We start from the raw sequence: 57671 nt of genomic DNA on the forward strand, positions 1-57671 counted from the left end.
CCCCCCCCCACCACCGGTCGCCGCCCGCGGACACCGCCGTCCGGTACGTGACGGTCGACATATCCGGTCGGGGTCGGCGGTGCTGGCTCCGACCGGTAAGGATGAGGTAGATAATTGCGGCTTACGGCGGGGGAGAGCGTGGCGAGCAAGACAAGTCGGGACGTTCTCGGTCGAGGGCTGGGGGTCCTGCGACAGGCGATCCGTGAACAGCCGCGGATCTTCGCGGTGGCGGTCGTCGGCAGCGTGCTCTTCGGCGCGATGATCATCGTCAGCGCCCGGGTCGTCGGGTCGGTCGTCGGTGAGGTGGCGCTTCCGGCCATCGAACGCGGCGAGGTGGGCGCCGGCACCCTGGCGCTGGCCGCGGCGGCGTTGTTCGGGATCAGCGTGCTGCGGGTGGCGGGCATCTTCGGCCGTCGGCTCGGCGCCGGCTACATGCAGTACCGCCTCCAGGCGTCCTACCGTCGCCGGGTCACCCGTCGGTACCTGGAACTGCCGCTGTCCTGGCACCACCGCAACTCCACCGGCACCCTGCTGTCCAATGCCAACTCCGACGTGGAGGCGGCCTGGTACCCGATCGCGCCGCTGCCGTTCGCCGTCGGCACGTTGGCGATGCTTGTCGGCGCGATCGTGTCGCTCTTCGCCACCGACTGGGCGCTCGCCCTGGTCGGCCTCGCCGTCTTCCCCGCGCTGTTCGCGCTCAACGTCGTCTACTCCCGCCGCATGGCCCCCCGGCAGGCCCGGGCGCAGCGCCTGCGCGCCGAGGTCAGCGGGATCGCCCACGAGAGCTTCGACGGCGCGCTGGTGGTCAAGACGATGGGCCGCGAGGCCCAGGAGACCGCCCGGTTCGCGGACCGCGCCGGTGAGCTGCGCGACTCGCTGATCGCTGTCGGACGGCTGCGCGGCATCTTCGACCCACTGCTGGAGACGCTGCCCAGCCTCGGCACCCTCGCCGTCCTGGTGGTCGGGGCGTTCCGGCTGCGCCAGGGCGCGATCAGCGTGACCGAGCTGGTCAGCGTGGCCTTCCTCTTCACCGTGCTGGCGTTTCCGGTGCGGGCCATCGGTTGGGTGCTGGCCGAGCTGCCGCGCAGCGTCGCCGGCTGGGACCGGGTCCGCCGCGTGCTCGACGCCACCGGCGAGATGCCGTACGGGCAGCGGGTGCTCGACCCGGCCGAGACCGCACCGGCCACCCTCACCTTCCACGACGTGCACTACTCCTACCCGCCCGCCGAAGCGCACCCGCCGGGCGCGCAGGTCCTCGGCGAGGTCGGCTTCACGGTGCCGTCCGGTCGGACGGTGGCCCTGGTCGGGCCCACCGGCGCCGGCAAGTCCACCATCGCCTCGCTGGCGGTGCGGCTCGTCGACCCGGACTCCGGCACGGTGAGCCTGGACGGCGTGGACGTGCGCGAGCTGACCTCCGCCTCGCTGGCCGGCACGGTGGCCCTGGTCGCCCAGGTGCCGTTCATCTTCGACGACACGGTCCGCGCCAACATCGCCCTCGACCGGCCCGGCGTCGACGACGAGGTGGTCTGGGCGGCGCTGCGGCTGGCCGAGGCGGACGGGTTCGTCGCCGCGCTGCCCGACGGTCTGGACACCATGGTCGGCGAGCGGGGCACCTCGCTCTCCGGCGGTCAACGCCAACGGCTCACCCTGGCCCGCGCGCTGGCCGGCCGACCGCGCCTGCTGGTGCTCGACGACGCGACGAGCGCTGTCGATCCTCGAGTGGAGGCGGCCATCCTGGCGGGGCTGCGGTCGTCGACCGCGGCGGCGGGCGTTCCGGCCGCGTCGATCCTGGTGGTGGCGTACCGCCGGGCCACCATCGCGCTCGCCGACGAGGTCATCTACGTGGAGCAGGGACGGGTGATTGCCCGGGGCACCCACAGCGAGTTGTTGGCCACCGTGCCCGGGTACGTCGACCTGGTCACCGCCTACGAGCAGGCCGAGGTCGAGCGCGCGCAGGAGAGTTCGTACGACGACGAGGTGGCGCCGCTGCCGTCGGGCCTGGAAATCGAGGTGGACCGGTGAACAGTGACTCGCGGGAAGCGCGGGAGGAGACGACCTGGCAGACCCTGCGTCGGGGCCTGGCGCTCTCGCCGGAGCTACGGATCGGTCTGGCCGGCACGTTGGGCCTGGCGTTGGTCTACATGGTCGGTCGGGTCGCCGTGCCGGTGGCGGTGCAGCAGGGTATCGACCGGGGCCTGGTCGGTGGTCTGAACCTGACCGTGGTCTGGACGGTGGTGGCGATCACCGCGGCGATCCTGACGATCACCACGATCTGCGGCTACCTGATGATGCGCCGGCTGTTCACGGTCAGCGAGACGGCGCTGGCCAATGTCCGGACGCGGGCGTTCCGGCACGTGCACGACCTGTCGATGTTGCACCAGCAGTCGGAGCGGCGGGGTTCGTTGGTCTCTCGGGTGACCAGCGACGTCGACCAGATCACCCAGTTCCTCCAGTGGGGCGGGGTGATCCTGCTGGTCAACCTGGGTCAGCTGGTGGTCACCACCGCCGTCATGCTGGCGTACTCCTGGCAGTTGACACTGGTGGTGCTGGCCGCGTTCCTGCCGGCGGTGTTCGTCATCCGGCAGTTGCAACGCCGCCTCGGCTCGGCGTACGCGACGGTGCGCCAGCGCACCGGGACGCTGCTCGGCGCGATCGGTGAGAGCGTGGTGGGCGCGCCGGTGATCCGGGCGTACGGGATCGCCGGGCGTACGGAGCGGCGGCTGGACGAGGCGATCGACAGGCAGCGTCTGGCGCAGCAGCGGGCGATCCGGATCAGCATCGTGGGCAGTTCGGTCGGGGAGTTGGCGGCGGGGCTGGCGCTGGCCGGCGTGGTGGTGCTGGGTGTGCTGTTGGGGGTGGACGGCACGCTGTCGATCGGCCAGCTGACCGCGTTCCTCTTCCTGGTGACGCTCTTCATCCAGCCGGTGCAGATCGCCACCGAGGTGCTCAACGAGGCGCAGAACGCGATTGCCGGCTGGCGTCGGGTGTTGGACGTGCTGGACGTCGCCCCGGATGTGGCCGACCCGGGGGAGCAGGGGCGGGAGTTGCCGGGCGGGCCACTGGACATCCGGTTCGCCGGGGTGCGGTTCGCCTATCCGGGTGGGCCGCCGGTGCTACACGACATCGAGTTGGAGATCGCGGCGAAGAGTCGGGTGGCGGTGGTCGGTGAGACCGGCAGCGGCAAGACCACGTTCGCCAAGTTGCTGACCCGGCTGATGGACCCGTCGGCCGGGGCGGTGCTGCTGTCCGGGGTGCCGTTGACGGATGTCCGGTTCGATTCGCTGCGCTCGCGCGTGGTGATGGTGCCGCAGGACGGGTTCCTGTTCGACGCGACAGTGGGGGACAATGTCCGTTTTGCTCGTCCGGAGTTGACCGACGAGCAGTTGAGCACCGCTTTCACCGAGCTGGGTCTGTCGGACTGGCTGGAGGGTCTGCCGGCGGGCCTGGACACTCCCGTCGGGGAGCGCGGCGAGGCGCTCAGCGTCGGCGAGCGTCAGCTTGTCGCGTTGGCCCGCGCGTACGTGGCCGACCCGGATCTGCTCGTGCTCGACGAGGCGACCAGCGCGGTGGACCCGGCGACGGAGGTGCGGTTGCAGCGCACGCTGGACGCGGTCACCCGGGGCCGGACCACCCTCGCGATCGCGCACCGGCTCTCCACGGCGCAGGCCGCCGACGAGGTGATCGTGGTGGACCGGGGTCGGGTGGTGCAGCGCGGCCCGCACGACGAGCTGGTTCGCGACGCCGACTCGGTGTACGGGCTGCTCTACGCCTCCTGGCTGGAGCAGACCCGGTGAGGTGCGGCGGTGTGGTGGACGCCGACGGTCGGGTGCTCTAGGCTCCGGGTTAGGTAAGCCTAACCTTCTAAGGAGGTCGCGCCCATGCGGCCCAACTCCGCCGAGATCGTCCGTACCCTCGTCGCCGGCCGCCTGCCCGGTCTGGTGCACCTGGCCCACCGGCCGGGCCCGCACCACGCCCGGCACGTCACCGACGCCGACGGGCGGGTGCTGTTGCTGGTGCCGGTGGCCAGCCACCTGGCCGCCGCCCTGCAACCGGCGCCCGGCAGCGGTGACGTCGCGGTGGTGCTCGACGTGCTCGACCTGCCGCCCGCCGCCGGTGCGCCCGGCCTGGGTCGGGCCTGGGTGTCCGGCTGGGCGGCCGAGCTGCGCGGCGACGAAGCCCGCCAGGGCGCTGTCGACTTCGCCGCGGTCGAGCCGACCGGGGACCTGCTCGACCTGGGCACCCGGTTCCGGTTGTTCCGCTTCGAGGTGGTCGAGGTCCGCTGGGAGCGGGCCGGCGTCGTGCACCGGATCGACCCGGTGGCGTACGCCGAGGCCGAGCCGGACCCGGTGCACCCGGTCGAGGCCCGCCTGCTCGCCGACCTCGCCGAGTGCCACGGCGCCCAGGTGACCGAGTACCTGTGCCAGCAGCTCGGGTTGACCGGGCAGACCCCGGACGGGCCTCCCCGGGTGGTGCGCATCGACCGCTACGGGCTGCTGGTCGCCCTCGGTCGACCCGGTGCCCGACGTCGGGTCCGGTTGGCCTTCCCGGGCCCGCTGGCCGACCCGGCCGAGCTGCCCCGTCTGCTGCCGCCGCTGCGACTCACGGCCGACGCCCGCCCACCGCGCTGAGCTGACCGGGCCGCCACGCCTTTTTCGTCGATTTTGCACTTCCGGCCGTCGATACGCGTCATTCGTCCCTTTGGTCGGGACAGAAAGTGCAAGATCGACGCAGGGGTGGGATGGGGTCAGGTCGGCAGCGGGCCGGTTAGGTAGCGCTGGATCGTGGGACCGACCATGACCGCCAGGGTTTCCGGGTCGGCCGAGGCGACCGGCTCGAGGCGTACCACGTGCCGCATCATGGCCAGGCCGATCATCTGGCTGGCCACCAGGGAGCCCCGCAGCGGCAGCTCGGCCGGATCGACGTCGAGGTTTTCGAGCACCCGGCGCAGCACCTGGGTGGTGACGAACTCCCGCAGCAGTCGAGCCGTCCACTCGTTGCTCACCGCGGAGCGCAGCAGTGCCTGCGCGGCGCTGCCGGCCGGGGAGTCCCAGACGCCGAGGAAGGTGCGCACCATCCGCTCGCCGACGGCGTCCCGGTCACCGGCGAGCACCTTCGGCACCAGCTGACCGGGGTCGACCGGAAAGTTCATCGCGGCCAGGAAGAGCTGGTCCTTGCTGCCGAAGTAGTGGTGCACCAGCGCAGGATCGACCTCCGCCGTGCCGGCGATGGCCCGGATCGAGGCGGCGTCGAAGCCCCGTTCGGCGAACGCCGCCCGCGCCGCGTCGAGGATCGCCTCCCGGGTGCCCGGTTTGCCGGGTCGCCGGCCGGTTCGCCGCGTCATCGCCGCCCTTCGTTCGTCCGCCTGGGCCCGTGGTGGGCCGGCCCGCTCAACGCCGGGTCAGCCGCCGTGCCGGCCGCCGCCCCCGGCGTCGGCGGTCAGCCGCTGCGTCGGCGCAGGGTCGCCGCCGCGAGCACCAGCGCCAGCACCACCGCGCCGAGCACCACCGCGACATCCCGCCACATCCGGCCGGTCGGTTCGGCGTGGGCACCGACCTCCTGCAAAGCCTCGATGGCGTACGACAGGGGGAAGGCGTCACTGAGCGCCTGGAGCCAGCCGGCCATCTGGTCGCGGGCCACGAACAGCCCGCAGAGCAGCAGTTGGGGGATCACCACGACCGGCAGGAACTGTACTGCCTGGAACTCGGTGCGCGCGAAGGCACTGCACAGCAACCCGAGGGCGACGCCGAGCACCGCGTCGAGCACGGCGATCCCGATCACCAGCCCGATGCTGCCGGCGGTCTCCAGACCGAAGATCCAGTACGCCACGGCGGCGGCGACGGCGGCCTGCACGGCGGCGGCCAGCCCGAACGCGATGCCGTACCCGAAGAGGAGGTCGAGCTTGCCCAGCGGGGTGGTGAGCAGCCGCTCCAACGTGCCCGAGGTGCGTTCGCGCAGCATGGCGATGCTGGTCACCAGAAACATGATCACGAAGGGGAAGATGCCGAGCATCACCAGCGCGATCCGGTCGAAGGTGCTCGGCTGGCCGGGCGGGGTCGGCTGGTCGGCGTACATGAAGTAGACCAGGGTGAGCAGGACGGCCGGCACCACCACGAGCAGCGCGATGGTCCGCCGGTCGTGCCGGAGCTGACGCAGGATGCGGCCGGTGGTGGCGGCGAGGATTCGCGAGCTCATGCTGTCTCCCGTGTGGCGGTCGCGTCGGCGCTGGTGGAGGCGGCCTCGCCGGCCCGGATGAGCCGCAGGAACGCCTCGTCGAGGTCGTCCACACCGGCGGCGGCGCGGATCGCGGCCGGGCTGTCGTCGGCGATCAACCGCCCCTGACGGATCAGCAGCAGGCGGTCGCACCGGGCCGCCTCGTCCATCACGTGGCTGGACACCAGCAGGGTCGTGCCGGCGGCGGCCATCGCGTGGAACCGGGCCCACAGGTCGGCGCGCAGCACCGGGTCCTGACCGACGGTCGGCTCGTCGAGGATGACCAGCTCCGGCTCCCCGACCAGGGCGCACGCCAACGAGGCTCGGCTGCGTTGACCGCCGGAGAGGGTGCCGACCAGCTGACCGGCCGCCTCGGCCAGCCCGACATCGCTGATCGCCCGATCGGCCTCGGCGCGCCCACGCCCGTACAGGGTCGCGAAGTAGCGGGCGTTCTCCCGGACGGTCAGGTCGGCGTAGACGCTCGGCGCCTGGGTCAGGTAGCCCACCCGGTGCCGCAGCGCGGGGGTGCCTGCCGGTTGGCCGAGCACGGTGACCGTCCCGCCGGCGACCACCTGCACCCCGACCACCGCGCGCATGAAGGTGGTCTTGCCGCTGCCACTGGGGCCGAGCAGCCCGGTGACCGCGCCGCGCGGCACCCGGCAGCTGATGCCGTCCAGCACCCGCCGCCCACCCCGGTCGACGACCAGGTCCCGGACGGCTATCGCATCGTCCATCGCACACCTCCGCAGAAACTCATCACCTGTTGAAATCAACGCTAGATGAAATACCGTCCCGCACGCAACGGCCCGCCATCGGCGACTGGACGCCCGCCGTTGCGCCCAGTGCGAGAACGGGCAGTAAGCTCCGGACCGGACACGAAGTCCGCCAACGGGCATTGCGTACCGATCGGACGTGCGGCACGATGGCGCCGTGGGTCACGCTCCGTTACCGGATAGCGGTTTTCTTGAGGACTGGGCCGCGCGGTTGCGGCAGGCCGCCGAGCGGCCGGTCGTCGGCATCCTGTTGCGCGGCAGCCACGCCCGCCGCGCCGCCACCGCGCACAGCGACGTCGACCTCGACGTGTTGGTCGGCGGCGCCCCGTACGCGGCCAGCCGGGCCTACCTGGCCGAGTCCGCAGGCCAGCTCACCCACGTCTCGGTGGCCGCCCGTGACGTCCGGTCCTGGGTGGACCACCTCGGCGAACCGGCCGACTGGGCGTTCGGGCTACCGGTCACCGCGCCGGCGCGGCTGCTCTGGGCCGACCCGCACTGGCGACCCCGGATCGACCTGCCGGTGCTGTGCCAGCCCGCCGAGCCGCCCCGGCTGGAAGAGATGATCGCCACGCTGGGTAAGGCCGCCGCCGCCCGCGCGGCCAACGACCGCCTCGGGGTCCGGCTCGCCGTCGCCGACCTGGCGCGGCTCTGCCCCTCGGTGCTCCGCCCGGCCAACCCGTCCGTGCGGGTCCACTCCCGCCGGGCGGCCTTCGCGGCGGCCCTGGAACTGCCGGTGACCCCACCGGGCTACCGGTCGGACATGCTGCTCTGCCTCGGGCTGCGCCCGGGCGCCACCGGGCAGCTCTGGGCCGCCGCCGTCCGGCTGGTCGCCGGCACCCTGCCGCTGATCCGGCCGTACGCCGAGGAGATCGCCGACACGGCCGGCGCGGACCTGGCCGCCGCCCTGGTCGACGGCCGGTTGGACCGCTACGTCGCCCAGTTGGCGCGGCCGGCGGGGCCCGCGCCGCAGCCCCCGTCGCCGCCGCAGACCCGGCCCCCGGGGCCCTCGCCGCAGCCCTGGCGGGAGCGGTCGGCGGTGCCCGCGCCGCGTGCGGGAGAATTGCTCACTGTGCCCGTACCTGACCCGCCGGTGACCGGCGTACCCAGCGAACCGAACGAGCTGGCCGCGCCCGCGCCGGCGCGCCCCTCCCGGCTCGATCCGGCCATCGCGGCCCAGCTGCGCCGCACCGCCGACGGTCTGGTCGCCGCCGTGGTGCGCGCGCACGACTCCGGTGAGGTGCTGATGGTCGCCTGGATGGACGACGAGGCGTTGCACCGCACCCTCACCACCGGCCGGGCCACCTACTGGTCGCGCAGCCGACGCGAATACTGGGTCAAGGGCGCCACCTCCGGGCACCACCAGTACGTGCGGTCGGTCGCCCTGGACTGCGACGGGGACGCGCTGCTGGTGAGCGTGGACCAGGTCGGCGCAGCCTGCCACACCGGCCACCGGACCTGCTTCTTCACCGAGCTGCCCGTCACCGGGACGGAGGCGCACTCATGACCGACGGCTCGCTCAGCCCCGACCTGGCCACCTTCACCGCGATGGCCGCCGAGTGGCGGGTGGTGCCGGTGACCCGGCGGCTGCTGGCCGACGCGGAGACCCCGGTCGGCGTCTACCGGAAGCTGGCCGGTGGGCCGGGCACGTTCCTGTTGGAATCGGCTGAGCAGGGCGTCGGCTCGGCCGGGATGGCCTGGTCGCGGTACTCGTTCATCGGGGTGCGCAGCAGCGCCACCCTGATCGAACGCGACGGCGTGGCGACCTGGCTCGGCCAGCCGCCGACCGGGCTGCCCACCGAGGGTGACCCGGTGCGGATGTTGCGGGAGACGGTCGCGGCGCTGGCCGGGCCGGTCGGGGACCCGTCCGACGGTCTGCCGCCGTTGACCGGGGGCATGGTCGGCTACCTCGGCTACGACCTGATCCGGCGGTTCGAGCGGTTGCCCGAGCTGACCGAGGACGACCTGGGCGTCCCGATGTTGGGCATGATGCTCGCCACCGACCTGGTGGTGCTCGACCACTACGACGGCTCGGCGATCCTGGTCGCCAACGCGGTGCTGCCGCCGTTGGACGCGCCGGACCGCGCCCCGCAGGTCGCCGCCGCCTACCACCACGCGGTGGGCCGGCTGGACGCGATGACCACGGCGTTGTCCCGGCCCATCCCGCCGATGATCTCCACCGTCGAGCGTCCGCCGGCCGGAGAGGTGCTCTGCCGTACGCCCGAGGGCGGTTATCCGAAGGCGGTGGAGGCGGCCAAGGAGGCGATCCGGGCCGGTGAGTGCTTCCAGATCGTGCTTTCCCAGCGTTTCGAGCGGACGACCCACGCCGACCCGCTGGACGTCTACCGGGTGCTGCGCACCAGCAACCCCAGCCCGTACATGTACCTGCTGCGCTTCGACGGGTTCGACATCGTCGGCTCGTCACCGGAGGCGCACCTGAAGGTCACCGGCGGCGCGGACGGGCGGCGCCGGGCGTTGCTGCACCCGATCGCCGGCACCCGGCCGCGGGGTGGCACCCCCGCCGCCGACGCGGCGCTCGCCGCCGAGCTGCTCGCGGACCCGAAGGAACGGGCCGAGCACGTGATGCTGGTCGACCTCGGCCGCAACGATCTGGGGCGGGTCTGCCAGCCCGGCAGCGTGGAGGTGCCCGAGTTCGCGACCATCGAGCGGTACAGCCACGTGATGCACATCGTCTCCACCGTCACCGGCACGTTGCGTGACGACCAGAGCGCCTTCGACGCGTTGGCGGCGACCTTTCCGGCCGGCACGCTCTCCGGGGCGCCGAAGGTGCGCGCCATGGAGATCATCGAGGAGTTGGAGCCGGTCCGTCGTGGTACCTACGGCGGCACCGTGGGCTATTTCGGCTTCGGCGGCGACCTGGACATGGCGATCGCCATCCGGACCGCGCTGATCCGCGACGGCCGCGCCTACGTGCAGGCCGGGGCGGGTGTGGTCGCCGACTCGGACCCGGCCGCCGAGGATCAGGAGACGCGGAACAAGGCAGCGGCCGTACTGGCCGCGATCGCGGCCGCCGAGACCCTCCGGCCCGCTCGGTGAGCGCGAGGAGTGTAGCGCAGCGGAGCCCCGCAGTCGCGAACGAAAGGGGGGCTCGGTGAGCGCGAGGAGTGCAGCGCAGCGGAGCCCCGCAGTCGCGAACGAAAGGCAGACTCAGTGAGTGGGGAGCGGGCCGTCGTGGGCCGGCGGGCGTTGACGTACGCGGTGCTGCTCTGCCTGGCCGGCGCGGGCCTGGCGCTGTGGGCGGCGACGCGGAGTTGGTCGGTCGAGTTGTCGGTACGTCCGGCGCCGCTGCCGCCGGTGCGCGACACGCGCAGCGGTGCGGGTCTGCTGCCCTGGCTGCCGGCGTTGGCGCTGGTGACCCTGGCCGGGGGTGGTGCGGTGCTGGCCACCCGGGGCCGCCTGCGGCGGGCGCTGGGTGTACTGCTCGGCGTGCTCGGTCTGGCCGTGGCGGCCGGCGGCGGGTACGGGTTGGTGGCCGACGTGGGCGGCGCGGTGAGCCGGCAGTGGCCGGCGCTCTGCCTGCTCGGCGGTCTGCTGGCCGCGGTGGGCGGCTGGTGGACGGCGTTGCGGGGCGGTGACTGGCCGGCGATGGGCGCCCGGTACGAACGCCCGGCGCGGACCACTGCGCAGACCGTGTCGGCGCCGGGTGACCCGGCCGGGTCGTCGACGCCGTTGGCGGGGCGGCGGACCACCGAGGCGTGGGACGCGCTGGACCGGGGCGAGGATCCGACGGCCGACTGACGCGGTGGGCGCGGCAGTCGGCGGCCGTCAGCCGACCGGCTGGCGCTCCCACTCGGCGCGGCGACTGGTGGCGCGGGCGGCGGTCAGTTCGGCGACCAGGCGGTTGAGTTCCGCGCGTTGGTCGGCGCGGGCCCGGTCGGCGCAGACCGCCTCCCAGGCGTTGCCCCGTGCCGTCCGCATCCGTGCCTCGCCCACCACTGCCCGTTCCACGGTGTGCACGACCCCGACGGCGAGTGACGCGACCGTCCGCGAGATGGTGGTCAGTCCGATGGTCGGGTGCGGTTCGGAAATGTTCATGGTCACCTCGCACGAGGAGTTGTGGCGTCGGGCAGGCGCGCCATCGAGTCTGCCCGAGGACGATGCTGGCCCGTCGACGTTTCGCCGGGGTGACGGCCCGGTCAACTGTCCCGCCTCGGTCGTGACCTGGGACCGGCCGTTCGGCCTTGAGCTTGCTCACAGCATCGATCGACATCGTTGCCGTCGGGCGAGGGACGGCAACTGGTGGCATGATCGATGGATCGGCCCGGTCCGACTGCGGCCGTCCGGCTCCATACCGCGTGACGGTGGTCGATACCGGAGGTGGCGCTGCGTGACAACCCATTCACGGCAGGTCGGCCATTATGCCGCAGCCCTTTTCGTGAGCAGCGCCATACCCCCGGCGTCCGGCGTCGGTCGGCTGCCCCTAGCATCGGCCCATGACGCCCGGAGAGGGGAGTCCGTTCGTGACTGCTGAGCATGCGCACGCGGAGGGGGACGAGGCCGGCCAGGCAGCGTCCGTAAGCGTGCTCGACGAGATTCTGGCCGGCGTGCGTGAAGACGTCGCCCGACGCCAGGAGCAGGTTCCGCTGGAGCGGATCCGTGAACTGGCAGCGGCGGCGCCGCCGCCCATGGACGCGTACGCGGCGCTGCGTAAGCCCGGCGTGGCCGTGATCGCCGAGGTGAAGCGTTCGTCGCCGTCCAAGGGCCGGCTGGCCGAGATCGCCGATCCGGCCGATCTCGCCGTCGACTACGCGGCCGGTGGGGCACGGGCGATCAGCGTGCTGACCGAGGGGCGCTGGTTCGGCGGTTCGTTGGACGACCTGGCGGCGGTCCGTGCCGCGGTCACCGTGCCGGTGCTGCGCAAGGACTTCGTGGTCTCCAGCTATCAGATCCACGAGGCCCGCGCGCACGGCGCCGACCTGGTCCTGCTGATCGTGGCCGCACTCGAACAGAACGTCCTGATGGGTCTGCTGGAGCGGATCGAGTCGCTGGGCATGACCGCTCTGGTCGAGGTGCACGACGAGGAGGAGGCCGACCGCGCGCTGGAGGCCGGCGCGCAGGTGATCGGGGTCAACGCCCGTGACCTGCGTACCCTGGAGGTCGACCGGTCGGTGTTCGAGCGGATCGCGCCCGGTCTGCCCAGCAGCGTCGTCAAGATCGCCGAATCCGGCGTTCGTGGCCCGCACGACCTGATCCGGTACGCCTCCGCGGGCGCCGACGCGGTCCTCGTGGGCGAGGGCCTGGTCACTCAGAAGAGCCCCCGCGAGGCGGTCGCCGAGTTGGTCAACGCCGGCAACCACCCGGCAACGCCCCGGCCGGTGCGCTGACCCCGCGCCGGCCTGACGTACCACCGAGAGGAATCCCGATGAGCGCCGACGCGCTGGCCCCGGTGGCCGGCCCGCAGCCCGACTCCGCCGGTCACTTCGGCCGCTTCGGCGGTCGGTTCGTTCCCGAGGCCCTGGTGGCCGCGTTGGACGAGCTCGACGGGGCGTGGCGTACGGCGATGGGGGACGAGTCCTTCCGGGCCGAGTTCGGCGCGCTGCTGCGCGACTACGCCGGCACACCGTCGCTGCTCTACGAGGCCCGGCGGTTCTCGGCGAAGGTCGGCGCGCGGGTGCTGCTCAAGCGCGAGGACCTCAACCACACGGGCGCGCACAAGGTACGCAACGTGCTCGGCCAGGCGCTGCTCACCAAGCGGATGGGCAAGACCCGGGTGATCGCGGAGACCGGTGCCGGTCAGCACGGTGTCGCCACCGCGACCGCCGCCGCCCTGTTCGACCTCGAGTGCGTGGTCTACATGGGCGAGGTCGACACCGAGCGGCAGGCGCTCAACGTGGCCCGGATGCGGATGCTCGGCGCGACAGTCGTTCCGGTCACCAACGGTTCGCGCACCCTCAAGGACGCGATGAACGAGGCGATGCGCGACTGGGTGGCCAACGTCGACGAGACGCACTACCTGATCGGCACCGCCGCGGGCCCGCACCCGTTCCCGGCGATGGTGCGCGACTTCGTCCGGGGTATCGGTGACGAGGCCCGCCAGCAGTGCCTGGACCTCACCGGTGGGCTGCCGGACGCCGTCACCGCCTGCGTCGGCGGCGGCTCCAACGCGCTCGGCATCTTCCACGCGTTCGTGGGCGATCAGGCCGTGCGGCTGTACGGCTTCGAAGCCGGCGGCGACGGGGTGGCCACCGGCCGGCACGCGGCGAGCATCACCGGCGGGTCCGCCGGGGTGCTGCACGGCACCCGCACCTTCGTGCTGCAGGACGCCGACGGGCAGACCCTGGAGTCGCACTCGATCTCCGCCGGCCTGGACTACCCCGGTGTCGGGCCGGAGCACGCGTGGCTGCACGACACCGGCCGGGCGAGCTACCTGCCGGTCACCGACGACGAGGCGATGGCCGCCTTCGAGCTGCTCTGCCGGACCGAGGGCATCATCCCGGCGATCGAGAGCGCCCACGCGCTCGCCGGCACCGTCGCGCTGGCCCCGAAGCTCGCCGCCGAGCTGGGCCGGGAGCCCACCATCGTGGTCAACCTGTCCGGGCGGGGCGACAAGGACGTGCACACCGCCGGCGACTACTTCGGCATCCTCGACAAGGAGCGGTGAGATGAGCCGGATCGGGGTGGCCTTCGACAAGGCCCGCGCCGACGGACGGGCACTGCTGGTCGGCTGCATGCCGGCCGGGTTCCCGACCGTCGAGGGCAGCATCGCCGCGATGACCGCCATGGTCGAGGCCGGCGTCGACGTCATCGAGGTGGAGATCCCCTACTCCGACCCGGTGATGGACGGTCCGGTGATCCAGCGGGCCAGTGACATCGCGCTGGCCGGGGGCGTCCGCACCGCGGACACGATGCGCATCATCGAGGCGGTGGCGGCGACCGGTGCCCCGGTGGTCACCATGACCTACTGGAACCCGGTCGAGCGGTACGGCGTGGACGTCTTCGCCCGTGACCTGGCCTCGGCCGGCGGCACCGGCCTGATCACCCCGGACCTCATCCCCGACGAGGCCGACGAGTGGCTGGCCGCCTCGGACGCGCACGGGTTGGACCGCACGTTCCTGATCTCGCCGTCGTCCACTGACGCCCGGCTGGCGATGACGGTGCGGCACTGCCGCGGCTTCGTCTACGCGACCGCCGTGATGGGGGTGACCGGTGCGCGGGCGCGTACCTCCGACGCCGCCCCGACGCTGGTGTCGCGGGCCCGCGCGGTGACCGACCTGCCGATCGGTGTCGGCCTTGGTGTGGGCACCGGCGCGCAGGCCGGGACCGTCGCCGGTTACGCCGACGGGGTGATCGTGGGCAGCGCGTTGATCCGGTGCCTGCTCGACGCGCCCACCGAGGCGGACGGGCTGGCCGCCCTGCGTACGCTCAGCGCCGAGTTGGCCGAGGGCGTCCGCAACCCCATCCGCTGACCCCGCCCTCGACGACCCCTCGCCGCTCGCGGCGGCCGTCCGCGCCGCGTAGGGGCATGTTTGCCTGTTGAGCGACATACCTGTGCGTCATATTCATGACGCACAGGTATGTCGCTCATTCGCATGAGGCGGCGGCGAAGGTGTCTGCGGGCACGCGACGAAGCTCGGAACGGTTGCTGCTTGTCAGCGGTGCAGGGTCGGGTTCGCGGCCTCGCCGCGTTGCTCCGGCGGCTGCCCCGCCCCCGGATGCCCGTCCTGGCTGGTGCCGGGCCGATGCCCGTCCTGGCCGGTGCCGGGCGGCTGCGTGTCCTGGCTGGTCCGCGGCGGCTGCGTGTCCTGGTCGGCTGCCGGCTGGCCTTCCCCGGCGGGACGAGCCGCCGGCAGTGACGCGGTGTCGGCGGTGTCGGGTGACCAGGGGACGTCGCGGAGCACCCCGGAGCGGCCGGCGTTCGCGTCGGTGACGGCGGCCCGGGTGAGCGGGGTGACCACCTCCGGCAGCGCGTCGGGGGAGTGCCAGGACAACCGGCAACCCGGCGGCGGGTCGGTCGCGGGTCGGACCCCGGCCGCGCGGGCGCGGAACACGTGCGCGAGGACGTCCGGCAGCGGCCCGGCGCGTCCGGCCGCGGCCTCCCCGGCCGGGCCGGCCAGGTGGTAGACGCCGACCAGGTCGACCAGCTCGATGTCCCAGCCGGTCTCCGCGCGGATGTCCCGGAGGGCGGCCCGCACCGGGCCCTCGGCCGGGCGCAGCCGCCCGCCCGGCAACGCGTAGCGGCGGGTGCCCCGGCCCTGCTGGCAGAGCAGCACCCGACCGATGTCGTCGGTGACGACCGCGGCGACCGTCCAGGTGAGCGCGCTCATGGACAAAGAGCCTACGACGGTGCAAACCAGAAGTCATCGCGACGCGCGCTCCCGCTGCCCGGGGTGCCACTGCCGGGGTGTGCAGCGGTAGCGTGTGCACCCGTGACCCTCGCCTCGCTCTCGCCCCAGGCGGCCCTGCCCAGTCCCAGCACCGCGGTCTGGCAGCTCGGGCCGGTGCCGATCCGGGCCTACGCGCTCTGCATCATCGCCGGCATCGTGCTGGCCTGCTGGGTGACGGAGCGCCGGCTGCGGCAACGCGGCGTCGCGCCCGGCGCGGTGCTCGACATCGCCGTCTGGGCGGTGCCCGCGGGCATCATCGGCGCCCGGATCTACCACGTGATCACCTCACCCGAGAAATACTTCGGCGCCGGTGGGGACCCGATGAAGGCGTTCGCCATCTGGGAGGGCGGTCTCGGCATCTGGGGCGCTGTCGCCGGTGGGGCGGTCGGGGCGTGGATCGCGGCCCGGCAACTCGGCATTCCGTTCAGCGTGGTGGCCGACGCGCTGGCCCCGGGGCTGCCGCTGGCCCAGGCGGTCGGCCGGGTCGGCAACTGGTTCAACAACGAGCTCTTCGGTGCCCGGACCACACTGCCGTGGGGTCTGGAGATCCATCGGATGGACCCGGACAACCCCGGCCACGCGCTGCGTGACGACGCCGGGCAGCCCATCCTCGAACCGGGCCTCTACCAGCCCACCTTCCTCTACGAGGCGCTGTGGAACCTCGGCGTGGTGGCCCTGGTGCTCATCCTCGACCGCCGGCTCAAGCTGGGCCGGGGCCGGGCGTTCGCGCTCTACGTGATGGGTTACACCGTCGGCCGGTTCTGGATCGAGCTGATGCGCACCGACGAGGCCAACCAGATCCTCGGCGTACGCCTCAACGTCTGGACCGCCGCCCTGGTCTTCCTCGGCGCCCTGATCTACTTCGTCCGGGTGCGCGGCCCTCGGGACTACCTGATCCCGCTCGGCGCGGCGACGACGACCCCGCCGCCCACGTCCGACCTGTCCCAGGTCGACCTCTCCGAGCGGGAGACCCCCGCGCGGGCCGCCGCGCCGGAGGGTTACCGGGTGGTGAGCGAGGAGCAGTACGCCGCCTGGCGGGACACCGGCGTCGTACCGCCGACGAGCGCCGACGACGCCCGGCCGGACGACGGCGAGCCGTCCGGCGACACGGTGCCCGCCGACGTCGCGTCGAGCGACGACGAGCCGACGGACGAGCCGTCCGCAGAGCGCACCGAGCGGGCCGACGCCACTGGCGCGCGTCCCGCCGACCGGGACAGCTGAGCGGAGGCGGCACCGATGCGAAGCGCGGTGGTGGTCGGCGCAGGGGTCGGTGGCCTCGCGGTGGCCGGCGCGCTGGCCCGTTCCGGCTGGCAGGTCACGGTGTTGGAACGCGCCGAACGAGTTCGCCCCGAGCCGACCGCCGTGGTGCTCTGGCCCAACGGTGTCCGCGCGCTGCAGGCCCTGGGCCTCGGCGCCGGTCTGGCCGCCATCGCCACCCCGTTGCCCGACGGTGGCGTCCGTCGCCCGGACGGGCACTGGCTGGTGCAGCCTCGGCCCATCCCGGCCGACCGGATGCCGGTGGTGGTGCACCGGGAGGACCTGCACGACGCGTTGATCGCCGGCCTCGGTGACCGCGTCGAGCTGCGGACCGGGGTGACGGTGCGCCACGTCCGTGTCGAGCCGGGCGAGCGACCGGGCGTCAGCGACGGGCGGCACACCATCGAGGCCGACCTGGTGGTCGCCGCCGACGGCACGGACAGCGGCATCCGCCGCCAACTCGCACCCGAGTCCCGGGTGGTCAGCTCCGGGTGCGCCGCCTGGCGGGCCGTCATTCCCTGGTACCAGGCCCCTCGACTCCCCGACGACCAGCCGTTGGCCGGTGAGATTCTCGGCGCGGGGTACCGGTTCGTGGCCGCGTCGCTGGGTGACCGGGGCTCCTCGGGCGGGTCCAGCCGTGGCGGCATCTACTGGGTGGCCACCGCCGCCGGCGCGCCACGCCCGGAACCGCCGGAGACCCAGCTCGCCCTGCTGCGCCGCTGGTACGCGGACTGGCCCGCGCCGGTCGGCGCGCTGCTCGAGGCCACCAACCCGGCCGACCTGGTCCAGCAGGAGGTTCGCGAGCTGCGCCCGCTGCCCCGGGCGTACGGCTTCCCGGTCGGGCCCGGCGGGGTGGTGCTGCTCGGCGACGCGGCGCACGCCATGCCGCCGCACCTCGGGCAGGGCGCCTGCCTCGCGTTCGAGGACGCCGCCACCCTCTCCTCGCTGCTGCGGGAGGCGCGGCTGCCCGACGCCGTCGTGGCGTACGACCGGGTGCGCCGTCCCCGGGCGGCGACGGTGGTCCGGCAGACCCGGCGGATGTCGGCGGTGCTGCAGACCCGGGGCCGGCTGGCGCTGCGGGCCCGGGACGCCGCCCTCGGCACGATCAACTCGCGGTTGCTCTCCAGCGCCGCCGCCTCCGCCGCGCAGTGGCGGCCACCGACCTGACCTCGGTCGCCGGGCAGGGCAGGCGTGCGCGGCGGGTCAGGAGATGAGGGCGGCGGGTTCGGCGATGCAGGCGGTGCCGATGCGGCGGAAGCCGACCCGCAGGTAGACCCGCGCGATCTCCTCGCTGCCGGCGGAGAGGAAGACCAGGTCGGTGCCGGCGGCCAGCAGTTCCCGGGCCAGGGTGGCGGTGAGCGCGGCGCCCAGCCCGCGGCGCCGGGCGGACGGCAGGGTGGCCACCCCGGCGATCTCCGCGACGTCGTCCACGCGCATCGCCATGCCGCTGGCCAGCGCACCCTCGGTCGGTGTGCCGGCCAGCGCGGAGATCCGCCGACCGTCGGCGATCCGAGCGCGCTCCTCGTCGAGCGCGGCCAGTTCGAGTTCGGTGACGGCGGCGTCGCGCTCGGCCGGGCCGGCGTCGCCGCGCGCGGTGCCGGCGGCGGCGAACGACACCGCTGCCACCGCACGTCGGGCGGCGACATCGGCGGCGAAGCCGGGGGAGTCCGCTGCCAGCACCCGCACCGCCGCGTCGGACAGCGTCGCCGGGTCGGGCAGCGCGCTGGGGTCGAGCACCATCAGCGGCGCCTCCAGCACGTTCAGCCCCGCCGAGCGGGCCACCGCGAGCAGTTCGGGGGTCGTCTCGTGCACCCACTCGAAGGCTTCCGGCAGGCCCAGCTTCCGCTGGCGCTCGCGGACCGACGTCACGTCGGCGAGCGACGGCGGCTCGGTGGCGTCGATGCGTGGGCGGGCGTAGAACGGCCACCCGGCGCCATCGCGGACGAACAGCACCAGCCCACCATGCTCCTCCGCACCGGCGGCGTCGCGGGGCACCGCGTCGTAGAAGCGTTCCAACCGGTCGAAGACGTGCTTGTGTAGCGGATCCACCGCGCGAGACTACACGTCCCAGCCAGTGGACGGTGTGATCAATCTCGGGTGGCCGTGCGACCCCGGCCCTAACGTAGACTCAATAGACCCACGGGCCGACGTCGTCCCCATCATGATCCAACCTGAGTGACGACAGGAGGCCCGGTGGCTCAGCCGTACGCGGACACAGCACAGCCGCACCCGCACAGCCCGCAGGCGTCCCCGACGCCCCACCCCCGTCCGGCCGCCCAGGGCCTCTACGACCCAGCGCAGGAGCACGACGCCTGCGGCGTGGCCTTCGTGGCGGACCTGCACGGCCGGCGTTCCCACTCGGTCGTCGCCAACGGGCTCGGCGCGCTCTGTCGGCTGGACCACCGGGGCGCCCGCGGCGCGGAACCGAACACCGGCGACGGCGCCGGCATCATGATCCAGGTGCCCGACGCGTTCCTGCGCGCGGTGGCCGACGTCGCGCTTCCCCCGGCGGGCGAGTACGCCACGGGGCTGGTGTTCCTTCCCGACGACGACGCCGCCGAGGCGCGTGCCCGGCGGGTGGTCGAGAAGTACGCGCTGGTCGAGGGCGCCGACCTGCTCGGCTGGCGGGACGTGCCGACCGACCCGGGTGACCTGGGCGAGACCGCCCTGGCGGCGATGCCCCGGGTCCGCCAGATCTTCCTGGCCGCGCACCGGCTGACCGACGCGCCCGGCGGGCCGGCCGGCTCCCCGCTGCGCGGCGTCGAGCTGGACCGGGTGGCGTTCTGTCTGCGCAAGCAGGCCGAACGGGAGACCGCCGAGCGGGGCGTCCCGGCGTACTTCCCGTCGTTGTCCAGCCGCACCATGGTCTACAAGGGCATGCTCACGCCCGACCAGTTGCCGGCGTTCTATCCCGACCTGCGCGACGAGCGGGTGGAGAGCGCCATCGCGCTGGTGCACTCCCGCTTCTCCACCAACACCTTCCCGTCCTGGCCGCTGGCGCACCCGTACCGGTTCATCGCCCACAACGGCGAGATCAACACGATCCGGGGCAACCGCAACTGGATGCAGGCCCGTGAGGCGCTGCTGCGCTCGCCGAACGTGCCGGGCAACATCCGGCGGATCTTCCCGGTCTGCACGCCCGCCGCCTCCGACTCGGCGAACTTCGACGAGGTCCTGGAGCTGCTGCACCTGGCCGGGCGGAGCCTGCCGCACGCGGTGCTCATGATGATCCCGGAGGCCTGGGAGAACGACAGCGGGATGGACCCGGCCAAGCGTGCCTTCTACCGCTTCCACGCCAGCCTGATGGAGCCGTGGGACGGCCCGGCCTCGGTGGCCTTCACCGACGGCGAGGTCGTCGGCGCGGTGCTGGACCGCAACGGGCTGCGCCCGGGGCGTTGGTGGCAGACCGACGACGGGCTCGTGGTGCTCGGCTCCGAGGCGGGCGTCCTCGACCTCGACCCGGCCCACGTGGTCGCGAAGGGGCGGCTCCAGCCGGGCCGGATGTTCCTGGTCGACACCGTGGCCGGGCGGATCGTGCACGACGAGGAGATCAAATCCGAGTTGGCCGCCGCCGAGCCGTACGGCGAGTGGCTGCACGCCGGGCTGATCGAGCTGAACGATCTGCCGGCCCGCGAGCACACCGTCTACACGCACGACTCGGTGCGCCGCCGGCAGCAGACCTTCGGCTACACCGAGGAGGAGCTGAAGATCCTGCTCGCGCCGATGGCCCGCACCGGCGCCGAGCCGCTCGGCTCGATGGGTACGGACACCCCTATCGCGCCGCTGTCCACCCGGCCGCGGCTGCTCTACGACTACTTCCACCAGCTCTTCGCCCAGGTCACCAACCCGCCGCTGGACGCCATCCGCGAGGAGCTGGTGACCAGCCTGGCGTCGACCATCGGGCCGGAGGGCAACCTGCTCGACCCGGGCGCGGCGAGCTGTCGGCAGATCGTGCTCCCGCATCCGATCATCGACAACGACGAGCTGGCGAAGATCCTCTCCATCGACGAGGACGGCGACCTGCCCGGCTTCAAGGCGGTGCGGGTCTCCGGGCTGTACCGGATCCGGGAGGGCGCCGCCGGGATCAAGGCGCGGCTGACCGAGATCTGCCGGCACGTCTCCGAGGCGATCGAGGACGGCGTCCGCATCCTGGTGCTCTCCGACCGGGACTCCAACGCCGACCTGGCACCGATCCCGTCGCTGCTGCTCACCGCCGCCGTGCACCAGCACCTGGTGCGGGAGCAGACGCGTACGCAGGCGGCGCTGATCGTCGAGTCCGGCGACTGCCGGGAGGTGCACCACGCGGCGGTGCTGATCGGCTACGGCGCGGCGGCGGTCAACCCGTACCTGGCGTTCGAGTCGGTGGAGGATCTGATCTCCACCGGCGCGCTGGCCGGCATCGAGCCCGTCGCGGCGGTGCGTAACTACGCCAAGGCGCTCGGCAAGGGCGTCCTGAAGATCATGTCCAAGATGGGCATCTCGACGGTCTCCTCGTACTGCGGGGCGCAGGTCTTCGAGGCGGTCGGCCTGGACACCCGGCTGGTCGAGCGTTACTTCCGGGGCACCCCCAGCCGCATCGGCGGGGTGGGTCTCGCGGGCGTGCACACCGAGGTGGCCGCCCGGCACGCGCTGGCCTGGCCGCCGGCCGGCACCGCCGTCTCCGGCCGGCTGGAGGTCGGCGGCGAGTACCAGTGGCGCCGTGAGGGTGAGCTGCACCTGTTCAACCCGGAGACGGTCTTCCTGCTGCAACACGCCACCCGCAGCCGGCAGTACGACGTGTTCCGCCAGTACACGTCCAAGGTGGATGCGCTCGCCGCGCAGGCCGGTTCGCTGCGGGGCCTGTTCACCCTGCGTACCGGAGTCCGCCCGGCAGTGCCGATCGAGGAGGTCGAGCCGGCCTCCGAGATCGTCAAGCGGTTCGCCACCGGCGCCATGTCGTACGGGTCGATCTCGGCGGAGGCGCACGAGACGCTGGCCATCGCCATGAACCGGCTCGGCGGCAAGTCCAACACCGGTGAGGGCGGCGAGGACGTCGAGCGGCTGCACGACCCGGTCCGCCGTTCGGCGGTCAAGCAGATCGCCAGCGGCCGGTTCGGGGTGACCAGCGAATACCTGGTCAACGCCGACGACCTCCAGATCAAGATGGCCCAGGGCGCCAAGCCGGGCGAGGGTGGTCAGCTGCCCGGCAACAAGGTCTGGCCGTGGATCGCCCGGACCCGGCACGCCACCCCCGGCGTGGGTCTGATCTCCCCGCCGCCGCACCACGACATCTACTCCATCGAGGACCTCGCCCAGTTGGTGCACGACCTGAAGTGCGTCAACCCGGCGGCCCGGGTGCACGTCAAGCTGGTCAGCGAGGTGGGTGTCGGCACCGTCGCCGCCGGCGTGGCGAAGCTCAAGGCGGACGTCATCCTGATCTCCGGGCACGACGGCGGCACGGGCGCCTCCCCGATGAACTCGCTCAAGCACGCCGGCACCCCGTGGGAGCTGGGGCTGGCCGAGGCACAGCAGACGCTGCTGCTCAACAAGCTGCGCGACCGGGTCACCGTGCAGGTCGACGGCCAGCTCAAGACCGGCCGGGACGTGCTGATCGCGGCGCTGCTCGGCGCGGAGGAGTTCGGCTTCGCGACCGCGCCCCTGATCGTCGAGGGCTGCGTGATGATGCGGGTCTGCCACCTGGACACCTGCCCGGTCGGCATCGCCACCCAGAACCCGGTGCTGCGGGAGCGGTTCACCGGTAAGCCGGAGTTCGTGGAGAACTTCTTCCTCTTCCTCGCCGAGGAGGTCCGGGGCTACCTGGCCGAGTTGGGCTTCCGGTCGATCGAGGAGGCGATCGGGCAGTCCGAGCTGCTCGACGTGGCCCCGGCGGTCGCGCACTGGAAGGCGCACGGGTTGGACCTGGCGCCCGTCCTGCACCTGCCGGAGCTGCCCGCCGGTGCGGCCCGCCGTGGGGTCCGCGCCCAGGACCACGGCCTGGAGCACGCCCTCGACAACGAGCTGATCGCGCTGGCCCGCCCGGCGCTGGCCGACGGGGTGCCGGTGCGGGTCGAGGTGGCGGTGCGCAACGAGCACCGCAGCGTCGGCGCGATGCTCGGCGGTGAGGTGACCCGTCGCTTCGGCGGCGCTGGTCTGCCCGAGGACACCATCGAGTTCGTGCTGCACGGCACGGCTGGGCAGTCGTTCGGCGCGTTCCTGCCGCGCGGGGTGACCCTGCGCCTGCACGGCGACGCCAACGACTACGTGGGCAAGGGCCTCTCCGGGGGGCGGCTCATCGTCCGTCCGGACGCCGCCGCGCCGTTCCTCGACCCGGACGCCGAGCCGGGGCGGCGGGCCGAGGACCAGATCATCGCCGGCAACACCATCCTGTACGGGGCCACGGCGGGCGAGGTCTTCCTCCGTGGCCGGGTCGGGGAGCGGTTCGCGGTGCGCAACTCCGGCGCTGTCGCGGTGGTCGAGGGCGTCGGTGACCACGGGTGCGAGTACATGACCGGTGGCACGGTGGTGGTGCTGGGCGCGACCGGCCGGAACTTCGCGGCCGGCATGTCCGGTGGCACGGCGTTCGTGCACCACCTGGACCGGGCCCGGGTCAACGTGGAACTCGTCGACCTGATGCCGCTGGGCGAGCCGGAGCAGTCGCTGCTGCACGAGCTGGTCCAACGGCACGTGGCCGAGACCGGGTCGGCGGTCGCCGAGGAACTGCTCAAGCGGTGGCCGGAGGCGGTCGCCGAGTTCACCGCCGTGGTGCCCCGCGACTACCGCCGGGTGCTGGAGATCATGCGGGCCGCCGAAGCCGCCGGCCGCGACGTCGACGACGCGGTCATGGGCGCGCTGAGCGCGCCGGTCGCGCCGGTGCCGCCCGCCCCGCGGGTGGCTGCCCAGGAGGTGGCACGTGCCTGACCCGAACGGTTTCCTGCGCTACGACCGGCGACTGCCGGCCCGCCGCCCGGTGCCGGTGCGGATCAGCGACTGGCGGGAGGTCTACCCGCCGGCCGGCGAGGACCTCATCCGCGAGCAGGCCACTCGTTGCATGGACTGCGGTATCCCGTTCTGTCACGACGGCTGCCCGCTGGGCAACCGCATCCCGGACTGGAACGACCTGGTGCGCACCGGCAACTGGGACGCCGCCGTGGAGTCGCTGCACGCCACCAACAACTTCCCGGAGTTCACCGGCCGGCTCTGCCCGGCGCCCTGCGAGGCGGCCTGCGTGCTCGGCATCTCCGGCGGTCAACCGGTGACCATCAAGCAGGTCGAGGTGGAGATCGCCGACGCCGCCGCCGCGCGTGGGTTCACCCCCCGCGCCGTGCCGGCGCCGTCGGGCCGGTCGGTCGCCGTCGTCGGCTCCGGGCCCGCCGGCCTCGCCGCCGCCCAGCAGTTGGCCCGCGCCGGTCATGCGGTGACGGTGTACGAACGCGACGACGCGATCGGTGGTCTGCTCCGGTACGGCATCCCCGACTTCAAGTTGGAGAAGCGGCACATCGACGCCCGGTTGGCGCAGCTCACCGCCGAGGGGGTGCGGTTCCGTACGGGCGTGAACGTCGGGGTGGACGTCACCGCCGAGCAGTTGCGTGCCGAGCACGACGCGGTGCTGCTGGCGTGTGGGGCGTTGCAGGGCCGGGACACCCCGGAGACTCCCGGGCGGGCGCTTCGGGGCGTACACCAGGCGATGGCGCACCTGGTCGCGGCGAATCGCGCGGTCGCCACCGCGACCACCGACCAGCCGGGCGTCGCCGTGACCGGTGAGGGGCGGCCGGGGAGGGCGGTGTTGCCGGACGGCACCCCGATCGACGCGGCCGGCAAGCACGTGGTGATCATCGGTGGTGGTGACACGGCGGCGGACTGTCTCGGGGTGGCGCACCGTCAGGGCGCCGCGGGCGTGCACCAGTTGGACCTGTACCCGCAGCCGCCGCAGGAGCGCGACGAGGCACGGGACCCGTGGCCGACCTGGCCGTGGGTGCTGCGCAGCTACCCGGCGCACGAGGAGGGCGGCGAGCGGGTCTTCGCCGTGGCGGTGCAGGAGTTCGTGGACGACGGCACCGGCCAGGTGCGGGCGGTGCGGATCGCCGAGGTGACGGTGGAGAAGCGCGACGGCCGGCGGATCGTCACAGTGGTGCCGGGCTCCGAGCGGGAGTTGCCGGCCGATCTGGTGCTGTTGGCGATCGGCTTCGAGGGCACCGAGCAGCAGCCGCTGCTGGCCCAGTTCGGCGTGGACCGCAACCCGCGGGGCGCCGTCGACGCCCGCGACGACTGGCAGACCGCTGCCGACGGGGTGTTCGTGGCCGGTGACATGCACCGGGGCGCTTCGCTGATCGTCTGGGCGATCGCCGAGGGGCGGGCGGCGGCCGCCGCCATCCACGGCTATCTGGGTGGCGTCGGTGCGTTGCCGGCCCCGGTGGCCCCGGACGCGCAGGCTCTCGCCGCTCGCTGAGGTGCGGGCGTCCGGCTGGTGCGGCAGGTCCGCTGCCGCACCAGCCGGGTATTCCCGCTGGTGAAGCCGCTCACAAAAGTGGGCAAAAGGGTTTAAGCCGGCAAGACTTGTCGGCTGCCGAACCGCGCCGCGATCGGTGTGAATGCTCGTGCTGCCGATCGCTGGAGGGTCGCTGTGGCCAGAGGTGCCACCTTCGCCGCGTTGCGCCACCGCAACTACCGGATCTGGGCGCTCGCCGGCTTCGTGTCGGTCATCGGCACCTGGATGCAGGTCCTCGGGGTCAACTGGTACGTGCTGAAGGAGACCGGCTCGGCGACGTCAATGGGCTTCGCCGTGCTGCTCCAGGCGGCGCCCACGTTGCTGCTCAGCGTCTGGGGTGGCGTACTGGCCGACCGGCTGCCCGCCCGCCCGTTGCTGATCGCCGCCCAGGGCGCCCACGCGGCGCTCGCCGCCGGACTGGCGGCGGTCGCCCTGACCGGGGTCGGCGGCCTGCCGCTGATCTTCGCGATCTCCCTGGCCACCGGTGCCGTCTCGGCCGTCGAAGGCCCGGTGATGGGGCGCTGGGCGGCAAGCCTCGTCGACCGGGAGACGCTGGGCAACGCCCTGGCGCTCGGTTCGCTCACCAACTCCGCCGGCCGCATCCTCGGCATGAGCCTCGGTGCCGTGGTGGTGGCCGCCGTCGGCCCCGCCCTGCTGTTCGGCATCAACGCGGCCAGCTTCGTCGCCGTGGTGGTGGCGCTGTTCGCCGTACGCCCGGGAGCCGTGCCCGGAATCGCGGTGCCCGACGCCGGGCCGAACCGGGGCGGTGTCCGCGCCGGGTTCACCTACCTGCGGGGGCAGCCGGTGCTGCTCCTCGCGCTCGCCCTGTCGTTCGTGCTCGGCAGCCTGGGCCGCAACTACCAGGTGACGATGGCCGCGATGAGCGACGGCCCGCTGCACGCCGGCGCCTCCGGGTACGGCCTGCTGTCGACGGTGTTCGCTGTCGGCACCGTGGTGGGCGCGCTCGTCGCGGCCCGACGGCGATCCCTGGGCTACCGGACGCTCGTCGTCGCCGGCCTGCTCGCCAGCGGGTTGCAGATCGTCGCCGGCCTCGCACCGGGCACCTGGAGCTTCGCCGCGGTGATCCTGCCGATCGCCGCCGCCGCGGTGGTCATCGACACCACCGTCGGCACCCGCGCCCAACTCGACACCGACGCCGCGATGCGGGGTCGGGTGCTCGCCGCCCTGGCGGTCACCGGCTCGGTCTCCGCCGCGGTCGGCGCCCCGCTGCTGGGCTGGCTCGCCGAACACGCCGGGCCCCGTCAGACGCTTGTCCTCGCCGGATCGGCCGCCGCGATCGCCACGGTGGCGGCGAGCGTCGCGCTGGACCGGCAGCGCGCCCGCACGGCTACCCTCGCGCTGGTCGTGCCGCGGCCCCGCCATCCGGTACGCCGAGCGGCGTTCCGGGCCGCCCGCATCGTGCGGCCCACCGGGGCGGTCTGCGTCATCGCGCCCGCCGAGGCCGGCGCGGCGTCGTCGGGCAGGGTTCGGCTCAGGGAGCTGACCACGGCCGGTCCGGCATCCCGCCGCTGAGCAGCGGGTAACGCCCGCCCTCGCCCCGGCCGGCCCGCCCCGTCGATCATGGAGTTGTGGTGGGCAACATGCTCACTTGTCGCCCGATATATGAGGCACCACAACTCCATGATCGACGCGGGTCGGGGGGTCAGTGCGACAGCAGGTGGTGGGACTCGCGGATCTTCGCCCAGGACTTCGGCTCGGTCGGCGCGGCGGCCTTGCGGGCGACGCTGGCCACGTCGGGGCGGCCGGCGGTGAACAGCCAGGTGGTGAACAGGTCGTCCAGGTCCAGCCCGGAGATATGTTCGGCCAGTGCCTGGAACTGCTCGATGGTGGCGTTGCCGTACCGGTGCTCGGCGGTCCAGGCCGGCAGGATCTCGAAGAACGCGTCGTCGCCGACGGCCAACCGCAACTGGTGCAGGGTCATCGCGCCCCGGTCGTAGACGGCGTTGTCGAAGACCCGGGCGGCGCCCGGGTCGCCGGGCAGCACCTGCCAGAACTCGTCGTCGGCCGGGTAGCTGGCGTAGGTGAAGTCGAAGACCTCCTGGGCGGTGCCCTCGCCCTGCTCCTCCGACCACAGCCACTCGGCGTATGAGGCGAAGCCCTCGTTGAGCCAGATGTTGCGCCACTCGGCCACCGAGACCGAGTCACCGAACCACTGGTGGGCGTTCTCGTGCGCCACCACGTACGTGTTCGCGCCGCGTCGCCAGAAGCCCGGCCCGTACACCGGTCGGGTCTGCGTCTCCAATGCGAAGCTGATCCCGTCCACCGGCCCGGCGACGCCGCCCTGCGCCTCGAACGGGTACGGCCCGAAGATCCCGCTCTCCCAGTCGACGATCTCGGCGGTCCGCTCGATGCTGGCCCGCGCGGCCGGCCCGAGCGCCCCCAACGAGGTGCTGTACGCGTTGATCACCGGCTGGCCGCCCGGTGTGGTGTCGGTGACGATGTCGTACTGGCCGATGGCCATGAAGGCCAGGTAGGTGGCGGTGGGGGTGGTGGTCCGCCAGATCCACCGGGTGCGGTTGCCGGCCTCGGCCGCCGGGGGCCTCGGCTGCACGCCGTTGCTGATCACCTCGACGCCGGTGGGCACCGACACGGAGATGTCGAAGGTGGCCTTGTCCAGTGGGTGGTCGTTGCTGGGGAACCACCACCACGCCGACTCGGGCTCGTTGACGGCGAGGGCGCCGTCGTCGGTGCGCGTCCAGCCGGTGTAGCCGCCGACCAGCGTCTCCGACGGGACGCCGGAGTAGCGCACCACGATGGTGAGCTGCTGACCCCGGGTCACCGTGCGGGCCGGGGTGACCACCAGCTCGTGCGCCCCCGCGGTGCTGGTGCTCGCCGCCCAGCCGTTGACCCGGACCGACTCGACGTCGAGCAGGAAGTCCAGATTGAACGTCGAGAGGTCCTCAGTGGCGGTGGCGAGGATGGTGGTGGTGCCGGTGAGCAGGTCGGTGGCCGGGTCGTAGCGCAGCCGGACGTCGTAGTGCTCGACGTCGTAGCCGCCGTTGCCGTAGTCGGGGAAGTAGGTGTCGCCCAGGCCGGGCGCGCCGGGTTGCGGCGCGGCGGTGACGACCGGCCGGCCCCAGCCCGTCGGGGCCGCCTGGCCGGGGGTGCCGGCGAGCATGGTGCCGGCGGTGGTGAGGGTCAGGGCGGCGGTGGCCGCCGTGAGTGCTCGTCGCACGAGGTGGACTCCCTCCATCGGGGTGTTCGCCTCGTCAACCTAATCGACAACCGTGAACGTCGCCGACCCGCCGCATCCATTGTCGGTGGTCGGCCTCTGGCATGCCTTGCCCGGCAAGGTCACACTGTGTGGACCGGAGGTGACGCGTGCGGCGCTCGGAGTTGCCCAAGCGGGAGTTGATCAGCCAACGGCAGTCGACAGCGGCCCGGGAGCGACTGCCACCCGGCGGGTTGGAGCTCTTCGCGCTGCTCGCCCGGCTGCTGCGGCGGCCCCGTCGCGGTGACCGCCGGCTGCCGTTGCTGTGGCTGGTCCGCTCCGACACCGCGGATCTGATGGTGCCGCTGCGCCGGTTTTTCGGTCAGGGCCCCCGACGGCGGGTCCCGCACGCCGTGCTGGACGCCGACGCGCCGCCCGGTGCCGCTGACGTGCCGGCGCTGCTGCGCGAGCTGCACCGGCAGCTCTCCCTGGAGGCCTTCGGCGCCGCCCGACTGCGCTTCCGGCACTATCCGCTCGCCGACTGGCTCATGCAGCAGAGCTTCACCCTCGGCGTCGACGCCGACGACAGCCGCGCGGCTCTGGTCCGCCGGCTGCGCGACCGCAGAGGCCCGCGTACGCCGGAGGCGTTGCCCTCCGGCGGCGACGCGGTCAGCATCGTCTCGCAGGTGCTGCTCTGGCTGGTCCGTCGCGCCGTGCCGGGGGTGGTCTTCCGGGCCGCCGTCTCCGGTCGGGTGCCGGTGCTCGGCCGGCACTACAACTGGTTCATGCGCCAGCAGTACCTGGCGCCCCGACAGTCGGTCACCTTCCTCGGCTTCGCCGAGCGCCTCACCGCCGGCTGGCGCGACGGGGAGCAACCCGACCAAGTCAACAAGCTGCTGCTGCACGCCTTCCTGGAGGACCTGCGGCAGGCGTACCGGCGTCGGCCGTGGCGCCCGTCGGACTGGCGGCGCACCGCGTACCCGGCGCTGCTGATCGATCACGTCGCCCCCGGCAACGTCGGCGGGGAACTGGTCCGCCTGATCGGCGACGTCCGCACCGAGACCGGGCGCAACGACCCGCTGCTGATCGTCGCGTCCGGTGGGCAACCCCCACCGGACCTGCCCGAACCGCACCCGCTGACCGAGGCCGAGGAGGCGTACGACGAGTGGGTCGAGGCGCTGCCGGAGATGCGACGGCTGCGCCGCCCGGCCACGTGGCTGGTGGCGCTGCGCCCCGACGAGACCGACACCGGCCCACCGTCGCGGGGCGGAGTGCGGCCGTTCTCCGCGCCCGACCCGCCGTGGTGGTCGCGGCGCTTCCTGCCGGCGGCGCTCTGTCTGGTGCTGGTGGCGGCGCTCGGCCTGTGGGTGGCCAGCCGGTGGGGGCCGGGCTGTCACCCCTCGCTCACCGGTCAGGTCTCCGTCGAGGTGGCCCCCAGCGGTGAGTGTGTCGGCTACAGCGACACCGCCGCGCAGGTCTTCAACAACGACCCCGGCCAGGACCGGCTGCGCACCGTCCAACGGCGCATCTTCGCGCAGAACCGGGCCGCCGAGGAGGTCTGGCAGCGCAGCGACCGACGTCGGCCCTTCCTCACCCTGGTCTACCTCGGCACCCTGACCGGAAACCTGACCCGCGCGGACGAGGAGTCGTACGTCTCCGAGCGCGAGGAACTCGAAGGGATGGCCACCGCCCAGTACGCGTTGCTGAAGGAGTCGGCCGGCGCCAACGGCGCGGCGCTGCTGCGGATCGTGGTGGCCAACGCCGGCCGGCAGATGATCTACGCCGACCGGGCCGTGGCGATGCTGGCCGGGCTGGCCCGCGACGACCCCACGGTGCTCGGGGTGGTCGGGCTGGTGGAGAGCCGTACCAGCACTGCCCGCGCGCTGCGTGAGCTGAACCAGGCCGGGCTGCCGGCGCTGGCGCCCACCCTCTCCGCCGACAGGATGGACGCCAACTCCCGCCTCTACCTGCAGATCTCCGCGCCGAACACCGATCAGGTGAAGCTGGTCGACGCGTACGCCACCCAGGTGCTCAAGGTCGACGACGCGCACGTCTTCTACACCACCCTGGAGGGCAGTTCGCTCACCGAGGACCTCTACGTGGGCACCCTCGTCGACGCGCTCCGACAACGGTTCGGCCCCCGGATCACCCGCCTCGACGAGTGGCGCACCGGGCAGCGGCTGACCGACGAGTGCGGCTACACCGGGCTGCTCTTCTACGCCGGCCGGTGGTCGGAGTTCGACGGTTTCCTGCGGGCGCTGCGCGAGTGCGGCGGCAACCCGCCCCGACATCTCGTCGCCGACGACTCGGCCAACCGGTACATGGCCAACCCGGGGCTGCGCGCCGCCGCACCCGGCAACCTGCCCGTCACGTACGTCTCGAAGGCGGCCCTGGCCACCTGCGCCGCGCTGCGGGCCGCCCAGGACCGGCGCGACGACGCGCGGGCCAGTTTCCTGTCCTGGATCCAGGCCGGCGACCTGCTCGACCCGCCGCGCTGCCGGCCGGGCTCCGAGGTGCAGGTCGGCGAGCGGGTCAGCCTCGCCTACGACGCGGCGATGATGCTGATCCGGGCGGTGGAGAGCCTCGCCGCCCGGCTGCACCACGCCGACCCCCGGCAACGCTGGGAGCCGAGCGCCGTCAACCCGGTGGCGGTGCACGCCGAGGTGCTGCGGCAGAACGCCGGTCAGGGCTACCCGGGGGTCGCCGGGCTGATCCGGTTCACGCCCGACTCGGGGGAGCCGGTCGACAAGCGACTGGCCCTGATGCGGGTGGAGCAGGTGCCCGCCGTGGCGAGGGCGCCGGTGGAGGTGTTCCGCTGCGGGGTGGCCGACGTGCCCGGCCCGGCGGTGTGCGGCCCGGCCTGACCGGTCCGGCGTGACACGTCCTCGCAGGACTGTCCGGTCGCCACCGGTGTCCGTTAGGGTTCCTGGGACCAGGCGGCCGTGGCGTTGGGGGCAGAGGGTGGGCAGGCTCGCGTCGGCGTACGGGCAGGCGGTCAACTCCCACCGGGCGGCCCGGGCGCACCTGGACACCGTCCGCGGTGTCCTCGGGGCGGCACCGACGGTCGCACCGGTCGGCGACGACGTGGTGGCCCGCCTCGCCCGCCTCGGCGGTGCGCTGGCCAATCCCGCCCCGGGTGTCACCCCGCTGACGGACCAGCCGGCCGCGGTGCGGATCGGTGCCGCATCCACAGCGGACGGCGACTTCCCGGTGCTGGTCCCGCTCGGCGGCGGCCAGCACCTGGCGCTGGACGCCGACGCCCGGGAGCCGCAGGTCGCCGGGCTGCTGCGGGCGCTGGTGCTGCGGCTGGTCGCCACCGCGCCACCCGGTCAGGTCCGCGTCGTCGGCATAGACACCGCCACGCTCGGCGCCACCTTCGGCCCGCTACGACCGCTGCTCGACGCCGGGGTGCTCGACCCGCCGGCCACCAGCGAGGCCGAGGTGGCCGCGCTGCTGGACGCCGCCGAGAAACACGCCCGCGCCGCGCAGCACGGTGCGGCGACCGCCCGCCGCCTGCTGCTGGTCGTCGCCACCGCCGCGCCGCCGCCGCGCGAGCTGGCCCGGCTCGCCGCGCTCACCCACGCCGGCCCGGCCGCCGCCGTGTGCGTGCTGCTCGCCGGCCACCCGTCCCGGCAGCCCGGCGAGACCCCGCCGCCGCTGGGCGGCACCACGGCGGTGCGGCTCAACCAGGGGTACGCGCACGTCGGCGACCCGCCCGGCGCGCCGTTCAGCGCCGACGGCAGCGGCCTCGCCGCCCGCGTCCTGCTCGACGGCGACCCGCCGCCCGCCTCGGTCCACGCGCTCGCCGCGCACCTCGGCACCGCCACCCGTCGCGCCGACGCGTTGCCCTTCACCGACCTGCTGCCCGAACGGCGCTGGGCCGAGTCCGCCAGCACCGGCCTGCGCACGGTGATCGGCCGGGCCGGCGGCGGGTCGACGGCGGCCTTCGCCACCGCGCTGACGCTCGCCTTCGACGACGCCACCCCGCACTGGCTGGTCGGCGGGCGCACCGGTGCCGGCAAGACCGTCTTCCTCCTCGACGTCCTCTACGGGCTGGCCGCCCGCTACTCGCCCGCCGAGTTGCAGCTCTACCTGCTCGACTTCAAGGAGGGCGTGAGCTTCACCGAGTTCGTGCCCACCGGTCGGGACCCGTCCTGGCTGCCGCACGCCCGTGCCGTCGGCATCGAGTCCGACCGCGAGTACGGTCTCGCGGTGCTGCGCGAGCTGCGCCGGGAAGCCCAGCGCCGGGCCACCGCGCTCAAACGGCACGGCGTCACCAAGCTCGCCGACCTGCCCCGGGACAATCCGCTGCCGCGCATCGTGACCGTCATCGACGAGTTCCACGTGCTGCTCGCCGGCAACGACGCGCTGGCCCGCGAGGCCGTCGACCTGCTGGAGGAGCTGGCCCGCAAGGGCCGCTCGTACGGCATCCACCTGGTGCTCGCCAGCCAGAGCATGACCGGGATCGAGGCGCTCTACGGCCGGGCCGAGGCGATCTTCGGGCAGTTCGCGTTGCGGGTGGCGCTGCCCGGCGGCGGCGGGGTGCTCGACCAGCTCAACGACGCCGCCGCGGCCCTGCCGGTCGGCTCCGCCGTGGTCAACACCGCCGCCGGCGCGGTCGGCGCCGACACCGTGCTGCGCTTCCCCGACGCGCACGCCGCCGCGGCCGACCTCGCCGCGCTGCGCCACGAGCTGTGGCAGGCCCGCCCGCCGGGCTCGCGGGCACCGGCGGTCTTCAAGGGGTACGAAGCCGCGCGGATCGAGGACGACAGCACCTTCGCCGGGTTGCGCCCCGGTGGTCGACGCCCGATGGCCCTGGTCGGCCGAACCGTCGACGTGCACGGCACCACCGCGCTGTTCCTCATGGACACCACCCCCGGCCGGCACCTCGCCGTGGTGGGCACCGCACCGACCGGCGCGGACGTGCTGCGCGCCGCGACGCTCAGCCTGGCCCGTCAGCACACCCCCGGTGACGCCCGGTTCCAGCTGGCCTGCCTGGTCACCGCCGCCGACCCGGTCGCCGACGACACCGAGGCCGCGCTGCGGGCCGCCGGCCACCCGGTGCAGCGTTTGGACGCGACCGGGCTGCGCGACCGGATCGCCGCGCTGGCCGCCGAGCCCACCGGCCGCGAATACCTGGTGGTGTTCGGCATGGACGCCGCCGCGCCCGTCCTCGGCGCCACCGACCCCGACACGTTCCGCTCCGGACTGGACGACCTGCGCACCGTGCTGCGTCAGGGCCCCGGCCAGGGGGTGCACCTGCTCGGCTGGTGGCGGGGCCTGCGCCGGCTCGCCGACGACCTCGGCGGCACCCAGAACCGCGACGACGTCGCCTGCCTGGTCGCGCTCAACGTGCCCGGCGCCGAGCTGGCACTGCACCTCGGCGCACACGACCTGACCTACACGCCCCGCGCCGACCGGGCGCTGCTGATCGACCGGCACGACCAGCGCATCCGGCTGATAGTCCCGTTCGTCGGCGACGGGCACGAGCCGGACGGGGAGCGGTGACAGTGTCCTTCGAGGAGTACGCGGCGCTGGCCCGGCAGCTCTCCGAGCAGCGCCGCGCCGGGGAACAACACGCCGCCACCGAATCCGCGCGCCGCCGCGACCTGCACGCCGCCGTCGACTCCCTCCAGCAGCGGCTGACCGCCCAGGGGCAGCGCCTCGACCAGATCGGTCGGGCGATCGGCATTGACCAGCCACCCTCTGCTGCTAACCCGGGGGCCGGGCCGGGACAGGGGACGGGGACGCCAGGCGAGGCCGCCACCTGGCCCGGCCCGCCACCCGGCCCCGGTTCGGCATCCACCACCGGCGCGGGATCGGCTGCCGGCCCTGGATCGGCGTCCGCCACGGGGTTCGGCCCCGCCACCGCACCCGGAGCCGGGGACGGGGAATCCGCCGGCGCAGCCGGCGCCCCGGGGCGGTCGGGGGTCGGGGCGTACCCCGAGCTGCCGGCGGGGGAAGCGCGGCTGGCGCTGCCGACGGCGGTGACCCCGGCGGGCGGTGGGGTGCCGGCGCAACGCGCGGCGGCTGCCGACCCGGCGGTGGAGTTGGAGCTGGCCCGGCGGATGGCCGACGAGGCCGACCGGCACGGGCACCAGGCGGAGCTGCTGGCCCAACGGCCGCTGCTGCTGCCGACGTGGTCGCCGCTGGCCCGGGCGGTCGCCGTCTACGCCGGGTGCAGCGCGGCGGCCGGGGTGCTCATGCTGATGCTGGTGCTCGCCTCCGGGGTCGGTCTGGTCGACGGGTTCACCCTCGGCGCGTGGATCTGCGCGGGGCTGCCGGCGGTGGCGTTCTTCGGCGGGTACCTGGTGCTGGGCCGTTGGGGACGACCCGCGATGGTCGCCGGCACCCCGCCGCGCTACCTGCCGTTGGGGTTCCTGATCTGTTTCCTGCTGGTGCCGGTGGCCTACTGCGCCTACCTGCTGCTCGTGCGCGGCCTGCGCTGACGACCGCCCACCTGGCCTTTGAACTCTGCTTCGCCGCGCAGCCGGTGGTCAGCGTGTTCGTGCCCGGGCGTCACCGCACACGGGAACCGCTGTCGGGCGTCGACTGGCTCAGGTGGTAGATGACGCCGCCTTCGTCGCTGAACCTCTGCTCGGTGCCGCTGGTCGAAGGGCTGAAGACGCGGCAGGAGCAGCCATCGGCGGGAGGCCCCGCCGACGCCTCGGCGTAGTACCAGACCTGACCCACCTCGGCCCTGAACGTACGACTGCCTCGCCGTGGCACCTCGATCGCCCGGTGCGGTTCGCACTGAGCGTCGAAGATCCACAGCACGTACGGCTCACTGCTCGTCGAGGCAGTGCCCCGCAGCGGTTCCCCCCACCGGCCCTCGGGGATCTCGCGTCGGAAGAAGACCAACGCGTCGTCGCCGTGAATCTTGGCGATGCAGGACCGGTAGAGCGCTGCCCGAGACGCCGGGGTCGGACCGGGCGCGGCTGTGGTCGACGACGACTGGAGACTGCTGAGGATGCTCTGCCCGTCACCGGTCGCGACGGCGACGGCCAGCAGGAGGGCGAGAAGCCCGAGGAGAGCCCCGGACAGCCCAATGACGCGGGCCCGGCGACCGCGACCAGCCGATGTCGTGTCTGTCCTCTGAACCGTCAAGCCCCGTCACTCCCTCGGCAAGCTGTCGCCGAGTCTAGGAGGCTTCGCACTTCGGCGTGGTCCCCGAGCCCGGGATCACTGTCTGCCGGTCCAGTGTGTTCCGAGAGGTGCCGCACCTCGATGGGCCGAAGTTACCGGCCGTCCACCGTGCCCACTGCGCTGCCGTGGTCTCGCGCCCCGAGCGTTACCGGTGCGGGATCCGCTTCCCGGGGCTTTGGATCATCACGCCTCGGCGTCTGCTGAACGGTAGGTCGAAAGGTTGGTCAGGAATTGCAGGGACACACATCCACCCAGGTTGAGCCGATGCCGGTCGGGGGTGGGATCGGCGTTTCGCCGCCGGTCAACGCCGAGGCGGCGACGGCTCGCTGCCGGTGCCGACGGGAACGGGGTGGCGGTCTGGGTCGATGCCGTGGTGAGCGGTGTGATGGTCGGCAGCGGCACCAAGCCGCTGCACGATCTGATCACCCGGGCACAGAACGGCCCGCCGTCGCCGTAGCCCGCCTCAGGCCTGGCCTGCCGGCTGGTTGTGCTGGAGATCTTGGACAGTTTCCGTCAGGACGTGACGGAAACTGTCCAAGATCTCGTGTCCGAACCTGGCGAGGCAGGAGCTCGCGCCCGGTCGCGTCGGGTGCGCGGATCTCGTACGCTCCCAGGTGGTCTCCGCAGTGGAGCTGGTGGTCGATCACGGGGAGGTGCGCGTGAGCGCGGCACAGATCATCGCGAGACTGGCGGCGGCGGCGCAGAAGCTGGACGAGGCGAAGGCCAAGACCGCAGCGGCGGCACAGGACGCGGCCGAGGCGCGGGCGCTGGTCGCCGGTGCCCTTGAGGGCGTTGCCGCTGGTCCGCTGGTCGGCATGATCGACTCGTACCGTCAGGCGCTGGCGCAGGCGGCCCAGGGTGGCGACCCGGCCAAGCAGCACGTCCAGGAGACGATCGCCAAGGTCCGGGCGCTCGGCAACTGACCGCCTGCGAGGGCAGCGCAACCGTGCTCAGCGGGTGATACGGAACGTCTGCTCGAAGGTCGGGTAGTCGCAGACGTCCTGGTTGCAGAGTTCGAATCCGCCGCTGATCAGCGCGACGCCCCTGTGCAGGACCAGTCCGCCGGCCTCCGCCCACGCTCTCCCGGTCACGGCTTGCGGCTCGCCCGTGCAGCTGTTGAGCGGCGCCCAGCCACTGGCGTAGGCGACTCGGTCGCCCGAGCGCTGCCGGACGATCAGCTCGGTGGCGCCGGACAGGCCGGCTGGGCAGGTCACCGTGAGGGTGATGTCCACGGCGACGCCGCGTGCGACAAGCGTCGCGGAGGTGACTTCGACGCTGCTCGCCGCGCTCGCCGGCGTTGGCGCGAGCGCGACGGAGAGGGTCAGCCCGAGTAGTGCGATGGCGGTGATGATGCGGCGCACGATGGTCCTCCTTGCCGGAGTGGGTGCCTACCTGCGGTCACCCTAGCCCGCCACAGCAATTACGGATATCAATCGATACGGTCGATGACGATGACCGGGATCTCCCGCGCGGTCTCCTTCGCGTAGCGGGCGTACGTCGGGAAGACCTTCGTCATCACCGGCCACAGCCGGACGCGCTCCTCGCCGGTCGCGGTCCGGGCCCGCCCGGCGATCTGCTCCGCGCCGGCATCGCCTCCATCGTCGAGCCCGGACGGTTGAGCGGGGTGTCGATCATACGCGGGGCTCATGCGGTGGCCGGTGATCGAGAGGGTGCCGGCGGTTGTGGTCGAACGTGATGCCTGTGAGTCATCTTGATGACTCACAGGCATCAGGCTCTCCAGGGACATGGCCTCCCGGATCCGCAGGGACCGAGCCGACGGGGGAGGGTCAGCCGCGTGAGCGCGGCAGGCAGCACTTCTTGTACTTGGCGCCGGACCCGCACCAGCAGGTGTCGTTGCGGCCGGGCGGCCAGGCTGTCACGCCGGCCTCGTCGAGGCTGTCGGCGTACTCGTCGAGGGTTTCCTCGCTGGTGGGGTCGCTGCCGGTGCGTTCGGCGAAGGCCGCCAGACCGTCAACAGTGCCGTTGACCAGGCCCAGGTCGGCGCCGCCTCGGGCGGACGTCTCGACGAAGGCACGTTCGACAGTGGTGCGGTGCTCGTCCCAGGTGGGCGGGTGACTCTCGGCCAGCACTGGCCAGCGCACCAGCAGCGCGTCGAACTCGGCCTTCGGCCAGAACAGCAGCGTCGCCGGGCCGTCGTCGAGGGCGTCGAGCGCGTGGGTGCTCGCGGCGCGCAGCCGGTCGGCGAGGTTGTCGTACTCGTCGTGCGGTAGGCCCGCCTCTTCGCGCAGGTCGTGCCGTTGCTGGGCCAGGCCGTAGATCATGGCGGCGGCCTCGTCCTGGGCGTCCTCGGACGCGTGCTGCTGGGTGCGGGTCCGCTCCAGGATGGCGTCCAGTGCCCCGGTGAGCCACTCCAGTGCCAGTTCGGCGTGGCCGGACTCGACCAGCTCGTCGACCACGTACATGGACTTGGGGTCCGTCTCCAGCAGCGGGCGCAGGGCGGTCAGCTCGGTCAGGCCCTCGTCCGAGCGGCCGAGGCGCAGCAGCAGGCCGCCGCGCACCGCTCGGGCGTACGCGTTGTCGTCCGGCTGTTCGGCGACCGCTCGGGTGGCCAGGGTGAGCGCGTCGGCCAGGTCACCGGCCTGTTCCAGGATGTCCACGGCGACCAGCAGGGCGTACCCGGTGTCGTCGGGGTCGGCCACGCGCCCTTCGTCGACGGCGCCCACCAGCTCGGCGACGAGCGCGGCCGGGTCCGGGCTCTCGGAACCCAGGGCAGCGATCTCTTCGATGCGGTCGGCGGTCAGCAACTCGGACATGGGCGCATCCTGAAAGACGACGGGCGGTGAGCGGGGGAGCGGCCAGCGTACTCCGGGACATGGCGCAGCCCGGGCGGCGAACCGCCCGGGCTGCGACACGGTCCGTCAGCGGGTCGCCGGCATGGTGGCGAACTCGCCGGCTAGCTCCGACTCGACGATCGTCGTGGCGGACGGCCGGCGACCGGCCGACGCCCGCCGGGCGGACGGGACGGCGAGGGCCGCGAGCGCGGCGGCCAGGGCGATCGCGGTGAGGACCAGAAACCCCATCGTGAAACCGGCCTCCCGGGGCAGGCCGTTGGCCTGCGGGTGGGCGGTGATCACGCCGCTGACCACGGCGGCGCCGATCGCGCCGCCGATGGTGCGGATGTTGGCGTTCATGCCGGTGGCCACGCCGGTCTGGCTGGCCGGCACGCTGGCGACGATCAGGTTGGCCATCGACGCGAAGGCCAGGCCGATCCCGAAGCCGACCAGGCCACCGGCGATGGCGACCTCCCAGCGGGTGTCGTGCGCGGCGGCGAGCATCCCGGCGGCGACCACGTTGAACGCCGCGCCGGTGGCGAGCTGCGCCTTGGCGCTGAACACGCCCTGGAGCCGGCCGGCGATGATGCCGGCCACGAACATCGCTACCAGCATCGGCAGCATGAGCAGGCCGGCCTGGCTGATGCTCGCCCCGAAGCCGTAGCCGGCGGCGGTCGGGGTCTGCACGAACTGGGGGAGGAACGCGTACACGGAGAACATCGACGCGCCGTAGAGCACTGCGACCAGGTTGGTGGTCCAGACGCCGGGCAGGCGCATCATCCGCATGTCGATCAGCGGGTTGCTCGACCGCAGTTCGGTGACGAGCCAGCCGACCAGCAGCACCACGGCCAGCGCCAGGAGGCCGAGCACCCGGGCGGACGTCCAGCCCCAGGCCGCGCCCTGGCTGATGGGCAGCAGCAGCGCGACCAGCCAGCCGGAGAGCAGCACTGTGGCGCGCCAGTCGATGCGTCCGGGGGTGCGGACCGGCGACTCGGGCACGAACAGGTGCGCGGCAACGGCGGTCAGCCCGACCACGACCATCGGGATCCAGAACAGCCAGCGGTAGTCCAGCGTGCTGACGATCGGGCCGGCCAGCACGATGCCCAGGCCACCGCCGACGGCGACGATCGCCGAGATGGCGGCCACGGCGGTGGAGACCCGGGCGGCCGGGAACTCGTCGCGGATGATGCCGAACGACAGCGGGAAGACCGCTCCGCCGATGCCCTGGACGACCCGGGCGACGATGAGCACGCCGATGTTCGGCGCGATGGCGGCCAGTAGGCAGCCGAGGGCGAGGGCGGCGAGCGAGACGACCAGCATCCGCTCCTTGCCGACCATGTCGCCGACGCGTCCGAGGATCGGCGTGAAGATCGACGCGCTGAGCAGGTAGGCGGTCAGGACCCAGGTCACGGTGTTCTGGGAGGTGTGCAGGTCCTGCTGGATGGTCGGCAGCACGGGGGTGATCAGCGATTGGAGCATCGCGAAGAACCCGGCGCCGGCCGCGAGCACGGTGAAGGTGAGCCGACGCGAGCTGCGTCGGGAGGTCACTGCCACGAGAGATGACTCCCTGATTACGTACGGGATGGAGGCTTGTGGCCCGTCGTCTGTGACGGGTCGTTTGTCGGGGTCCGGGCGATCGGGGTGGCCAGGCGGCGATCGGGCGGGTCCCGAGGTAAGCTAACCGGAGGCAGGCCTCCGGGATTCCGGAGGGGTGCCTCCACTAAGCTAGCGGAGGGTGGCCTCCGGATGCAACCAGGGTGAGGTGACGCACGTCATGACCAGCGCGGGGCAGGTGCCCGAGGTCTTCGCCCAGCGGCCCAAGCGGGCCGACGCGCGGCGCAACTACGACGCCCTGATCACGGCGGCGCGCGAGGCGTTCGCCGAGAACGGGGCCGCCGCCTCGCTGGAGGACGTGGCCCGCCGGGCCGGGGTGGGCATCGGCACGCTCTACCGCAACTTCCCGACCCGCCGGCACCTGTTCGAGGCCGTCTACGTCGAGGAGGTCCGCGAGCTGTGCCACTCCGCCGAGGGCCTGGCCGAGCTGCCGCCCTGGGACGCGCTCGTCGCCTGGCTGCACCGCTTCGTCGCGTACGTCGCCACCAAGCGGGCGCTCGCCGAGCAGTTGCTGCACGACTCGGAGATCTTCGCCAGCTGCCGCACCGAGATCTTCTCCGCCGGTGAGCCGCTGATGCGTCGCGCGCAGGCCGCCGGCGTGGTTCGTGACGACATCGGCTTCGACGACGTGGTGCGGCTGATCAGTGGCCTCACCATGGCCCAGTTCCCGTCGCCCGAGCAGCGTGACCGGGTGCTCGGCGTGGCCCTGGACGGCCTGCGCCCGCCGGCCGCGCCGCGCTGAGGGCCAGCCGGCCGGGTGGCGTCGACGCCTCCGGCGGCCGGTCAGCCGTCGACCAGCAGCAGCCACTCGTCGTCGAGGCGTTCCACAGTGGTGTCGGACGGCCAGCGGTGACCGGGGTCGGCCACCGCCCGGGCCTGCTCGACCTGCGGCGGCCGGCTGAACCGCGTGTCGCGGAAGCTGGCCATCCGGTGGAACCGGGCCCGGCCGAAGTTCGCCGCGTCGAGGAAGTGCGCCCGGTCGAACAGCGCCTCCGCGCCGAACACCGTCCAGCGGAACAGCGCCATGTTCGTGAAGCGGACCGAGTGGAAGCCCGCCGCCCCGCCGAACTCGGTGTGCTCCATCGACACCGCGCCGTCGAAGACTGCCTCCCTGAACGAGGTGGCGTCCTCGAAGCGGGTCGCGTCGAAGCTGGTCGGCTGGCCGAAGGTCACCCGACGCCATGAGGTCGGGCCGGCGAAGCGGGACCGCCGGCAGGACAGGCCGTCGGTGAAGACGGCCCCGTCGAAGGTGGCCGGACCGCCGACGCGAACGCCGTCCAGCATCACCTCGCCGTCGGCCGTGAGGTTGTCGAAGTGCACGTCGTCGAAGGTCGCCGCCCCGAGCAGCAACCGGCCCCGCGTCGTCGCGCCCGCGAAGGTGGTCGTGCCGGTGAATACCGCCTCGGTGAAGTTCGCGTCGACGAGCGTGCAGCCGGCGGCGTCGAAGTCGACAAGCTCGGCGCCGGCCAGGTCGAGCGTCAACTCCGGCCAGAAGGCGTCGTCGTCGGCGGCGCGCAGGTGCCGGGTGAGCACGCGCTGCGCGCTGCGCCGGACCTCCGTCTCGCGTGGCTCGCCGTTTGGCGCCGGCATCCGCAGGTACGCGCAGAGCACCGCCGCGATCGTCGGGCGCTGCCCCGGATTGTCCTGACCGAGGCGCTCCAGCGCGTGCAGGCCACCGAGGCGTACCGCCGCGCTGTCGTTGCCGAGCAACTCCACCGCCCGGGTGTAGAGCTCGGTCAGCCGACGCTCCGCCGCGTCGTGCTCGGCCGCCCCGGACTGCCGATCCTGGTGGCGCTGCGCGGCCTCGGCCACCGCCTCGGCGTGCGCCTGCACCCGGTCCCGGTGCACCTGGTCGCGGGCGGCGACGCTCTCCTGGTGTCGCTGCGCGCGCTCGGCGATCCACTGGCGGCGGGCGGCGAGCAGCAGCGCGAGCCCTCCGCCGGTGCCGGCGACGACGGTCAGGCCGGTCCGGATCGCGTCGATGCGCAGCGTGGCACGGGTGTCGGGTTGGCTGGCCCGGTCGGCCTCGGTGAGCAGCAGGTCCAGCACCAGCCAGCCCAGGGCGACGGCGGCCAGCAGGCCGACCAGGACCAGCCACCACGGCATCACCCGCAGCTCGCGCTCGGTGGGTTCGTCGACAGCCACGGCCACAGCATGCCAGTGACCGTCCGAGGTCCGATATGGAGCGTGGCGGTATGACCGTTTACACCCCCGGCGGAACAACGGGTTACCGGCGCGTAACAAGCCATTGACGTTTCCAAATTGTTGCGGGCATCATCGTCGCACGGTCGACCGGACACCCCCACCCACCTGCCCGGTTCGCCGGGCGCCTCCCCCGGAGGTGCAGCGATGCTGCTCCGAAAGACCGCCCTCGTGCTGGCCCTCGCCACCGCCGCGCTGCTCGCGTCCACCGCCACGGCGACCGCGGCCCCCGCCGACCCGGCCCCCACCCCCTTCGCCGCCGCCGCGGCGGCCAACCCCGTCATCGTGGTCGGCGGGCTCAGCGGCGTCGCCGTCGCGTACGAGCCGATCGCCGCCCGGCTGCGCGCCGACGGCTACCGCACCTTCATCTACCAACTTCCCGGACTGGGCCTCGGTGACATCCCCACCTCGGCCCGCGCGTTCGCCACCTACGTCAACCAGGTACGCGCCAGCACCGGCGCGGCGACCGTCGACCTCGTGGCCCACTCCGAAGGGGGCCTGGTCAGCCGGTACTACCTCAAGCGGCTCGGTGGCACCACCGCCGTCGGCCGCTACGTCAGCCTGGGCACACCCCAGTACGGCACGTACGTCGCCAACATCGTGGCGTTCCTGGGGCTGGGCACCTGCGCCGGAGTGGTGGCCTGTCAGCAGATGACCATCGGCTCGGCGTTTCTCGCCGACCTCAACGCCGGCGACGACACCCCGGGCGCGGTGCGCTACACCACCATCCGCACCCTGCAGGACGAACTGGTCCGGCCGACCGGCAACGCCGCCGTCAACGACGGTGCGACGAACGTGCTGATCCAGGCGTACTGCCCGCTGCGGGTGGTGGGGCACCTCGGCCTGGTGCTCGACGGCACGGCGTACACCATCGTGCGCGGCGCCCTGGTCGACGGCCCGGTGCGACCCAACTGCCTGGCGCTCTGACCTGTCGGTGCGGGTGGTCCCGCCGGGACCACCCGCACCTATCAGACGTTCCCGACAACCTGCTGCGACTGTCCACCGGCGACGGAGGACGTGTGGCCCTCCCGAAGGAACGGCGCGCATGACCGGGCCGGCCAGCGCCGAGCTCTTCACCCGGCAGCGACAGGCCGACTGTGTCGACGGCGTCCGCACCGGCTGGTCAGCTCGCCTTGGCGAGCGCCTCGAACTCGTCGTCGGTGAGCCGCACGTCGGCGGCGCCCACGTTCTCCTCCAGGTGCGCCACCGAGGACGTGCCGGGGATCGGCAGCATCACCGGTGAGCGGCGCAGCAGCCAGGCCAGCGCGAGCTGCGCGGGCGACGCGCCGTGCGCGGTGGAGATGGCGTCCAGTGGGCCGACCGGGCGGGCCAGCTCACCGGTGGCGATCGGGAACCACGGGATGAACGCGAGGTCGTTGCGCTCGCAGTACTCCAGCACGTCCTCGGCGCTGCGGTTGGCCAGGTTGTACAGGTTCTGCACCGACGCGATCTCGGTGATCGCCCGGGACTCCCCGATCTGCGCGACGCTCACCTCGGACAGCCCGATGTGCCGGATCTTGCCTTCTTCTCGCAGCAGGGCCAGCTCACCGAGCTGATCGGCGAGCGGCACCTTCGGGTCGATCCGGTGCAACTGGTACAGCGGGATGCTGTCCAGGCCGAGGTGGCGCAGGCTCAGCTCGCACTGCTGGCGCAGGTATTCGGGGCGGCCCACCACCCGCCAGTCGCCCGGTCCGGAACGGGTGAACCCACCCTTCGTCGCGATCACCAGGTCATCGGCGTACGGGTGCAGGGCCTCCCGGATCAGCAGCTCCGAGACGAACGGCCCGTACGAGTCGGCGGTGTCGATGAACGTCACGCCCAGCTCGATCGCCCGGCGCAGCACCCGAACGGCCTCGGCCGGGTCCTTCGGGTCACCCCAGACACCCGGACCGGTGATCTGCATGGCCCCGTAGCCGAGCCGGTTGACGGTGACGTCGCCACCGATCCGGTACGTGCCGGACGCCTTCGCGGGTTGCTCACTGATATTTGTCGCCATTGCCCGATCCCCAATCGTCTTGTCGTGGCGGGCGTGGACAGCGCGGGCGTGAGAGAGCCCACCCGCCACTGATGGATCATCCCCCGGATCTCCACGGCCATGCCGCCGGTCGGTCGAGTGTGGGCGTGGACACGCCGTGGGCGCGCCGAGCCGAGTTGCCGGGAAGCACCCGGTACGACCGGGGTGTCCGTGCGACGCTGACCGGAGCCGGTGCGTTTCCGGCGCGACGGCGGAGGGAGCACCCATGGGAGTGCCGCAGGTCAACTTCGCGCTCGACACGTACGAGTGCATCGTGATCTATCCCGGCGCGGCCGGGCGGGCCCTGCCCGCCGAGACGGTGCAGCGGTTGCAGGCCGAGCACACCGAGCACATGCAGGCGTTGCAGCGACGCGGCATCATCCTGGTCGCCGGCTCAGTGGACGGGCCGGCCCGCGAGCCGGATCCGCCGATCGGGTTCGGGCTGGCCCGCACCGGCAGCGTCGACGACGTCCGCAGCGTGCTGGAGGCCGACCCCGCGGTGCAGGCCGGGCTCTACCGGGTGGAGGTGCTGACCTTCCTCTGCCCGGCCGGCTCCCTGGAGTTTCCGCTGGTCAAAGCGGGGAGCTGAGCAGCTCTTCCATCGGTGGCTGTCGTGATGGCGACGGCGCTCGCCCGCCTGCCGGTGCTACGGTCGCGCCCTGCGCGGGCCGTCGCCGGGGCGTACCCGGTGTCGTGGGTCGGCCCCGGTCGAGGAGTCGCCATGATCTCCGCCGCCACCGGTGATGTCGCGTCCGCCGCCGCCCGACTACGTGCCCTGCTCGGCGACCGGCTGCACGAGCCGGGCGATCCCGGTTACGCCACCACCACCCAACTCTGGAACGGTGCGGTGGCGCGGACGCCCGCGCTGGTCGCCCACTGCCGGGAGGCCGACGAGGTGGCCGAGGCGGTCCGCGTCGCCGCCCGCTGCCACCTGCCCGTCTCGGTCCGCTCCGGGGGGCACGACTGGGCCGGGCGGGCGCTGCGCGACGGCGCCCTGGTGCTCGACCTGACCGGGCTGCGCGCCGTCCGGGTCGACCCGGACGCGGCCACGGTGACCATCGGTGGCGGCGCCACGGCGGCCGAGCTGCTCGCCGCCGCCCGCCCGTACGACCTGGTGGTGCCCACCGGCGTCGTCGACGCCGTGGGGATGGCCGGGCTCACCCTCGCCGGCGGGTACGGCCCGCTGTGTGGCCGGTTCGGTCTGTCCCTGGACAGTCTGCTCGGCGCGCAGGTGGTCCTCGCTGACGGCCGCCGGGTCACCGCCGACCCGCGCCACGACGCCGAGCTGTACTGGGCGCTGCGCGGCGGCGGCGGGAACCTCGGCGTCGTCACCGAGCTGCGGTTCCGCGCGCACCAGCTGCGCGGCGTGCTGGCCGGCATGATCATGTTCGCGCTGTCCGAGGCGCCGGCCGTCCTGCGCGGCTATGGCGCGCTGGTCGCCGAGGCCCCGGACGAACTGACAGTGATGGCCGGCTTCCTGCCCGGCCCGGCCGGCGAGCCGGTGATCTTCGTCTGCCCGTTCTACAGCGGCCCGGACCTGGACGCCGGGCTGCCGTGGATGGAGCGGCTGCGCGCGCTGGGCACCCCGCTGGTCGACCAGATCGGCCCGATGCCGTACGCGGACGCGCTGCGGATGTTCGACGGCGGAATGGTCGACGGCAACCACTACCTGCTGCGGACCCGATGGCTGCCCGCGCTCACCGACGGCTCCGTGGACACGCTCGTCGACGCGGCCCGGCAGGTCAGCTCGCCCTTCTCCGCGGTGGCCCTGCACCACTTCCACGGCGAGGCCACCCGCGTGCGGCTCGCCGACACGGCGTTCGGGCTGCGCGCCGACCACCTGTTGACCGAGATCATCGCGGTGTGGGCGCCCGGCGAGCCGGCCGGCCCGCACCAGGAGTGGGCCGAGCGGACCTCCGCGGCGCTCGCCCCGCACGCCCTGCCCGGTGGTTACCCCAACCTGCTCGCCCCCCAGGAGACCGAGCGGGTCCGGCTCGCCTACGGCGCGAACTGGGCGCGGCTGCGCCACGCCAAGCGCCGCTACGACCCCCGTGACCTGCTGCACGCGGTGCCCACCCTGCCGCCCTCGGCGGACCCGGAATGAGCCGCCGCCCGCCGCCCTCGGGGCGTCCGGAGTGAGCCGCCGCCGGGAGCACCCCGACAGCGCACGCCACCGGAGGCGTACGATTCCCGGCGCGCGGTCGCTGATGCCCGTCGCCACAACGTTCCCGGTGCGGTTCCGCCCGCCGGCCCGACGCGCGCCGCGCGTCGTTGGACACATGTTCCGCTGCCTGCAAGGGGTCGGACCCGAGTCCGACCTGAAGGAGAGACTAGCCTGATGGGCGTGACACGCCGCGCGAAGATCGTCTGCACTCTTGGTCCCGCCACCTCGTCTCCGGAGCGCATCCGGGGTCTCGTCGAGGCCGGCATGAACGTGGCGAGGCTGAACTTCAGTCACGGCAGCCACGCCGACCACGAGGCGGTCTATCGACTGGTCCGGGAGGCGTCGGAGGCAGCGGGTAAGCCGGTCGCCGTCCTCGCCGACCTGCAGGGCCCCAAGATCCGGCTCGGTCGGTTCGCCGACGGCCCGCACGAGTGGCGCACCGGTGACTCGGTCGTCATCACCGGCGACGACATCATCGGCACCAAGGAGCGGGTCTCCTGCACCTACCGCAAGCTGCCGCAGGAGGTGAAGCCCGGTGACCGGCTGCTGATCGACGACGGTCGGGTCGCCGTCGAGGTCACCGACGTCACCGGCAACGACATCCGCTGCCTCGTCACCGAGGGCGGCCCGGTCTCCAACAACAAGGGCGTGTCGCTGCCCAACGTGGCGGTCAGCGTGCCCGCCATGTCGGAGAAGGACGCCGAGGACCTGCGCTTCTCCCTGGGGCTCGGTGTCGACCTGGTGGCGCTCTCCTTCGTCCGCTCCGCCGAGGACATCAAGCTCGTGCACGGCATCATGGCCGAGGAGGGCGTGTTCCGGCCGGTGCTGGCCAAGGTCGAGAAGCCGGAGGCGGTGGAGCACCTGGAGGCCATCGTGCTGGCCTTCGACGGCGTCATGGTCGCCCGTGGTGACCTCGGCGTCGAGATGCCGCTGGACGAGGTCCCGCTGGTGCAGAAGCGCGCCGTGCAGCTGTGCCGGGAGAACGCCAAGCCCGTCATCGTGGCCACCCAGATGCTCGACTCGATGATCGAGAACTCCCGCCCCACCCGGGCGGAGGCGTCCGACGTCGCCAACGCGGTGCTCGACGGCGCGGACGCGGTGATGCTCTCCGGCGAGACCAGCGTCGGCAAGTACCCGGTGCTCACCGTCAGCACCATGGCCAAGATCGTGACGACCACCGAGGCCGGTTCGATCGGGGTGCCGCGGTTGCAGCACGACCCGCGTACCCACGGTGGCGCCCTCACCGTCGCCGCCTCGTCGATCGCCCGGGCCATCAACGCCAAGGCGCTCGTCGCCTTCTCGCAGACCGGTGACACCGTGCGCCGGCTGTCCCGGCTGCACTGCGACCTGCCGCTGCTGGCCTTCACGCCGGTCCCCGAGGTGCGCGACCAGCTCGCCCTCACCTGGGGCGTGGAGACCTTCCTGATGCCGTTCGTGCAGCACACCGACGACATGTTCCGCCAGGTCGACCAGGCGCTGCTCGGCCTCGACCGGGCCAACCCCGGTGACTACGTGGTGATCGTGGCGGGTAGCCCGCCCGGCACCCCCGGCTCGACCAACACGCTGCGCGTACACCAGCTCGGCTCGCTGGTCGACGCCGCGTCGGCGCGGGCGCTGCGGTGAGCGACGGTCGGGTCGCGGTCGGCCAGGCGGCGGTGGACCAGCTGCTGGAGGTGCTGGACCTCGACCCGACCGGGGAGATGACCTTCCGGGGGATGAGCCCCCCGGTCGGCCCACAACGGGTGTACGGCGGCCAGGTTGCCGGCCAGGCCCTGGTCGCCGCCGGCCGCACCGTCGACCCGGAGCGGTTCGTGCACTCGCTGCACGGCTACTTCGTGCGCCCCGGTGACCCGGTCGAGCCGATCGAGTACCAGGTGGAGAACATCCGCGACGGGCGGTCCTTCTCGGTCCGCCGCGCCGTCGCCCTGCAGCACGACAAGCCGATCTTCTTCATGTCGGCGTCGTTCCAGCGGGCCGAGGAGGGCCTGGACCACCAGGTCACGGCCCCGCTGGACGTCCCGATGCCGCAGGACGTGCCGACGATGAGCGACCGGCTCTCCCGCTACCCGGAGCGGCTGGGCATCTGGGGTCAGATCCCGCGTCCGATCGACGTGCGTTACGTGGGTGAGCCCGGCTGGGTCCGCCCCGGCGACCGGCCCGCCGACCCCCACCAGCGCGTCTGGATGCGCATCGACGGCAAACTGCCCGACGACCCGCTGCTGCACGCCTGCGCGCTCACCTACGCCTCGGACCTCACCCTGCTGGACTCGGTGCTCTCCGCGCACGGCGAGGTGTGGGGGCCGGGCGGGTTGGTCGGTGCGAGCCTGGACCACGCGCTGTGGTTCCACCGGCCGTTCCGGGCCGACGAGTGGTTCCTCTACGACTGTTTGAGCCCGTCGGCGTCCGGCGCGCGAGGGCTGGCCACCGGCCGGATGTTCACCACAGACGGCCGGCAGATCGCCAGCGCCGTCCAGGAGGGTCTGCTGCGCCGCGTCGGCGCCTGACGCGTCGACCCGTCCCCGCCAGGCTCCTGGCGGGGATGCGGCGGGTCAGGCCTGGTAGATGGCCTCTCCGGCGATCTCGATCTGCACCGTCTTGCCGACCAGCACCCCGCCGCTCTCCAGGACGACGTTCCAGAGCAGGCCGTAGTCCTCGCGGTTGATGCTCGCCGTCGCGCTGAATCCGAAGATGTTCTGCCCGTACGGATCACGGCGGGCGCCGCCGAAATTCACCTCCAGGTCGACGGCCCGGGTGATTCCCTTCACGGTCAGCTCACCGGTGAGGACGAATCGTCCGGGAATACCGTCGGACTGCGGCGGAACAATGTGACTCCGGCCTCGTCCGCCCAGCCGGTGGTTGCGCAGGCGCGCCCACTGGAATATGGGGTCCTCGTTGCCCTGCCATGTGATACCGGTGCTTCGATATTCGAGGGTGGGAAAGCGCTCCACGTCGAGGAAGTCGGCACTCTTCAGATGCGTGTCCCGGTCGAGGCTTCCGGTGGTGATGCTCGCCGACATGATGGTGGCCGTCACCGAGGAGAGCAGCGGGTCCTCGGCGACGGTGATCTGCGCAGTGGCCTCGGCGAACTCGCCGCGTACCGGGCTGACCATCATGTGCCGGGACAGGAAACCGATCCGCTTGTGCGCCTGATCGAGAAGATAGGTGCCGGCGACCGGGATGGTCATGCCATCCCAGGTGCGGGTCGCGATATCGGTCATCGTGTTGCCTTCCCCCCGAGTGGACCCGGGTGTTTATCAATATGTTGCTGGCGGCCGGGTAAAAGGCCGGACATTCGTCTTCACGCCCAGCATAGGGACGCTCCGGACCGGCATTTCGGCCGCCACCGCGCGGTGGATCATGACGGGCCGCACCGGTCAGTGCCGGCGGCGCGCGAGGGTGCCGGCGGCGGAACTTTTCATCGATGCGTGGCCGATCGGCCGAGGGTCGCCCGCCTGCCCGGTTGACCAGGGACTAACCTTGCCGGCATGCGCCTCTCCGCCCGGGTCGACTATGCCCTCCGTGCGGCCGCCGAGCTTGCCGCGACGGCCAGCGGTCCCGGGCGCGGCCGACCGGTCACGGCCGACCAGATCGCCCGTGCCCAGGAGATCCCGCCGAAGTTCCTGGAAAGCATCCTGCTGCAGCTGCGCCGGGGCGGCATCGTGCACGCCCAGCGCGGCCCGGAGGGCGGCTACTGGCTGGCCCGCCCTGCCGAGGAGATCTCCCTCGCCGAGGTGATCCGGGTGATCGACGGCCCCCTCGCCCACGTTCGAGGGCAGCGCCCCGAGCAGCTCGGCTACCACGGCCCGGCCCGCGCCCTCCAGGAGGTCTGGATCGCGCTGCGGGCGAGCGAGCGGGAGATCCTGGAACTGGTGAGCGTCGCCGACGTGGCCGCGGGCGCGCTACCCGCGCGGGTCACCGAGCTGGCCGCCGACCCGCGCGCCTGGATCTGATCGCCGGCCCACCTCCCGGGTCGGCGTCGCCCGGGCGCCGACCCGGCGCGTCCCATCCACCGATCGGGGGCTTGACCCTGGCTGCCCCATCCCGCATTGTCGACCAAGTCGATAGGAGATGCCGAAAAGTCAGGGGGCGCTCGTGCGCAAGCTGTTGGTCCTTGCTCTGGTCGGGCTCGTCGCGCAGTTGATCGATGGCTCGCTCGGCATGGCGTACGGGTTGACCTCGTCCACGCTGCTCCTGGTCGCCGGGGTCGCCCCGGCCGCCGCCTCGGCGTCCGTGCACCTGGCCGAGATCGGCACCACGCTCGCCGCCGGGGTCGCGCACTGGCGGTTCGGCAACGTCGACTGGCGGGTGGTGACCCGTATCGCCCTGCCCGGCGCGATCGGTGCCTTCGCCGGTGCCACAGTGCTCAGCAACATCTCCACCGAGGCCGCCGCGCCGTGGATGGCCGGCATCCTCTTCACCCTCGGCGCGTACCTGCTGGTCCGCTTCTCCCGCCCGTTGCGCACCGGGCGGGCCGGCGGCCGGATCCGCGGTCGCTTCCTCGGCCCCCTGGGCCTGATCGCGGGCTTCGTCGACGCGACAGGCGGTGGCGGGTGGGGCCCGGTGGCCACCCCCGCGCTGCTGGTCTCCGGCCGGATGGAACCCCGCAAGGTGATCGGCTCGGTGGACACCGCCGAGTTCGTCGTGGCCGGAGCTGCCAGCATCGGTTTCCTGATCGGGCTGGGCTCCGAGGGGTTCCTGCTCCCCACCGTCGCCGCGCTGCTGGTCGGCGGGCTCATCGCCGCCCCGGTTGCCGCCTGGCTGGTCCGGATCGTGCCCGCCCAACTGCTCGGCGCGGCGGTCGGCGGTGTGATCGTGCTGACCAACGCCCGCACCCTGATCCGCTCCGCCGAGATCGGCGGCCCGGTCCGCCCCATCACGTACGCCCTGCTGGCTGCCGGTTGGCTCGCCGCCCTGGTGCTCGCCGTGCGGGCCCTGCGCCGAACCCGACGCGCGCATGCCGAGGCCGTCGAAGCTGCGGACATCTCAGCCGCCCCCGCCCCGGTCGCCCTCGTCGGCGTCGCTGCCGCCGGCGCCCCAGCCGAATCGACCCCGACGGGTACGCCCAATCCACGCTGAACCCCGCCTCCACCCGCGCCCGTCGCCTGCTCGCCTCCGCCCCCGCCGCCTGCTGGCCTCCCGCCCGCCTCCGCCCCCGCCGCCTGCTCGCCTGCGAGCTCGCCGCCCGTTGGCTTCCCCGCCCGCCGCCTCGCCCGCCGGTAAGGCGCCGTCCACGGTCGCGACCGTCCCGCGTCGGGCGCACCTCCGCAAGATCCGCGCAACATCAGGGATGTTGCTGCTTCACGCGCGTCTGAGGCAGCAACATCCCTGATGTTGCGTGGATCTTGGGCGTGGGGCGGCGTGGCGTGGGGCGGCGTGGCGCGGGGCGGCGGGGCGCGGGCGGGGGCGCGGGGTGGGTCAGGGGGCGAGTAGGTCTGTGGCCGTGGTGGCGAGCAGGGTCCAGGCGTCGTCGACGTGCGTTTCGGTGGTCTGCGGGGAGCCGATGGCCAGCCGCAGCGTGTACCGGCCGGCGACCCGGGTGTGCGTCAGGTGCACCTGTCCGGTGGCGTTCGCCGAGGCCAGCAACGCCGCGTTGGTGTCGTCGTCGGCGCGCAGCCGGAAGCAGACCAGTGAGAACGGGTGCGCGGCGGCCACCTCGAACCGGTCGTCGGCGCGGACCCGCTCGGCGAACCGCTCGGCCAGCGCCACCCCGGAGCGGATGTGCGCCCGCAGCCCCTCGACGCCGTACCAGCGCAGCACGAACCACAGCTTGAGGGCTCGGAACCGTCGGCCCAGCGGCACCTGCCAGTCCCGGTAGTCGATCACCGCGCCGGACTCGGAGGCCGCGTTGCGCAGGAACTCCGGCAGTACGGTCAGCGCCTCGATCAGCGCCGCCCGGTCGGCCACCCAGAACGCGTCGCAGTCGAAGCCGGTGAGCAGCCACTTGTGCGGGTCGAAGCAGTAGGAGTCGGCGTACTCCAGCCCGGCGTGCGACCACCGCAGCTCGGGGCAGACGGCGGCGGCGCCCGCGTACGCGGCGTCCACGTGCAGCCAGATGCCGTACTCGGCGCAGATGGCCCCGATCTCGGGCAGCGGGTCGATGGCGGTGGTGGAGGTGGTGCCGATGGTGGCCACCACGATGGCCGGTACGTCACCGGCGGCCAGGTCGGCCTCGATCGCGGTGCGCAGCGCGCCCGGCAGCATCGCCTGGCTGTCCGGGTCGACGGCGATCGACCGGACGCCGTCGTCGCCCAGCCCGGCGATCCGTGCGGCCTTCTCGATGGACGAGTGCCCGTGCACGGAGGTGTAGGCGCGGTAGCGCCGGTCGATGCCGGCGTGACGCCACCGGCCGTCGCTGGCGCGGTGCAGCGCGGCCAGGGTGGCCACCAGCGTCGCCGACGAGGCCGAGTCCTGGATGACCCCACCGCCGGTGCCGGTCGAGTGGAACCGTTGTGGCAGGTCCATCAGGTGGGCCAGCCAGTCCATCATCACCGTCTCCAGTTCGGTGCAGGCCGGGCTGGTGGCCCAGAGCATGCCCTGGACGCCGAGCCCGGCGCTGACCAGGTCGCCGAGCACGCTCGGGCCGGAGGTGTTGGCCGGGAAGTAGCCGAAGAAGCTCGGGTGCTGCCAGTGGGTCAGCCCGGGTACGACGATCGAGTCCAGGTCGGCGAGGACCGCCTCGACCGGTTCGCCGCCGGTGGTGGGCGGCGCGCCGGGCAGGGCGGCGGCCACGGTGCCCGGGGGAGCGGTCGGCGCGACCGGTCGTTGCTCCACTGTCGCCCAGTAGTCGGCGATCCAGTCGACGACGGCGTGCCCGGCGCGACGGAATTCGGCGGGGTCCATGTGGTGAGGGTTCACCGGCACGAGTTGACCAGGCATCGATCGTCCGGGCAAGACCGGAAGCTCGATGCAAAGTGAGCGACAGACGTCGATGTTGCGTGTCGGAAAGCGCTTGCCCTACGATCGCGGTGAGTCGGATCCGTGAGTTCCAGGGCGTTTCACCCCCGATCAGATCGCCGTCCGCCGCCGTCGCGGTGGGGTTGGTCCACCGTGCTTCCCCGGGCAGGGCCGGTGTGCCGCAGCGATCACCACCGGATCCCCGGAGGCAGTGCATGCACCCGTCCAGACATCGGCTGATCCTGCTCGCCGCCACCACGGCGGCCACCGTCGTGGCCGGCACCCTCGGCACGGTCGTCGCCTCGGCCGCCGCCGTCGGCTGCCGGGTCGACTATCAGATCACCAACCAGTGGCAGGGCGGCTTCGGCGCCAACGTCACCGTCACCAACCTCGGCGACCCGGTCAGCGGGTGGGCCGTCACCTGGTCGTACCCGGCGGGCCAGCAGGTCACCCAGGCGTGGAACGCCACGGTCACCCAGTCCGGTGCCCAGGTCACCGCGCGCAACGTCGACCACAACGCCGCCATCGCCACCAACGGCAGCGCCTCGTTCGGTTTCAACGGTTCCTGGACCGGCAGCAACCCGGTGCCGGGCAGCTTCGCGCTCAACGGCACCACCTGCACCGGCGCCCCACCCACCGGCGAGCCGACCACCCCGCCCCCGACCACCCCGCCACCGACCACGCCTCCGCCGGCGGCCGGGGTGGTGCAGATGGAGAACCTGGACCGAGGGTTGATCAGCGTCCGCTCCGGCGGCGGCAACCTGGTCTCCTGGCGGCTGCTCGGCACCGAGACCTCCGGGGTGGCGTTCAACCTCTACCGGGGATCCACCAGGGTCAACGCCAGCCCCATCACCGGCGCCACCAACCACCTCGACAGCGGCGCGGCGGCAGGGTCGGCGTACACCGTGCGAGCGGTGGTGGGTGGCGCCGAGCAGGCGGCGTCGGCACCGGCGTTGCAGTTCGGCGCGGGCTACCTGGACGTGCCGTTGCAGGTCCCGGCCGGGGGCAGCACCCCGAGCGGGGAGAGCTACTCCTACAGCGCCAGCGACGCCTCCGTCGGTGACCTCAACGGCGACGGCAGCTACGAGATCGTGCTCAAGTGGGAGCCGTCGAACGCCAAGGACAACTCCCAGTCCGGCTACACCGGCAACGTCTACGTCGACGCGTACACACTCACCGGCACCCGGTTGTGGCGCATCGACCTGGGCCGCAACATCCGGGCCGGCGCCCACTACACCCAGTTCCAGGTGTACGACTACGACGGCGACGGCCGCGCCGAGGTGGCCATGAAGACCGCCGACGGCACCCGCTCCGGCACCGGTCAGCTCATCGGCTCGTCGTCGGCGGACTACCGCAACTCCAGCGGCTACGTGCTGTCCGGCCCGGAGTACCTGACCATGTTCAACGGTCAGACCGGCGCGATCGCCTCCACCGTGAACTACGACCCTCCGCGCGGCACGGTGTCGTCCTGGGGTGACTCGTACGGCAACCGGGTGGACCGGTTCCTCGCCGGCACCGCGTACCTGGACGGGCAGCGCCCGTCGCTGATCATGGCCCGGGGCTACTACACCCGCGCGGTCATCGCGGCCTGGGACTTCCGCAACGGCACGCTGACCAGGCGCTGGACGTTCGACTCGAACTCCTCCGGCAACGGCGCCGCCGCCGGTCAGGGCAACCACCAACTCTCCGTCGCCGACGTCGACGCCGACGGCCGCCAGGAGATCGTGTACGGGGCCGCCACCATCGACGACAACGGCCGGCTGCTGCACTCCACCGGCAACGGCCACGGCGACGCGCTGCACGTCGGGGACCTCGACCCGGGCCGCGCCGGCCTGGAGGTGTTCAAGGTCGACGAGGACGGCAACAAGCCCAGTTCCTACTTCGCCGACGCCCGTACCGGTCAGGTCCTCTGGTCCACGCCGGCGTCCGGCGACAACGGTCGGGGTGTCTCCGCGGACATCTGGGCGGGCAGCCCCGGCGCGGAGTCGTGGTCGTCAGCGGTCGCCGGACTGGCCAACACCAGAGGGCAGAACGTCGGCCGCAAGCCGTCCTCGGCGAACTTCCTCGCCTGGTGGGACGCCGACCCGGTCCGGGAACTGCTGGACGGCACGAGGATCGACAAGTACGGCACCGGCGGCGAGACCCGGCTGCTCGACGGCAGCGGGGTGGCGTCCAACAACGGCACCAAGGCCACCCCGGCGCTCTCCGGCGACATCCTGGGCGACTGGCGGGAGGAGGTGATCTGGCGGACCACCGACAGCCGGGCGTTGCGCATCTACAGCACACCCACCCCGACCAGCACCCGGATCTACACCCTGATGCACGACCCGCAGTACCGGGTGGCCATCGCGTGGCAGAACACCGCCTACAACCAACCGCCGCACCCGGGGTTCTTCATCGGCAACGGAATGGGCACCCCACCGACGCCGGACATCCACCTACGGTGATGCGAACCCTGGCGGTCCCGACCGGGGTCGCCTAGGGTGGCAGGCACCGGGCCGCAGCCGCGGAATCCGCTCAGCTCCGGCCCGGTGCGCCACACCGCGGCATTCCCAACCCGTCCCGACCGGGAATGCCGTACCACCACCGGAACCAACATTAGGCACCGTCCGGGTCGGCGGGGTGACGCTGACGTGAAGATCGTGTTTCACGCCCCCTGGCGCAGACCGCCCGCCACCTGCTCGGCGATCAGCTCGTACGACCGCACCCGGTCCTGCACGTCGTACACCAGCGTGGTCAGCATCAACTCGTCCGCGCCGGTGCGCTCCTGCAACTCGGTCAGCTGCCGACGTACCGTCTCCGGCGAGCCCATCGCCTGACCGTCGCGGCGTTGCAGCACGAACTCCCGCTCGATCTCCGTGTACGGGTAGGCCGCCGCCTCGTCGGGCGTCGACAGCGGCTCCGGCCGCCCGGAGCGCAACTTCAGGAACGACAGGGCGCTCGGCCCGGCCAGCCATTCGGCCCGCTCGTCGGTGTCCGCGCACACCGCGTTGACCGCCACCATCGCGTACGGCTTGTCCAGCCACTGCGACGGCCGGAAGTGCTGCCGGTACAGGGCCAACGCCGGCAGGGTGTTCGCCGAGCTGAAGTGGTGCGCGAAGGAGAACGGCAGGCCGAGCAGGCCGGCGAGCTGGGCGCTGAACCCGCTGGAGCCCAGCAGCCACACGGCAGGCTGCTCGCCGCGACCCGGGGTGGCGATGATCTGCCCCGGCTTCTCCCCGCTGAAGTAGTTCATCAGGTCCGCAAGCTCCCGGGGGAAGTGCTCCGCCGACAGGCCCTCCATGGTGCGCCGCAACGCCAACGCGGTCATCTGGTCGGTGCCCGGCGCCCGGCCGATGCCCAGGTCGATCCGACCGGGGTGCAGCGCCTCCAGGGTGCCGAACTGCTCGGCCACCACCAGCGGCGCGTGGTTGGGCAGCATCACGCCACCCGAGCCCAGCCGGATGGTCGAGGTGTTCGCCGCCAGGTGCGCCAGCAGCACCGCGGGCGCGGAGCTGGCGATCGCCGGCATGTTGTGGTGCTCGGCCACCCAGAACCGGTGGTAGCCCAACTCCTCGGTGCGGCGGGCCAGCTCGGTGGTGGCCCGCAGGGCCGCGCCAGCGGTGGCGCCCTTGGCGACCGGGGCAAGATCAAGAACAGACAACGGTACGGTGATCACAAGGTCAGCCAACCCGGCACCGGCCGGCTTTGTTCCGACATCCGGGTTTTCGTCGGCCACCTCACCCGCCGCTCAGCCCATCCCGCGGGCCTGCTCGAAGATGAGACTGGTCTGGGTGTGCTGCACCACCGGGTCGACCGCCAGGTGGTCCAGGACGAAGTCGCGCAACGCGTCGCCGGACGCCGCCCGCACGTGCAGCACGTAGTCCTCCGCACCGGCGACGTGGAACACCGACACCACCCCCGGCAGCCGCACCGACCGGGCCCGGAACGCGTCCACCGCCGCCCGCTCGTGCGCTGTCAACCGCACCGACACCAACGCCTGCAACGGCAGACCGAGCGCCGCCGGATCCACCTCGGCGTGGAAACCACGGATCGCACCGCGCTCACGCAACGCCCGGGTACGCGTCAGGCACGTCGACGGCGCCACGCCCACCCGCTCGGCGAGCGCGTTGTTCGGCAGCCGGCCGTCCGCCGCCAGCTCGGTCAGGATCGCGCGATCCACCTCGTCCAGGGCCGGGTACGGCCGCACATCATTCGGCTCAGGGGGCATCCCCGCATCCTCTGCCGAACTCTCTACCGAAACAAGAGTCCTTCACAGAATGATTTTCCGAACTATTGCCGCCACAGCATCAGATGTTCGACGCTACCGCCATGACACCGATGGACACCCGGGCCGTGCACGCCGGCCGCGACGACCTCCGCACCCTCGGCGTGCACGTACCGCCCATCGACCTGTCCACCACCAACCCGCTGCCCTCGGTCGACGACGGCGGCAACGCCTACGAGCAGCTCGCCACCGGCGGCACCCTCCCCGCCGAAGGCGGCGCCGTCTACCAGCGGCTCTGGAACCCCACCGTCGCCCGCTTCGAGAGCGCCCTCGCCGAACTGGAAGGCACCGCCCAGGCCGTCGCGTTCGCCAGCGGAATGGCCGCCCTCACCGCCACCCTGCTCGCCGCCGCCCGCGACG

Annotated in this window: 46 protein-coding genes and 1 pseudogene (1 of these 47 running past the window's edge); 29 read left to right on the plus strand and 18 right to left on the minus strand. The window is 72.9% G+C overall.

The genetic code is table 11. The features are described from left to right. Positions 1–138: 138 nt before the first annotated feature. The 3 genes from QCZ28_RS19195 (at position 139) to QCZ28_RS19205 (ending at position 4628) form a co-directional block, all read left to right on the plus strand. Positions 139–2022, plus strand: coding sequence for an ABC transporter ATP-binding protein (locus QCZ28_RS19195; RefSeq protein ID WP_279517952.1), 1884 nt, complete (start codon positions 139–141; stop codon positions 2020–2022). Next, positions 2019–3794, plus strand: coding sequence for an ABC transporter ATP-binding protein (locus tag QCZ28_RS19200; protein WP_279517953.1), 1776 nt, complete (start codon positions 2019–2021; stop codon positions 3792–3794). The genes QCZ28_RS19195 and QCZ28_RS19200 overlap by 4 nt, the downstream gene beginning before the upstream one ends. Before the next feature lie 84 nt (positions 3795–3878). Next, entirely contained in the window at positions 3879–4628 is a 750-nt protein-coding gene (locus QCZ28_RS19205) for a DUF2470 domain-containing protein (RefSeq protein WP_279517954.1), read from the plus strand. A gap of 116 nt (positions 4629–4744) precedes the next feature. On the opposite strand, the gene QCZ28_RS19210 is transcribed toward QCZ28_RS19205, so the two are convergent. From QCZ28_RS19210 to QCZ28_RS19220, 3 genes are all read right to left on the minus strand, one after another. Further along, positions 4745–5341, minus strand: a complete 597-nt coding sequence (locus tag QCZ28_RS19210; RefSeq protein ID WP_030334442.1) for a TetR family transcriptional regulator — start codon at positions 5339–5341, stop codon at positions 4745–4747. Positions 5342–5436: 95 nt separating this feature from the next. After that, on the minus strand, positions 5437–6192 hold the full coding sequence (locus tag QCZ28_RS19215; protein WP_279517955.1) for an ABC transporter permease: 756 nt from the start codon (positions 6190–6192) through the stop codon (positions 5437–5439). Further along, positions 6189–6944 (minus strand): ABC transporter ATP-binding protein, encoded by a 756-nt coding sequence (locus QCZ28_RS19220; protein ID WP_279517956.1) that lies wholly within the window; start codon positions 6942–6944, stop codon positions 6189–6191. The genes QCZ28_RS19215 and QCZ28_RS19220 overlap by 4 nt, the downstream gene beginning before the upstream one ends. A 598-nt stretch (positions 6945–7542) precedes the next feature. On the opposite strand from QCZ28_RS19220, the pseudogene QCZ28_RS19225 reads away from it, so the two are divergent. The 4 genes and pseudogenes from QCZ28_RS19225 to QCZ28_RS19240 form a co-directional block, all read left to right on the plus strand. After that, positions 7543–7827 (plus strand): annotated as a pseudogene (locus QCZ28_RS19225) (phosphoribosyl-AMP cyclohydrolase); the annotation flags it as partial. Positions 7828–8052: 225 nt separating this feature from the next. Further along, positions 8053–8487, plus strand: coding sequence for a phosphoribosyl-AMP cyclohydrolase (hisI, locus tag QCZ28_RS19230; RefSeq protein WP_279518081.1), 435 nt, complete (start codon positions 8053–8055; stop codon positions 8485–8487). Continuing rightward, entirely contained in the window at positions 8484–10037 is a 1554-nt protein-coding gene (locus tag QCZ28_RS19235) for an anthranilate synthase component I (RefSeq protein ID WP_279517957.1), read from the plus strand. The genes hisI and QCZ28_RS19235 overlap by 4 nt, the downstream gene beginning before the upstream one ends. A 114-nt stretch (positions 10038–10151) precedes the next feature. Continuing rightward, positions 10152–10739 (plus strand): Trp biosynthesis-associated membrane protein, encoded by a 588-nt coding sequence (locus tag QCZ28_RS19240; RefSeq protein ID WP_279517958.1) that lies wholly within the window; start codon positions 10152–10154, stop codon positions 10737–10739. 27 nt (positions 10740–10766) lie between these two features. On the opposite strand, the gene QCZ28_RS19245 is transcribed toward QCZ28_RS19240, so the two are convergent. Next, positions 10767–11036, minus strand: coding sequence for a hypothetical protein (locus tag QCZ28_RS19245; protein WP_279517959.1), 270 nt, complete (start codon positions 11034–11036; stop codon positions 10767–10769). A 485-nt stretch (positions 11037–11521) separates the two neighbouring features. On the opposite strand from QCZ28_RS19245, the gene trpC reads away from it, so the two are divergent. From trpC to trpA, 3 genes are read left to right on the plus strand one after another with little or no spacing between them, the layout of a single operon-like run. Beyond that, positions 11522–12325, plus strand: a complete 804-nt coding sequence (gene trpC / locus QCZ28_RS19250) for an indole-3-glycerol phosphate synthase TrpC (RefSeq protein WP_030334428.1) — start codon at positions 11522–11524, stop codon at positions 12323–12325. Positions 12326–12363: 38 nt separating this feature from the next. Next, positions 12364–13602, plus strand: a complete 1239-nt coding sequence (trpB, locus tag QCZ28_RS19255; protein WP_279517960.1) for a tryptophan synthase subunit beta — start codon at positions 12364–12366, stop codon at positions 13600–13602. A 1-nt stretch (position 13603) separates the two neighbouring features. Next, complete coding sequence (gene trpA, locus QCZ28_RS19260) at positions 13604–14407, plus strand: tryptophan synthase subunit alpha (RefSeq protein ID WP_279517961.1); 804 nt, start codon at positions 13604–13606, stop codon at positions 14405–14407. A 183-nt stretch (positions 14408–14590) separates the two neighbouring features. Here trpA and QCZ28_RS19265 read toward each other — a convergent pair whose 3' ends face one another. After that, positions 14591–15265 (minus strand): NUDIX hydrolase, encoded by a 675-nt coding sequence (locus QCZ28_RS19265; protein ID WP_279517962.1) that lies wholly within the window; start codon positions 15263–15265, stop codon positions 14591–14593. A gap of 102 nt (positions 15266–15367) precedes the next feature. Here QCZ28_RS19265 and lgt point away from each other — a divergent pair, with 102 nt between their 5' ends. Together lgt and QCZ28_RS19275 are read left to right on the plus strand one after the other, a co-directional pair. Beyond that, a complete protein-coding gene (gene lgt / locus QCZ28_RS19270) occupies positions 15368–16546 on the plus strand; it encodes a prolipoprotein diacylglyceryl transferase (RefSeq protein WP_279517963.1) in 1179 nt (392 codons plus the stop codon). 15 nt (positions 16547–16561) lie between these two features. Further along, entirely contained in the window at positions 16562–17749 is a 1188-nt protein-coding gene (locus tag QCZ28_RS19275) for an NAD(P)/FAD-dependent oxidoreductase (protein ID WP_279517964.1), read from the plus strand. Positions 17750–17785: 36 nt separating this feature from the next. Here the strand turns inward: QCZ28_RS19275 and QCZ28_RS19280 are convergent, their stop codons facing one another. Then, positions 17786–18631 carry a GNAT family N-acetyltransferase gene (locus QCZ28_RS19280; RefSeq protein WP_279517965.1) on the minus strand — a complete coding sequence of 282 codons (846 nt, stop codon included), beginning with the start codon at positions 18629–18631 and terminating at the stop codon, positions 17786–17788. Between the two features lie 144 nt (positions 18632–18775). Between QCZ28_RS19280 and gltB the strand changes: the two genes are divergently transcribed. The 3 genes from gltB to QCZ28_RS19295 all read left to right on the plus strand — a co-directional run bounded on the left by gltB (position 18776) and on the right by QCZ28_RS19295 (position 26579). Continuing rightward, positions 18776–23479 (plus strand): glutamate synthase large subunit, encoded by a 4704-nt coding sequence (gltB, locus tag QCZ28_RS19285; RefSeq protein ID WP_279517966.1) that lies wholly within the window; start codon positions 18776–18778, stop codon positions 23477–23479. Next, on the plus strand, positions 23472–25007 hold the full coding sequence (locus tag QCZ28_RS19290) for a glutamate synthase subunit beta (RefSeq protein WP_279517967.1): 1536 nt from the start codon (positions 23472–23474) through the stop codon (positions 25005–25007). The genes gltB and QCZ28_RS19290 overlap by 8 nt, the downstream gene beginning before the upstream one ends. A 174-nt stretch (positions 25008–25181) precedes the next feature. Further along, positions 25182–26579 carry an MFS transporter gene (locus QCZ28_RS19295; protein WP_279517968.1) on the plus strand — a complete coding sequence of 466 codons (1398 nt, stop codon included), beginning with the start codon at positions 25182–25184 and terminating at the stop codon, positions 26577–26579. Positions 26580–26709: 130 nt separating this feature from the next. On the opposite strand, the gene QCZ28_RS19300 is transcribed toward QCZ28_RS19295, so the two are convergent. Next, the gene (locus tag QCZ28_RS19300; RefSeq protein ID WP_279517969.1) at positions 26710–28242 is read right to left on the minus strand and encodes a M1 family metallopeptidase; all 1533 of its coding nucleotides are present in this window, start codon (positions 28240–28242) and stop codon (positions 26710–26712) included. 146 nt (positions 28243–28388) lie between these two features. On the opposite strand from QCZ28_RS19300, the gene QCZ28_RS19305 reads away from it, so the two are divergent. From QCZ28_RS19305 to QCZ28_RS19315, 3 genes are all read left to right on the plus strand, one after another. Continuing rightward, positions 28389–31082 carry a hypothetical protein gene (locus QCZ28_RS19305; protein ID WP_279517970.1) on the plus strand — a complete coding sequence of 898 codons (2694 nt, stop codon included), beginning with the start codon at positions 28389–28391 and terminating at the stop codon, positions 31080–31082. A 97-nt stretch (positions 31083–31179) separates the two neighbouring features. Continuing rightward, complete coding sequence (locus tag QCZ28_RS19310) at positions 31180–33726, plus strand: FtsK/SpoIIIE domain-containing protein (RefSeq protein WP_279517971.1); 2547 nt, start codon at positions 31180–31182, stop codon at positions 33724–33726. Next, positions 33723–34667 carry a hypothetical protein gene (locus QCZ28_RS19315; protein ID WP_279517972.1) on the plus strand — a complete coding sequence of 315 codons (945 nt, stop codon included), beginning with the start codon at positions 33723–33725 and terminating at the stop codon, positions 34665–34667. The genes QCZ28_RS19310 and QCZ28_RS19315 overlap by 4 nt, the downstream gene beginning before the upstream one ends. Positions 34668–34737: 70 nt before the next feature. On the opposite strand, the gene QCZ28_RS19320 is transcribed toward QCZ28_RS19315, so the two are convergent. After that, positions 34738–35325 carry a hypothetical protein gene (locus tag QCZ28_RS19320; protein WP_279517973.1) on the minus strand — a complete coding sequence of 196 codons (588 nt, stop codon included), beginning with the start codon at positions 35323–35325 and terminating at the stop codon, positions 34738–34740. Between the two features lie 698 nt (positions 35326–36023). Between QCZ28_RS19320 and QCZ28_RS19325 the strand changes: the two genes are divergently transcribed. Then, positions 36024–36287 (plus strand): DUF6244 family protein, encoded by a 264-nt coding sequence (locus QCZ28_RS19325; protein ID WP_030334392.1) that lies wholly within the window; start codon positions 36024–36026, stop codon positions 36285–36287. 27 nt (positions 36288–36314) lie between these two features. Here the strand turns inward: QCZ28_RS19325 and QCZ28_RS19330 are convergent, their stop codons facing one another. From QCZ28_RS19330 to QCZ28_RS19345, 4 genes are all read right to left on the minus strand, one after another. After that, positions 36315–36725: a hypothetical protein gene (locus QCZ28_RS19330; protein ID WP_279517974.1), complete on the minus strand. Its 411-nt coding sequence runs from the start codon at positions 36723–36725 to the stop codon at positions 36315–36317. A gap of 68 nt (positions 36726–36793) precedes the next feature. Beyond that, positions 36794–37111: a nitroreductase/quinone reductase family protein gene (locus QCZ28_RS19335; protein ID WP_279517975.1), complete on the minus strand. Its 318-nt coding sequence runs from the start codon at positions 37109–37111 to the stop codon at positions 36794–36796. A gap of 40 nt (positions 37112–37151) precedes the next feature. After that, a complete protein-coding gene (locus tag QCZ28_RS19340) occupies positions 37152–38138 on the minus strand; it encodes an SEC-C domain-containing protein (protein ID WP_279517976.1) in 987 nt (328 codons plus the stop codon). Positions 38139–38243: 105 nt separating this feature from the next. Further along, complete coding sequence (locus tag QCZ28_RS19345; protein ID WP_279517977.1) at positions 38244–39710, minus strand: MFS transporter; 1467 nt, start codon at positions 39708–39710, stop codon at positions 38244–38246. Positions 39711–39930: 220 nt separating this feature from the next. On the opposite strand from QCZ28_RS19345, the gene QCZ28_RS19350 reads away from it, so the two are divergent. Continuing rightward, on the plus strand, positions 39931–40512 hold the full coding sequence (locus QCZ28_RS19350; RefSeq protein WP_156057719.1) for a TetR/AcrR family transcriptional regulator: 582 nt from the start codon (positions 39931–39933) through the stop codon (positions 40510–40512). Positions 40513–40553: 41 nt separating this feature from the next. On the opposite strand, the gene QCZ28_RS19355 is transcribed toward QCZ28_RS19350, so the two are convergent. Continuing rightward, complete coding sequence (locus QCZ28_RS19355; protein ID WP_279517978.1) at positions 40554–41915, minus strand: pentapeptide repeat-containing protein; 1362 nt, start codon at positions 41913–41915, stop codon at positions 40554–40556. 204 nt (positions 41916–42119) lie between these two features. Between QCZ28_RS19355 and QCZ28_RS19360 the strand changes: the two genes are divergently transcribed. Next, positions 42120–42899 carry an alpha/beta fold hydrolase gene (locus tag QCZ28_RS19360; RefSeq protein ID WP_279517979.1) on the plus strand — a complete coding sequence of 260 codons (780 nt, stop codon included), beginning with the start codon at positions 42120–42122 and terminating at the stop codon, positions 42897–42899. Positions 42900–43095: 196 nt separating this feature from the next. Here the strand turns inward: QCZ28_RS19360 and QCZ28_RS19365 are convergent, their stop codons facing one another. Beyond that, positions 43096–43968, minus strand: a complete 873-nt coding sequence (locus QCZ28_RS19365) for an aldo/keto reductase (RefSeq protein WP_279517980.1) — start codon at positions 43966–43968, stop codon at positions 43096–43098. A gap of 244 nt (positions 43969–44212) precedes the next feature. Between QCZ28_RS19365 and QCZ28_RS19370 the strand changes: the two genes are divergently transcribed. From QCZ28_RS19370 to QCZ28_RS19385, 4 genes are all read left to right on the plus strand, one after another. Then, the gene (locus QCZ28_RS19370; RefSeq protein ID WP_030334370.1) at positions 44213–44575 is read left to right on the plus strand and encodes a YciI family protein; all 363 of its coding nucleotides are present in this window, start codon (positions 44213–44215) and stop codon (positions 44573–44575) included. A 132-nt stretch (positions 44576–44707) separates the two neighbouring features. Beyond that, positions 44708–46090 carry an FAD-dependent oxidoreductase gene (locus QCZ28_RS19375; protein ID WP_279517981.1) on the plus strand — a complete coding sequence of 461 codons (1383 nt, stop codon included), beginning with the start codon at positions 44708–44710 and terminating at the stop codon, positions 46088–46090. A 234-nt stretch (positions 46091–46324) separates the two neighbouring features. After that, positions 46325–47773, plus strand: coding sequence for a pyruvate kinase (pyk, locus tag QCZ28_RS19380; RefSeq protein ID WP_279517982.1), 1449 nt, complete (start codon positions 46325–46327; stop codon positions 47771–47773). Then, positions 47770–48654: an acyl-CoA thioesterase II gene (locus tag QCZ28_RS19385; protein ID WP_030334365.1), complete on the plus strand. Its 885-nt coding sequence runs from the start codon at positions 47770–47772 to the stop codon at positions 48652–48654. Before pyk ends, QCZ28_RS19385 begins: the two co-directional genes overlap by 4 nt. Before the next feature lie 45 nt (positions 48655–48699). Here QCZ28_RS19385 and QCZ28_RS19390 read toward each other — a convergent pair whose 3' ends face one another. Next, the gene (locus QCZ28_RS19390; protein WP_279517983.1) at positions 48700–49368 is read right to left on the minus strand and encodes a YceI family protein; all 669 of its coding nucleotides are present in this window, start codon (positions 49366–49368) and stop codon (positions 48700–48702) included. A gap of 267 nt (positions 49369–49635) precedes the next feature. Here QCZ28_RS19390 and QCZ28_RS19395 point away from each other — a divergent pair, with 267 nt between their 5' ends. Together QCZ28_RS19395 and QCZ28_RS19400 are read left to right on the plus strand one after the other, a co-directional pair. Beyond that, positions 49636–50100 (plus strand): Rrf2 family transcriptional regulator, encoded by a 465-nt coding sequence (locus QCZ28_RS19395; protein ID WP_030334362.1) that lies wholly within the window; start codon positions 49636–49638, stop codon positions 50098–50100. 142 nt (positions 50101–50242) lie between these two features. Then, positions 50243–51226 carry a sulfite exporter TauE/SafE family protein gene (locus QCZ28_RS19400; RefSeq protein ID WP_279517984.1) on the plus strand — a complete coding sequence of 328 codons (984 nt, stop codon included), beginning with the start codon at positions 50243–50245 and terminating at the stop codon, positions 51224–51226. 339 nt (positions 51227–51565) lie between these two features. Here the strand turns inward: QCZ28_RS19400 and QCZ28_RS19405 are convergent, their stop codons facing one another. After that, positions 51566–52990 (minus strand): pyridoxal-dependent decarboxylase, encoded by a 1425-nt coding sequence (locus QCZ28_RS19405; RefSeq protein WP_279517985.1) that lies wholly within the window; start codon positions 52988–52990, stop codon positions 51566–51568. A 269-nt stretch (positions 52991–53259) separates the two neighbouring features. Between QCZ28_RS19405 and QCZ28_RS19410 the strand changes: the two genes are divergently transcribed. Next, positions 53260–55491 carry a cellulose binding domain-containing protein gene (locus QCZ28_RS19410; RefSeq protein WP_279517986.1) on the plus strand — a complete coding sequence of 744 codons (2232 nt, stop codon included), beginning with the start codon at positions 53260–53262 and terminating at the stop codon, positions 55489–55491. 200 nt (positions 55492–55691) lie between these two features. Here QCZ28_RS19410 and QCZ28_RS19415 read toward each other — a convergent pair whose 3' ends face one another. Continuing rightward, positions 55692–56714, minus strand: a complete 1023-nt coding sequence (locus QCZ28_RS19415; RefSeq protein ID WP_279517987.1) for an LLM class flavin-dependent oxidoreductase — start codon at positions 56712–56714, stop codon at positions 55692–55694. Positions 56715–56774: 60 nt separating this feature from the next. Continuing rightward, the gene (locus tag QCZ28_RS19420) at positions 56775–57254 is read right to left on the minus strand and encodes an Lrp/AsnC family transcriptional regulator (protein WP_030334356.1); all 480 of its coding nucleotides are present in this window, start codon (positions 57252–57254) and stop codon (positions 56775–56777) included. A gap of 83 nt (positions 57255–57337) precedes the next feature. Here QCZ28_RS19420 and QCZ28_RS19425 point away from each other — a divergent pair, with 83 nt between their 5' ends. Beyond that, positions 57338–57671 carry the 5' end (the start) of an aminotransferase class I/II-fold pyridoxal phosphate-dependent enzyme gene (locus tag QCZ28_RS19425; RefSeq protein WP_279517988.1) on the plus strand. The gene runs 845 nt beyond the window's last position, so only the first 334 of its 1179 coding nucleotides appear in the window; its start codon is at positions 57338–57340; the stop codon falls past the right edge of the window.

The sequence above is a fragment of the Micromonospora sp. DH14 genome, assembly GCF_029809455.1.
Taxonomy (GTDB): Bacteria; Actinomycetota; Actinomycetes; order Mycobacteriales; family Micromonosporaceae; genus Micromonospora; species Micromonospora parva.

Coding starts and splice junctions, on each gene's coding strand:
- QCZ28_RS19205 (WP_279517954.1), top strand. CDS start 3,879: ATGCGGCCCAACTCCGCCGAGATCGTCCGTACCCTCGTCGCCGGCCGC.
- QCZ28_RS19210 (WP_030334442.1), bottom strand. CDS start 5,341: ATGACGCGGCGAACCGGCCGGCGACCCGGCAAACCGGGCACCCGGGAG.
- QCZ28_RS19215 (WP_279517955.1), bottom strand. CDS start 6,192: ATGAGCTCGCGAATCCTCGCCGCCACCACCGGCCGCATCCTGCGTCAG.
- QCZ28_RS19220 (WP_279517956.1), bottom strand. CDS start 6,944: ATGGACGATGCGATAGCCGTCCGGGACCTGGTCGTCGACCGGGGTGGG.
- QCZ28_RS19235 (WP_279517957.1), top strand. CDS start 8,484: ATGACCGACGGCTCGCTCAGCCCCGACCTGGCCACCTTCACCGCGATG.
- QCZ28_RS19245 (WP_279517959.1), bottom strand. CDS start 11,036: ATGAACATTTCCGAACCGCACCCGACCATCGGACTGACCACCATCTCG.
- trpB (WP_279517960.1), top strand. CDS start 12,364: ATGAGCGCCGACGCGCTGGCCCCGGTGGCCGGCCCGCAGCCCGACTCC.
- trpA (WP_279517961.1), top strand. CDS start 13,604: ATGAGCCGGATCGGGGTGGCCTTCGACAAGGCCCGCGCCGACGGACGG.
- QCZ28_RS19265 (WP_279517962.1), bottom strand. CDS start 15,265: ATGAGCGCGCTCACCTGGACGGTCGCCGCGGTCGTCACCGACGACATC.
- QCZ28_RS19275 (WP_279517964.1), top strand. CDS start 16,562: ATGCGAAGCGCGGTGGTGGTCGGCGCAGGGGTCGGTGGCCTCGCGGTG.
- QCZ28_RS19335 (WP_279517975.1), bottom strand. CDS start 37,111: ATGTCCCTGGAGAGCCTGATGCCTGTGAGTCATCAAGATGACTCACAG.
- QCZ28_RS19340 (WP_279517976.1), bottom strand. CDS start 38,138: ATGTCCGAGTTGCTGACCGCCGACCGCATCGAAGAGATCGCTGCCCTG.
- QCZ28_RS19350 (WP_156057719.1), top strand. CDS start 39,931: ATGACCAGCGCGGGGCAGGTGCCCGAGGTCTTCGCCCAGCGGCCCAAG.
- QCZ28_RS19360 (WP_279517979.1), top strand. CDS start 42,120: ATGCTGCTCCGAAAGACCGCCCTCGTGCTGGCCCTCGCCACCGCCGCG.
- QCZ28_RS19365 (WP_279517980.1), bottom strand. CDS start 43,968: ATGGCGACAAATATCAGTGAGCAACCCGCGAAGGCGTCCGGCACGTAC.
- QCZ28_RS19370 (WP_030334370.1), top strand. CDS start 44,213: ATGGGAGTGCCGCAGGTCAACTTCGCGCTCGACACGTACGAGTGCATC.
- QCZ28_RS19375 (WP_279517981.1), top strand. CDS start 44,708: ATGATCTCCGCCGCCACCGGTGATGTCGCGTCCGCCGCCGCCCGACTA.
- pyk (WP_279517982.1), top strand. CDS start 46,325: ATGGGCGTGACACGCCGCGCGAAGATCGTCTGCACTCTTGGTCCCGCC.
- QCZ28_RS19390 (WP_279517983.1), bottom strand. CDS start 49,368: ATGACCGATATCGCGACCCGCACCTGGGATGGCATGACCATCCCGGTC.
- QCZ28_RS19395 (WP_030334362.1), top strand. CDS start 49,636: ATGCGCCTCTCCGCCCGGGTCGACTATGCCCTCCGTGCGGCCGCCGAG.
- QCZ28_RS19405 (WP_279517985.1), bottom strand. CDS start 52,990: ATGGACCCCGCCGAATTCCGTCGCGCCGGGCACGCCGTCGTCGACTGG.
- QCZ28_RS19410 (WP_279517986.1), top strand. CDS start 53,260: ATGCACCCGTCCAGACATCGGCTGATCCTGCTCGCCGCCACCACGGCG.
- QCZ28_RS19420 (WP_030334356.1), bottom strand. CDS start 57,254: ATGCCCCCTGAGCCGAATGATGTGCGGCCGTACCCGGCCCTGGACGAG.